The 57671-nt window shown below is 36.0% G+C and carries 43 protein-coding genes, 1 tRNA gene and 11 pseudogenes (1 of these 55 running past the window's edge); 15 read left to right on the plus strand and 40 right to left on the minus strand.

The genetic code is table 11. From position 1 onward, the window contains the following. Positions 1 to 570, minus strand: a pseudogene (locus tag CHV_RS05390) (IS6-like element ISCca2 family transposase); the annotation flags it as partial. Between the two features lie 62 nt (positions 571 to 632). Between CHV_RS05390 and CHV_RS03795 the strand changes: the two are divergent. After that, a pseudogene (locus CHV_RS03795) lies at positions 633 to 1367 on the plus strand (IS982 family transposase); the annotation flags it as partial. Between the two features lie 59 nt (positions 1368 to 1426). Here CHV_RS03795 and CHV_RS03800 read toward each other — a convergent pair. The 9 genes and pseudogenes from CHV_RS03800 to tmk all read right to left on the minus strand — a co-directional run bounded on the left by CHV_RS03800 (position 1427) and on the right by tmk (position 12023). Next, a complete protein-coding gene (locus CHV_RS03800) occupies positions 1427 to 4213 on the minus strand; it encodes a PD-(D/E)XK nuclease family protein (RefSeq protein ID WP_034577479.1) in 2787 nt (928 codons plus the stop codon). Positions 4214 to 4380: 167 nt separating this feature from the next. Then, a pseudogene (locus tag CHV_RS03805) lies at positions 4381 to 4776 on the minus strand (IS6-like element ISCca2 family transposase); the annotation flags it as partial. Between the two features lie 190 nt (positions 4777 to 4966). Continuing rightward, positions 4967 to 5559 (minus strand): annotated as a pseudogene (locus tag CHV_RS05650) (IS5 family transposase); the annotation flags it as partial. 77 nt (positions 5560 to 5636) lie between these two features. Then, a pseudogene (locus CHV_RS05405) lies at positions 5637 to 6504 on the minus strand (IS982-like element ISCca4 family transposase); the annotation flags it as partial. 478 nt (positions 6505 to 6982) lie between these two features. After that, positions 6983 to 8833: a DNA topoisomerase IV subunit B gene (locus tag CHV_RS03820; RefSeq protein ID WP_034577482.1), complete on the minus strand. Its 1851-nt coding sequence runs from the start codon at positions 8831 to 8833 to the stop codon at positions 6983 to 6985. A 33-nt stretch (positions 8834 to 8866) separates the two neighbouring features. Then, a complete protein-coding gene (locus CHV_RS03825) occupies positions 8867 to 9661 on the minus strand; it encodes a M28 family peptidase (RefSeq protein ID WP_084303111.1) in 795 nt (264 codons plus the stop codon). A 108-nt stretch (positions 9662 to 9769) separates the two neighbouring features. Continuing rightward, positions 9770 to 10021, minus strand: coding sequence for a hypothetical protein (locus tag CHV_RS03830; RefSeq protein WP_034577484.1), 252 nt, complete (start codon positions 10019 to 10021; stop codon positions 9770 to 9772). 233 nt (positions 10022 to 10254) lie between these two features. Next, positions 10255 to 11163: a polyprenyl diphosphate synthase gene (gene uppS, locus CHV_RS03835; RefSeq protein WP_051602234.1), complete on the minus strand. Its 909-nt coding sequence runs from the start codon at positions 11161 to 11163 to the stop codon at positions 10255 to 10257. Positions 11164 to 11363: 200 nt separating this feature from the next. Next, positions 11364 to 12023, minus strand: a complete 660-nt coding sequence (tmk, locus tag CHV_RS03840) for a dTMP kinase (protein ID WP_034577485.1) — start codon at positions 12021 to 12023, stop codon at positions 11364 to 11366. 149 nt (positions 12024 to 12172) lie between these two features. On the opposite strand from tmk, the gene CHV_RS03845 reads away from it, so the two are divergent. Both CHV_RS03845 and CHV_RS03850 read left to right on the plus strand, forming a co-directional pair. Then, positions 12173 to 13042, plus strand: a complete 870-nt coding sequence (locus CHV_RS03845) for a metal ABC transporter permease (protein ID WP_051602235.1) — start codon at positions 12173 to 12175, stop codon at positions 13040 to 13042. 12 nt (positions 13043 to 13054) lie between these two features. Continuing rightward, a complete protein-coding gene (locus tag CHV_RS03850; RefSeq protein ID WP_034577486.1) occupies positions 13055 to 13516 on the plus strand; it encodes a type I restriction enzyme HsdR N-terminal domain-containing protein in 462 nt (153 codons plus the stop codon). A gap of 45 nt (positions 13517 to 13561) precedes the next feature. Here the strand turns inward: CHV_RS03850 and CHV_RS03855 are convergent, their stop codons facing one another. The 5 genes from CHV_RS03855 to lptB form a co-directional block, all read right to left on the minus strand. Continuing rightward, positions 13562 to 14230 carry a DapH/DapD/GlmU-related protein gene (locus CHV_RS03855; protein ID WP_051602236.1) on the minus strand — a complete coding sequence of 223 codons (669 nt, stop codon included), beginning with the start codon at positions 14228 to 14230 and terminating at the stop codon, positions 13562 to 13564. A gap of 111 nt (positions 14231 to 14341) precedes the next feature. Continuing rightward, positions 14342 to 16135, minus strand: coding sequence for an arginine--tRNA ligase (argS, locus tag CHV_RS03860; protein WP_051602237.1), 1794 nt, complete (start codon positions 16133 to 16135; stop codon positions 14342 to 14344). A gap of 436 nt (positions 16136 to 16571) precedes the next feature. Next, complete coding sequence (locus CHV_RS03865) at positions 16572 to 17027, minus strand: ankyrin repeat domain-containing protein (RefSeq protein ID WP_165393843.1); 456 nt, start codon at positions 17025 to 17027, stop codon at positions 16572 to 16574. 275 nt (positions 17028 to 17302) lie between these two features. After that, a complete protein-coding gene (gene gatB, locus CHV_RS03870) occupies positions 17303 to 18766 on the minus strand; it encodes an Asp-tRNA(Asn)/Glu-tRNA(Gln) amidotransferase subunit GatB (RefSeq protein WP_034577489.1) in 1464 nt (487 codons plus the stop codon). A gap of 424 nt (positions 18767 to 19190) precedes the next feature. Next, on the minus strand, positions 19191 to 19922 hold the full coding sequence (gene lptB / locus CHV_RS03875; protein WP_034577491.1) for an LPS export ABC transporter ATP-binding protein: 732 nt from the start codon (positions 19920 to 19922) through the stop codon (positions 19191 to 19193). Between the two features lie 358 nt (positions 19923 to 20280). Here lptB and tgt point away from each other — a divergent pair, with 358 nt between their 5' ends. After that, positions 20281 to 21405: a tRNA guanosine(34) transglycosylase Tgt gene (gene tgt, locus CHV_RS03880; RefSeq protein ID WP_034577493.1), complete on the plus strand. Its 1125-nt coding sequence runs from the start codon at positions 20281 to 20283 to the stop codon at positions 21403 to 21405. 5 nt (positions 21406 to 21410) lie between these two features. After that, complete coding sequence (locus CHV_RS03885; protein WP_034577495.1) at positions 21411 to 22490, plus strand: LptF/LptG family permease; 1080 nt, start codon at positions 21411 to 21413, stop codon at positions 22488 to 22490. Between the two features lie 23 nt (positions 22491 to 22513). Here CHV_RS03885 and CHV_RS03890 read toward each other — a convergent pair whose 3' ends face one another. The 7 genes from CHV_RS03890 to rpsU all read right to left on the minus strand — a co-directional run bounded on the left by CHV_RS03890 (position 22514) and on the right by rpsU (position 29332). Further along, positions 22514 to 23809, minus strand: coding sequence for a TolC family protein (locus CHV_RS03890; protein WP_034577496.1), 1296 nt, complete (start codon positions 23807 to 23809; stop codon positions 22514 to 22516). Positions 23810 to 23832: 23 nt separating this feature from the next. Continuing rightward, positions 23833 to 24492 carry an ABC transporter ATP-binding protein gene (locus tag CHV_RS03895; protein ID WP_034577497.1) on the minus strand — a complete coding sequence of 220 codons (660 nt, stop codon included), beginning with the start codon at positions 24490 to 24492 and terminating at the stop codon, positions 23833 to 23835. Between the two features lies 1 nt (position 24493). After that, the gene (locus tag CHV_RS03900) at positions 24494 to 25588 is read right to left on the minus strand and encodes an efflux RND transporter periplasmic adaptor subunit (RefSeq protein ID WP_034577498.1); all 1095 of its coding nucleotides are present in this window, start codon (positions 25586 to 25588) and stop codon (positions 24494 to 24496) included. Between the two features lie 2 nt (positions 25589 to 25590). Further along, on the minus strand, positions 25591 to 26796 hold the full coding sequence (locus CHV_RS03905) for an ABC transporter permease (protein ID WP_034577499.1): 1206 nt from the start codon (positions 26794 to 26796) through the stop codon (positions 25591 to 25593). Between the two features lie 69 nt (positions 26797 to 26865). Then, entirely contained in the window at positions 26866 to 28074 is a 1209-nt protein-coding gene (locus tag CHV_RS03910) for an ABC transporter permease (RefSeq protein WP_034577500.1), read from the minus strand. Positions 28075 to 28207: 133 nt separating this feature from the next. Then, positions 28208 to 29110: a tyrosine-type recombinase/integrase gene (locus CHV_RS03915; RefSeq protein WP_034577505.1), complete on the minus strand. Its 903-nt coding sequence runs from the start codon at positions 29108 to 29110 to the stop codon at positions 28208 to 28210. A 27-nt stretch (positions 29111 to 29137) separates the two neighbouring features. Continuing rightward, positions 29138 to 29332 carry a 30S ribosomal protein S21 gene (rpsU, locus tag CHV_RS03920; RefSeq protein ID WP_034577507.1) on the minus strand — a complete coding sequence of 65 codons (195 nt, stop codon included), beginning with the start codon at positions 29330 to 29332 and terminating at the stop codon, positions 29138 to 29140. 372 nt (positions 29333 to 29704) lie between these two features. On the opposite strand from rpsU, the gene CHV_RS03925 reads away from it, so the two are divergent. After that, positions 29705 to 32599, plus strand: coding sequence for a hypothetical protein (locus CHV_RS03925; RefSeq protein WP_034577509.1), 2895 nt, complete (start codon positions 29705 to 29707; stop codon positions 32597 to 32599). A 148-nt stretch (positions 32600 to 32747) separates the two neighbouring features. Here the strand turns inward: CHV_RS03925 and CHV_RS03930 are convergent, their stop codons facing one another. Then, positions 32748 to 33623 (minus strand): IS982-like element ISCca1 family transposase, encoded by an 876-nt coding sequence (locus CHV_RS03930; protein ID WP_034577510.1) that lies wholly within the window; start codon positions 33621 to 33623, stop codon positions 32748 to 32750. Positions 33624 to 34077: 454 nt separating this feature from the next. Between CHV_RS03930 and CHV_RS03935 the strand changes: the two genes are divergently transcribed. Next, positions 34078 to 34839 (plus strand): RNA methyltransferase, encoded by a 762-nt coding sequence (locus CHV_RS03935; RefSeq protein ID WP_034577511.1) that lies wholly within the window; start codon positions 34078 to 34080, stop codon positions 34837 to 34839. 30 nt (positions 34840 to 34869) lie between these two features. On the opposite strand, the gene CHV_RS03940 is transcribed toward CHV_RS03935, so the two are convergent. The 7 genes and pseudogenes from CHV_RS03940 to CHV_RS05410 form a co-directional block, all read right to left on the minus strand. Further along, the gene (locus CHV_RS03940) at positions 34870 to 36105 is read right to left on the minus strand and encodes a ubiquitin carboxyl-terminal hydrolase family protein (RefSeq protein ID WP_130721370.1); all 1236 of its coding nucleotides are present in this window, start codon (positions 36103 to 36105) and stop codon (positions 34870 to 34872) included. Between the two features lie 223 nt (positions 36106 to 36328). Continuing rightward, positions 36329 to 36401: transfer RNA gene (locus tag CHV_RS03945), tRNA-Lys, on the minus strand. 87 nt (positions 36402 to 36488) lie between these two features. Then, positions 36489 to 37748, minus strand: coding sequence for an adenosylmethionine--8-amino-7-oxononanoate transaminase (bioA, locus tag CHV_RS03950; protein WP_034577513.1), 1260 nt, complete (start codon positions 37746 to 37748; stop codon positions 36489 to 36491). Then, on the minus strand, positions 37739 to 38356 hold the full coding sequence (gene bioD, locus CHV_RS03955; RefSeq protein ID WP_034577514.1) for a dethiobiotin synthase: 618 nt from the start codon (positions 38354 to 38356) through the stop codon (positions 37739 to 37741). The genes bioA and bioD overlap by 10 nt, the downstream gene beginning before the upstream one ends. Next, on the minus strand, positions 38353 to 39096 hold the full coding sequence (locus CHV_RS03960; protein ID WP_051602238.1) for a methyltransferase domain-containing protein: 744 nt from the start codon (positions 39094 to 39096) through the stop codon (positions 38353 to 38355). The genes bioD and CHV_RS03960 overlap by 4 nt, the downstream gene beginning before the upstream one ends. Further along, entirely contained in the window at positions 39065 to 39721 is a 657-nt protein-coding gene (locus CHV_RS03965; protein ID WP_034577515.1) for a hypothetical protein, read from the minus strand. The genes CHV_RS03960 and CHV_RS03965 overlap by 32 nt, the downstream gene beginning before the upstream one ends. Beyond that, positions 39718 to 39999, minus strand: a pseudogene (locus CHV_RS05410) (aminotransferase class I/II-fold pyridoxal phosphate-dependent enzyme); the annotation flags it as partial. The gene CHV_RS03965 and the pseudogene CHV_RS05410, both read right to left, overlap by 4 nt. Positions 40000 to 40076: 77 nt before the next feature. Here CHV_RS05410 and CHV_RS05415 point away from each other — a divergent pair. Next, a pseudogene (locus CHV_RS05415) lies at positions 40077 to 40783 on the plus strand (IS6-like element ISCca2 family transposase). Between the two features lie 60 nt (positions 40784 to 40843). Here the strand turns inward: CHV_RS05415 and CHV_RS05655 are convergent. From CHV_RS05655 to CHV_RS03985, 4 genes and pseudogenes are all read right to left on the minus strand, one after another. Then, positions 40844 to 40999 (minus strand): annotated as a pseudogene (locus tag CHV_RS05655) (IS982 family transposase); the annotation flags it as partial. Between the two features lie 131 nt (positions 41000 to 41130). Further along, the gene (locus CHV_RS03975) at positions 41131 to 42807 is read right to left on the minus strand and encodes an ABC transporter ATP-binding protein (protein ID WP_191321627.1); all 1677 of its coding nucleotides are present in this window, start codon (positions 42805 to 42807) and stop codon (positions 41131 to 41133) included. A gap of 506 nt (positions 42808 to 43313) precedes the next feature. After that, the gene (gene murD / locus CHV_RS03980; protein ID WP_034577518.1) at positions 43314 to 44657 is read right to left on the minus strand and encodes a UDP-N-acetylmuramoyl-L-alanine--D-glutamate ligase; all 1344 of its coding nucleotides are present in this window, start codon (positions 44655 to 44657) and stop codon (positions 43314 to 43316) included. Positions 44658 to 44668: 11 nt separating this feature from the next. Further along, on the minus strand, positions 44669 to 45460 hold the full coding sequence (locus CHV_RS03985) for a CPBP family intramembrane glutamic endopeptidase (RefSeq protein ID WP_034577519.1): 792 nt from the start codon (positions 45458 to 45460) through the stop codon (positions 44669 to 44671). 46 nt (positions 45461 to 45506) lie between these two features. Between CHV_RS03985 and ruvB the strand changes: the two genes are divergently transcribed. Then, the gene (ruvB, locus tag CHV_RS03990; protein ID WP_034577520.1) at positions 45507 to 46529 is read left to right on the plus strand and encodes a Holliday junction branch migration DNA helicase RuvB; all 1023 of its coding nucleotides are present in this window, start codon (positions 45507 to 45509) and stop codon (positions 46527 to 46529) included. Between the two features lie 137 nt (positions 46530 to 46666). Continuing rightward, complete coding sequence (locus tag CHV_RS03995; protein ID WP_034576929.1) at positions 46667 to 47374, plus strand: IS6-like element ISCca2 family transposase; 708 nt, start codon at positions 46667 to 46669, stop codon at positions 47372 to 47374. Positions 47375 to 47402: 28 nt separating this feature from the next. On the opposite strand, the gene CHV_RS04000 is transcribed toward CHV_RS03995, so the two are convergent. Further along, positions 47403 to 47822, minus strand: a complete 420-nt coding sequence (locus CHV_RS04000; protein ID WP_034577521.1) for a gluzincin family metallopeptidase — start codon at positions 47820 to 47822, stop codon at positions 47403 to 47405. A gap of 71 nt (positions 47823 to 47893) precedes the next feature. After that, positions 47894 to 48574 carry a helicase-related protein gene (locus CHV_RS04005; protein WP_084303114.1) on the minus strand — a complete coding sequence of 227 codons (681 nt, stop codon included), beginning with the start codon at positions 48572 to 48574 and terminating at the stop codon, positions 47894 to 47896. A 139-nt stretch (positions 48575 to 48713) separates the two neighbouring features. Here CHV_RS04005 and CHV_RS04010 point away from each other — a divergent pair. Further along, positions 48714 to 49511, plus strand: a pseudogene (locus tag CHV_RS04010) (IS982-like element ISCca4 family transposase); the annotation flags it as partial. 11 nt (positions 49512 to 49522) lie between these two features. Here the strand turns inward: CHV_RS04010 and CHV_RS04015 are convergent. Beyond that, complete coding sequence (locus CHV_RS04015; RefSeq protein ID WP_034577525.1) at positions 49523 to 50398, minus strand: IS982-like element ISCca4 family transposase; 876 nt, start codon at positions 50396 to 50398, stop codon at positions 49523 to 49525. A gap of 102 nt (positions 50399 to 50500) precedes the next feature. Here CHV_RS04015 and CHV_RS05660 point away from each other — a divergent pair. After that, positions 50501 to 50593: pseudogene (locus CHV_RS05660) on the plus strand (IS982 family transposase); the annotation flags it as partial. Positions 50594 to 50612: 19 nt separating this feature from the next. Here the strand turns inward: CHV_RS05660 and CHV_RS04020 are convergent. The 3 genes and pseudogenes from CHV_RS04020 to CHV_RS04030 form a co-directional block, all read right to left on the minus strand. Continuing rightward, entirely contained in the window at positions 50613 to 51989 is a 1377-nt protein-coding gene (locus CHV_RS04020) for an ATP-dependent DNA helicase RecG (protein WP_034577547.1), read from the minus strand. Positions 51990 to 52771: 782 nt separating this feature from the next. Then, positions 52772 to 53479 carry an IS6-like element ISCca2 family transposase gene (locus CHV_RS04025; protein ID WP_034576929.1) on the minus strand — a complete coding sequence of 236 codons (708 nt, stop codon included), beginning with the start codon at positions 53477 to 53479 and terminating at the stop codon, positions 52772 to 52774. A gap of 65 nt (positions 53480 to 53544) precedes the next feature. After that, positions 53545 to 54537 (minus strand): annotated as a pseudogene (locus CHV_RS04030) (glycine--tRNA ligase); the annotation flags it as partial. A gap of 232 nt (positions 54538 to 54769) precedes the next feature. Between CHV_RS04030 and CHV_RS04035 the strand changes: the two are divergent. The 3 genes from CHV_RS04035 to CHV_RS04045 all read left to right on the plus strand — a co-directional run. Further along, positions 54770 to 55546 carry a UDP-2,3-diacylglucosamine diphosphatase gene (locus tag CHV_RS04035; protein ID WP_034577527.1) on the plus strand — a complete coding sequence of 259 codons (777 nt, stop codon included), beginning with the start codon at positions 54770 to 54772 and terminating at the stop codon, positions 55544 to 55546. An 89-nt stretch (positions 55547 to 55635) separates the two neighbouring features. Continuing rightward, positions 55636 to 56667 carry a rod shape-determining protein gene (gene mreB / locus CHV_RS04040; RefSeq protein ID WP_034577528.1) on the plus strand — a complete coding sequence of 344 codons (1032 nt, stop codon included), beginning with the start codon at positions 55636 to 55638 and terminating at the stop codon, positions 56665 to 56667. Positions 56668 to 56788: 121 nt separating this feature from the next. Further along, on the plus strand, positions 56789 to 57671 hold the 5' portion of the coding sequence (locus tag CHV_RS04045; RefSeq protein WP_191321628.1) for a TolC family protein. The gene runs 77 nt beyond the window's last position; only the first 883 of its 960 coding nucleotides appear in the window; the start codon lies at positions 56789 to 56791; its stop codon lies beyond the right edge, outside the window.

A 57671-nucleotide genomic window follows, 5' to 3' on the forward strand; every position in this document is an offset into this window, starting at 1 on the left:
AGCATAGTCTTTATCCGTTTTTTGATAAACCTGTGGTCTTGCTCGACTCTATTATTCAGGTATTTGTTTTGAAATATTGGAATTTTATGATCTTGATCTAGTTCTGTATTTAAAGCATCAAGCGCAGCCTTATTACTACCGCTTTTATCAACTACCACTTTAGAAGGAATATTATTACAGCTGATAGCCTTACGAAAAAAATAAAGAGCTGCAGACTTGTCTCTACTTTCACTTAGAAAAAAGTCAACTGTATCTCCATAACGATCTACTGATACTATATAAATAGATCCACTTACCATTCATCTTTACGTAAGTTTCATCCATTCTCCAACTACTACTAACTGGGCGTTTTCGTCTTCTTACTTCTTGATCTATGAGGGGAACAAACTTAATAACCCATCTTTGTAAAGTGGAATGATCAATCTTTGCGCCTCTGATATGCATCATCTCTTCCAGATCTCTATAGCTTAACGAAAAACGACATTTCATGTACACAAATAAAAGAATTAACTCCGGGGATGAACAAAATCCTTTAAAATATGGCAATAATCGAGGCGTAATACTAAACATCTAAACTAAAGTTTTAAACTAAAAATCTAAATTTAAGGCTTTCTTTACACACATGCGACAGAACCATATTAATTGCTTTTCATGTAATTGGCTTTAGAAATTTTAAGTTGTATTATATTCATTTACAACAATTTCATTCTAATGACTTTTGCAAGTTAGTAAGCTATAGTAGATTTATATCCCTAGTTCAAAGAACAGTAGTTCCATTTTACTTTTTTCTTCAAAGTACTTTCTTAAAACGAAGAACAGGCTGTTATTTTATGGATTCAACCGCTATAAAGGTTTGTAATATAAAAAGAGCTTATGCTCATAAAGTATTTAAGACAATTGCTAGTAAAGGTAAAACTACTACTGGATGGTTTTACGGAATCAAATTAAACTTGATTGTCAATGATTTAGGAGAAATTATGAATTTTTCTCTTACTACAGGTAAGTCCAATGATAGATGGCCAGTAGAAAACTTATGTAAAAATTTGATCGGAAAAGTATTTGCTGATAAAGGCTACTTGAGTAAAGAATTATTTGAAAAACTTATGGGAAAAGGCATAGAACTGATTACTCAAATCAGAAAAAATATGAAAAATGCTTTCATGCCTATCTGGGATAGGCTAATGCTTCGAAAGAGATCTATCATTGAAACCATTATCGATCAGCTTAAAAATATTAGTCAGATAGAACACTCCAGGCATAGAAGTATACCTAATTTTATTGTCAATTTAATAGCTGGTATTACAGCTTATTCACTAAAAGAGAAAAAACCGGCTATAGATAATATATATACAACTGGTTTACAATAAGTCTAATCCGAAACTCACGTTATACGGAAATAAAATTCTTATTTTTCTGTCCTAATTTTTCAGGCCACTACATCCCTTTGACAAATGCGCACGTATGGGCAATAGCCACATATTTCAAGATCTTGTGTTTGTACAAAGGGTATAGCAGGATTAAAAATTTCTAACAGTAATGCCTTTAATGCCTCTTCAAATGGCTGTGCATATTCCATAATGTCTTTTATCTGTTGATACTTTTTACCATTATCCGATTGTTGAATGAATATGCCAGGTTTATAATCAGCTAAAAAAAGAGACCGAATATGAATCAAATAAGGCATAACCTGGTCCAGACCATGGGCTCCATATAGTGATTTAAAAAGCCAAGCATATAAAAAAGTTTGAAACATAGCTTTATTTTTTTTAACCTGAGTAGGATCAAATAAACTAGCTATACTGGATACTTTATAATTGGATAGACCTGTCTTATAGTCTATAATACGAATTAAGTGGTTTGAGCTATCTATACGATCTATCACACCGCTTAACCAAACTTCACGCACTATATCTAGGTTCAACAGGATGGGTTGCTTAATGGCTACCTCAACGCCCAAAATGGTGAATGGGGCATCAGAACCATCTAAGTCCACCATACGCGCTAATAGTTTTTCTAGTAGTGTATGGAGTAACATAGGCGCACTTAGTTCAGTCCGTTGCGCAGCTATAGCTTCTTTTAGCTTTACTTTTATATTTGACGCCAGTTGCATGACCATTTCTTTATCCATCTCTACACCTATAAAAGGTTGGTAGAACTGTGCCATAACACGATGAAACAATGTACCCAACTGTACCGCCTCTGCGCCATGTTTGGGCCATACCTGTTGCTTTAATTGCAGCAAATAGATAAAATAAAATTGAAGTGGACAAGATAAATAAGCAATTAGTGCAGAAGGTGTTAAACTAGAGGCAGCAGCTGATGATTCTTTGACCAAAAATCTATTTAATAACTGCATTACTCCATCATCTTTTTGAATAGATATAACAGGAATTGATTTAGTAGGTGAATAGATGCAATGATCAGACTGTATAATTTTTAACTTACTATCAAAGGTCAATTGCATTAACAGTCGATTCATTTCACTAGAAGTATCTAAACTATTTTTTTGGACATAGTTACAATAGATATTCTGGGCACGTTGCAATAATCTATAAAATCCATAAGCTGTGCTGTTTTCTGCTACTTTATCTAAAAATGGCAGTCCAAGGGTATAACGCAAGTCATACGGTATAAAAGAATCATGATGCATCGGTTTAGGAAATGCTCCTTCGTTCATATTCAGAAAAAAAATATGTTCAAAATCTAGGTTATAGGATGCAGAAACTTCTACAATATAGAGTCCTGTTATAGGATGATTTTGATGAAAGCACATTTTATTTTCTTTTACACGATTTAATAAAAAAGCAACAGAACAGCTATCCATTTCTGCTGCTAGGCCATCAATATATTTCAGTAGATGACGTAGTGCCATTTTATTCAGGGCTAAGAAAAGCCCATCTGGCTCTACAAAATAGTGATCTATATAAGCTAACCCTTCTTTAAGGTAGGATAAAAGGTCTTTATGGGTTTTGTTCAACCATATATCAGAGGCTTCCGATTGATAAGATCGATCATTTGAAAGGGCATGGCCTATAGCCCGCCCCGATTGCGTCATGTCTTTCACAAATGGATCACATAACGCCAAAAGGTTAGCTATATAGATTTCCAGCTGATTCCCTTCCATAGTAGCTTCCCAAAGCTTTACCAATTGCACTAATAAAGTATATATAACCGTAGCGCTAAATGGGTACTCCAATTTGCAATGTAAGGGAATAGATAACTTAGAGAGCTGGTCTAACAAAGGTATAAGTAAATCGCTACCACTTACTACTATGGCAGTTTGGGTGGCTGGAAATTTGGGTAGCCCCTTATTCGTTTTTTCTTGTAAAGCTGCCACTACTGCTTGTACCTGTGCGACCATACTAGAAGCTTCTATAAGCCAAACTTTTTTACCAGGATCATTCAAATAAGTAGGAGTTGGAAAACTTTTCTGAAACCATTTTTTTGCTCTATGCTGGCGCAGATAATGGCCCGCTATATTATTTGGATGGTCTAAATAATGGGCGTCAACATCCCAGAAAAAAGTGGTAGAAGCGATTGCCTTACATTGCTGAATAAAGTGCTCTTCAACAGCTGTTAAGAGATTAAAGCCAATAAAGATGAGCTCCTGATAAGTAGCGATTAGCTTCGGTAATGGTTGTGCCATTCTATAACATAAACCTTCATAGCCTTCTTGCTTTTCTATTAAACTTTCCCTAAAGGATTCATACAATAAGGGAAATTGCTGGCCAACAAGCAGTTCCTCTTTTTCTTGCAATTGTGATAAAGTCCTAGCCTTTTGAAGAGATCCCAATAGATTCTGGTCTACAAAAGTATCAACGGTCTTTTTTTTTTGCTGGATAAAGGATGCACACAAGCCACTATCATTTAAAAAGTGGGTATCTATACCATTAAAATCTTGTAAAAGGGTAAGCCCCCAACCATAAAATTGCTCAAAAGATTCTTTCCTATCTAAAACCTGTTCGGCTAATCTATATAACCTACTGAGCAAGGTTAAAGTAGGTAATGGCTTGATGCTACTATGCATCATTATGAACTGATGCAAGGTTAAACAAGTAACACTTTTTTGTTCCTCTTTTTTATTGAGTAGAGATTGAAAATAATCAATAGATAATTGCGTAGGAAATATCAAAAGTGATTGCTGATTTCTATTGGACCGATCCAAATGGTCGATGATTTGTGCTAAAAAAGGTTGATGGGTTAGGGTCTTCATAGATTTTGTCTGGTCTACAATTGATTTTTATTAGTTCTTCCTCTTACCTAAAGTTTTAGATAGTATACTGGGTTAAAAGTTTATTAGCATTTGTATGGTTCCATTTGGATCTGTCGCATCTACATTGAATTTTTCCTAGTTCTCCGGTTTGTCTTAAAAATTGGATATTATGCGGCCATAATCTTGGCAAAGTTTTCAAAAGTAGAATTCTGTTTTTTAGTTCCGATTAATTGTCCTTTTTGAATGATTCTAATATTTTCTATCCCTTTTATAGTAATGGCAGCAGCATGGAAATTCTTAAACCCTAGCATAGTCTTTATCCGTTTTTTGATAAACCTGTGGTCTTGCTCGACTCTATTATTCAGGTATTTGTTTTGAAATATTGGAATTTTATGATCTTGATCTAGTTCTGTATTTAAAGCATCAAGCGCAGCCTTATTACTACCGCTTTTATCAACTACCACTTTAGAAGGAATATTATTACAGCTGATAGCCTTACGAAAAAAATAAAGAGCTGCAGACTTGTCTCTACTTTCACTTAGAAAAAAGTCAACTGTATCTCCAGGTTCTGTCGCATTTGTCGCATCTGTTAAGATTTAGGTTAAAAACTTTATTTTTCACCCTAAATTATTTTCTGAAAAATATTACTTTTTATACTGAAAATCAATTATATAGATTTCCATTAAAAATTAATATAAAAAATATATTTTGAAAATCTTTTGACATATTTTACAAACGCGACAGAACCTTTATTTTTCTGTTTTTTTTGGGAGGGATAACAGGAACAATACCTTTTTCTCTAGCATATTTAATGATTTTATCGGTATCATAGGCGCGGTCTGCTAACAAATGCTTTGGAGTTATCCCTTCAATAAGATATGTAGATTGGCTACAATCAGCTCTGGTACCTTCTGTGATAATAGCTCTGACCGGCATACCAGACGCATCCACGGCCAAATGTAGCTTCGTATTAAGCCCCCTTTTGTTCGACTCATAAATTGGTTTCCTCCTTTCGCACCCGTTCCATGCATATGTACTTTTATATAAGTAGAATCAATCATAAGCCATTTAAAATCAGGATTATTAATTAGTCTCTCTAAGATCCTTTCCCATATACCATTATCTCTCCAGCGAGAAAATCTACGATGGGTGTTTTTCCAATCCCCATAGCTAGATGGAAGATCACGCCAAGGAGATCCTGTACGTAAAATCCAAAATACTGCATTAATAAACAGCCTATTATCTTTGGCAACAGCTCCCCAACCTCCTTGTTGACCTGGAAGTAGAGGTGATAAAATAGACCATACTTTGTCTGAAATATCATGACGGTGAATCCATTTAGACATCTTAGGAATATAATTGATCTTATTAATCTAAAAAATATAATAAACGTGAGTTTCGGTATTAGACTTATTGTAAACCAAGTTGTATATATATTATCTATAGCCGGTTTTTTCTCTTTTAGTTGAATAAGCTGTAATACCAGCTATTAAATTGACAATAAAATTAGGTATACTTCTATGCCTGGAGTGTTCTATCTGACTAATATTTTTAAGCTGATCGATAATGGTTTCAATGATAGATCTCTTTCGAAGCATTAGCCTATCCCAGATAGGCATGAAAGCATTTTTCATATTTTTTCTGATTTGAGTAATCAGTTCTATGCCTTTTCCCATAAGTTTTTCAAATAATTCTTTACTCAAGTAGCCTTTATCAGCAAATACTTTTCCGATCAAATTTTTACATAAGTTTTCTACTGGCCATCTATCATTGGACTTACCTGTAGTAAGAGAAAAATTCATAATTTCTCCTAAATCATTGACAATTTAAGTTTAATTTGATTCCGTAAAACCATCCAGTAGTAGTTTTACCTTTACTAGCAATTGTCTTAAATACTTTATGAGCATAAGCTCTTTTTATATTACAAACCTTTATAGCGGTTGAATCCATAAAATAACAGCCTGTTCTCGTTTTAAGAAAGACTTTGAAGAAAAAAAGTAAAATGGAACTACTGTTCTTTGAACTAGGGATATAAATCTACTATAGCTTACTAACTTGCAAAAGTCATTAGAATGAAATTGTTGTAAATGAATATAATACAACTTAAAATTTCTAAAGCCAATTACATGAAAAGCAATTAATATTGTCATTATTTCGCTCAAAGTCAGTGAACATGTTCTAGTAGGTTTTCTATCTGAAGTAGGTAACAAATGTGATTCCATATAAGGCATAAATTTTATAAGAAATTCATCAACAGCGTAATATATTTCAACTAATTTTGATACATTCATATCCGGCTCCTTTGGTTTTTATGATTATTTTTCAATCCCACAAATTTAAAACACAAAGGAGCTTTTTATACTCTTTTCTTAATTTCTAATCCAAAACTGACGTTAATAGCCCAATATATAGGCCTATTTTACTGTTTATCTTTTTCATAAAAATGATATTAAAATATTAAAAACTTATCACGAGTAATCGTATAGCCCAAGCAGGATTATAATAATAGCACAAAGGCTTATTTAGCCCTATTGTCTCTTCTGCTTCAAGCAACTGTAATGATCAAAGGCAATTAAATGATACTGCAGTATCTCCTTTTTTCCTTTGATTTATAACAATAATAAAAAATACATACTATTGCAAACAAATTGTACTAAAAAATACAATAACGGTTAAATATATAGTGGCTGTAAAATCAAATCTTGATTTATACGAATAAAGCATCGCCTACTTGTTCCTTGTTTACGACTCATCTGAATAGATGTTTCGTTACGTTTCAGGTAAACTTTCTTCTATTCTAAGGTTATTAATAATAAAATCCCGCCGCTCTGGCGTATTTTTGCCCATATAAAAAGCCAATATATTTTTTAAGGCACTATGGGGCGCCAACGTAACAGGAATCAGTCGAATGGCTGCACCTATAAAATGGGCAAATTCATCAGGAGATATTTCGCCTAGTCCTTTAAAACGGGTAATTTCAGGTTGTGCACCTAGTGACTGTATGGCTACCTCTTTTTCTTGTTCATTGTAACAATAATGGGTGTTTTTTTTATTGCGTACTCTAAAAAGAGGTGTTTCTAATATATAGAGATGTCCACTATATACAAGTTCTGGAAAAAACTGTAAAAAATAGGTTAATATCAGCAAACGAATATGCATGCCATCTACATCTGCATCTGTAGCAACAATAATTCTATTATAACGCAATCCATCGGGTCCATTGGCAATATTTAAAGCATGTTGCAATAGATTGAATTCTTCATTTTCATAAACTAATTTTTTAGATTGCCCAAAGCAGTTTAAGGGCTTACCCCGCAATGAAAATACAGCTTGTGTGGCAACGTTACGAGATTTAGTAATAGAACCACTTGCAGAATTGCCTTCTGTAATGAAAATGGTACTATCGAGGCGATTGGGATGGCTAGAGTTAAAATGGATATGACAATCTCTTAATTTTTTATTATGTAAGTTGGCTTTTTTCGTTTTTTCATGGACTAGTTTTTTAATACCAGCTATTGCTTTACGTTCACGTTCAGATTGCAGAATACGTTTTTGGAGTATTTCGGCTATCGGTGGATTTTTGTGCAAAAAGTCATCTAATGCATTTTTGATAAAAGCAATTATAAAACTACGAATCGTTGGTCCTTCAGGACCCATCTGTTGTGAACCAAGTTTTGTTTTGGTTTGGGATTCAAAAATAGGCTCTTGGACTTTAATGGCAAGTGCAGCTATTAATCCTCCACGGATGTCTGCTCCTTCAAATTCTTTTTTGTAAAAGGTTCGTACGGTTTGTACAATTGCTTCTTTTAAAGCATTCAAATGGGCACCTCCTTGAGCAGTAAATTGCCCATTAACAAAAGTATAGTAGACCTCGTTGGCAACAGTATGGTGATGTGTGAATGCTAGTTCAATATCTTGTTTTTTTAAATGGATAATCGGGTAAAGATAGTTTTCTGCAGCTGTTTTGGCTTGTAATAAATCCAAAAGTCCATTTCGAGCTTGGTATTTTTTACCATTCAGGTAAAGGATAAGCCCAGTATTTAAAAAACTGTAATGGGCTATTTGTTCTTCTATAAATTGGGGTACAAAAGAAAATTGTTTAAAAATGGCATTATCTGGCTGGAATACCACATGGGTACCATTTGGCTCCTGAGTGGAGCGGATTTCTGATTCTTCTAAGAGCAAGCCAGCAGAAAAAGTGGCTGATTTGGTTAATCCATCTCGAAAAGATTGTACTTTGCAATAGGCAGAAAGCGCATTCACTGCTTTTATACCCACACCATTTAAACCTACAGCTTTTTGAAAAGCTTGGGTGTCATATTTACCGCCTGTATTGATTTTAAAAATGCAATCTACTAATTTCCCCAATGGAATGCCTCTTCCAAAGTCTCGAATAGAAACATGTTGACTGTCAGATATTTTTATTTCAATTTTTTTCCCATAGCCCATTACGAATTCATCTACGCTGTTATCTATTACTTCTTTGAGTAGTAGGTAGATACCATCATCTGGTAGACTACCGTCTCCCAATTTACCAATATACATACCAGGGCGTAACCGAAGGTGTTCTTGCCAAGATAGGGAGCGGATATTGGCTTCTGTATAATTAAGCGTCGACATAGGTAACAAGTAGATAGAAAAATTGAACTATATCTATGTTTTCAATGGACCATCTAGCGCAAGATACTGTATCGTTGCGATTAAGTCTTTGGTTGTTTTAGTGAAAAGGGTAAAGTTTATGGTTGCGATGTTGTCTGTTGCTTGATGATAATGGGGATTTCTAAAATCCGCTGTATCTGTAATCATAAAAGCAGGAAAGCCTTCTAAGGAAAATGAGCCATGGTCTGATCGGTAAACATTTGGTATCCATCCAGGTAAAGCAATAGCATGCATAGCACCTGCATCTATTTGGTTATAACAGGAAAGCCACTTCTTTTGAAATGGCTGAGACGATAGGTCTCCCAGCATCATTAGAAAATTACCCCGATCTCCGTAAAGATATTTTAACCAGCTCAAATACCAAGGATACCTTTGGCTGTTGGGTTCGCTAGAAAAATACCCTATACTTTCAAGGGATATCATACCGGTAATCACTTCACTTTTTTCTTTCGCCTGTTTGGCATATTGGACACTCCCCATATTGTATCCAAAGTGTTTACCTGTTTGATCATCTGCACTATAAGGCCATTCTTCATTTGGGAATGCGACTAATTTTATGGTACGCTTAATCGTTGTTTTATCCTCTAGTTGCATACATAAATCATACAGGTGTCTTGCTATTTCTATTAAGGCAGCAATACCAGAGCCATTGTCATCTGCACCTGGACTGAAACAAACTGTATCGTAGTGCGCTCCAATTACAATAGATTCAGTATGGGTGCTATTTTTAATAGCCATACCATTCGACATAGGTATACTACCTGGAATAACTACTTCTATATTTTGCACATCAAATTTTTGGCCCCTATAGGTGGCGCTATAGGTAATTATATTGGTTTGATAGCCAATCTCTTTAAAGGCATTATCAATGTATTGTGCTGATTGACAGAGCTTTTGTTAATATGCTGGGTCGGAAATGTTTCGGGGACCAATTGTTTGTGATAAATAGGTTACATGCTTTTTTAAGTTTTGTTTTAGAATTTCATCTGATTGTGTCGTTATATGCGTTGTTGTTGGACCTATATGTATAGGTATAGGGGCAGATGGTCTACCAGCAGTTTTTAGGATACCCAAGGTAGTGTCGCTACAGCCAATAAATAATGTGGCAATATAAAGTTGATGTATGCCATATATCTTAGAGATAGTCATAAAAATTTCTCGTGGATTCTATTGCGTAAATAAATAGGGGGCCTATTGAGTGGAAAATCGATAAATGGCTTTTTAGCAAAGGCCTGGAAAATTTTTTAATAAAAGTATTGACTCAAAAGAATAGATTCAATATAAAATAATATTATCTTTTTTACTAAAAATTGTCGCTTGCCATATGGCCCAATAAAAATAGAAAAACGACCAAGTGCAATTATCGAGCTGAAAGATAGTGGTTACACAACACCACCCATGGTCCGTTGTTGTTGCTGGAAAAAGGTTAAAGCTTCTAGCAAATCCTCTTTTTTGAAGTCTGGCCAATATAAATTGGTAAAATATATTTCTGAATAAGCGCATTGCCAAGGCAGAAAATTGCTTATCCGTTTTTTACCACCTGTACGTATCAGTAAGTCAATATCAGGCAAGTGGCCTGTATTCAAATATTGCTGATAGGTAGCTGGGGTAATTTTAGCGCGATGGTTCTTTGCAAATTTTATAAAATTCTCAAAACGAGAATTTTTATTAAACCCTTTATGTAAAAATTGGTCCACTATCTTAATCAAAAAATCATTTGCTATAGCTTCAGAAGCAGCTACCATTTCTGCTTTCCCTCCATAGTTAATGGCAACGGTCAAATGTAGCCTAGTATTATCTTTTGTAAGGTCTATTACCTCTTTTAATCTATTCCAGCAAAAACTAGGTATCCCTGCTGTATCCCCCACTACACGGAATTTAACATTATATTCCGTAAAAAGGTTGATGTGTTCAGCAATGCCTTCCGTAATCGTTCGAAAAATATTATCTACCTCTGGCGTAGGTCGGCTCCAATTTTCAGTAGAAAAAGCATAAAGGGTTAAATAGGTGATCCCGTGCTCTAAACATCCAGTTATTGCTTCAATGACCGCTTTTTTTGAATTTTTATGTCCATAAGATCTGTCGCCTATTGCTTTTATTCCCCACCTGCCATTACCATCCATGATAATGGCAATATGCTTTGGATTTTTGGCTAAGATAGGTATTAGATCATACTTATTGGAGGAAACAGTATATCCAGGTAGGAGTGTAAATAGCAATACCCAGTTTATAAAAAACTTTCTAAATAGAATTGCTACAGTAAGGGGGAATCTTTTTTTTTTGTCTGCCATAGCAGGAAACAGGCTATACATCTGATATAAGAATCTTTTTAGCTTAAATGAAGATCGTTCCACACCGTTCAGAACGAAGTATAGAAAAACTTACAAAAACTATAGGTGTAGAGAAGACTCAAGTTTAAGTAAAAATATCATACGATCAAAACGATATTGGGTTTGCGTTCCCTATATATATGAGCCATTGGTTAACAGCCCTATTTAGCTGGACCGTACCTAGATGGCTCCATTGAAATATGTTTGATAATATTTTGGATTAATGTAGAACGATCATTATTCTGTTGATTGACCTGAATATAGGGACATAGTTTCAGTTCGAGCGTTTGTTCATAAGCTTCTTTAATGGCTTCAAAGCGCTTTTGAGACATTTTGTCAAACACGTCTTGGTTGGTTCTGACCTGGTTGCGCAATTGGAAAGTATCAAAGTCAATATCACAGTATATACATAGATCTGGCATTAAACCAGAAAAAATACGATGTGTAGTTAAAAAGGGGGCCCAATAATCTGGTTGATGGGTTAATTGATAGGCTATAGTAGAAAAAATAAATCGATCAAAGATCAATACATCTACTTCCCCTACCAGTGCTTCTTTATAAATCAGTTCATGGCGTGCTGCCAAGAATAGAAAAAATTCTGTAATAGGATGGGCATCTTCATTTTTAATCGTTAAGATAGTCTCCCAAATCAATTGCGCATTTTTACTCCCTTTGGGATCATGCAGCAACTTTACATGATAAGATTGATTGATTAAACTAGCTTGTATTTGATGTGCCAAAGTCGTTTTTCCAGCAAAATCTACCCCTTCAATAACTAAGGTAAATATCCTACGTTGTCTACGGGTGATCGGATTTTTCATATACTTTATGATTAAGGGTAAAGAATGAATGGTATCTCGTAAAAATACAAATAAATCTACCCATTCATTATGAAGTTAAATTTCTTTAAAATTAAGTATATTGCAGCGCTACCATTCAGTTATACAGTAGTGCTGGAATAATTTTATACATGATGAGCACTATTCAAGATTTTCTTTCCTGCTCTGATCCAAATGTACGCAATGTATTATTGGGCACCATTTTGCTGAGTACCAGTAGCGCTATGATTGGCGTATTGGCACTTCTAAAAAGAAAGACATTGATCAGTGATGCCATTGCACATGCGGTACTCCCTGGTAGCTGTTTGGCTTTTTTGCTAACTGGAAACAAACACTCTATTTGGCTTATTATAAGTGCTTTTATCACAGGTTGGTTGGCCTCTATAGCCATCGACCAAATCACTAACCATTCAAAAATAAAGCTAGATGCGGCCATTGCTATTGTAGCTTCTATAGCTTTTGGATTGGGTAGTTTTTTGTTATCTATGCTTCAACATAGTGGTCAAGCTGGCCAAGGTGGGTTAAAGTCTTTTTTGTTAGGCAGTGCTGCTACGCTACTACAAGAAGATGTAGTTGCATTGCTCTGGTTGAGTTGTATCATTATTATAGTTTTAATTTTGTTCTTCAAAGAATTTATGCTTATTGCCTTCGACCGTCTTTTTGCACAGTCCATAGGTCTTCCTATTAAAAAAATAAATTTTTTGTTTACCAGTTTAATGGTACTGGCTATTGTAGTTGGCATCAGAGCAGTAGGGGTAGTATTAATGAGTGCGATGCTTATTACGCCAGCTACTACTGCACGGTTCTGGACAAGAAAGATTTCTTATATCATGCTGTTTGCTATGTTGATGGCGGTCTTTGCTTCCTTAGCAGGAACTTTTATTTCCTATACCATTCCTTTTATGCCTACTGGGCCTTGGATTGTACTCATTATGTCAGTTATAGCTTATTTTTCTTTTCTTATTGCTTGGTGTGGCCGTATTTTCAAAAAAAACAGATAAATATATCATAATATGATGCAGCTTACCCTGCCTTCATTTGATTATAAAACTAAGCAAGTTTTAAATAAAACCTATATTTTAGATCTGGTTCGTAAAAAGTATGTATTGCTGACCCCAGAAGAATGGGTCCGTCAGCATATGTTGCATTACTTGATTCACTACCGCTCCTATCCTAAAGGGTTGTGCTGCTTAGAAAAAAGAATATATAACGGTATGAGGTATTATAGGCCTGATATTATGCTATGTGATAAATCTGGTGTTACTAAAATGGTGGTAGAATGCAAAGCGCCCTATATCAAACTAACCCATAAAACTTTAGGCCAAATGATGCAATACAATCGACAGCTCATGGTAAATTATTTAGTAGTAACAAATGGAATTACCCATTTTTGTTGGCAGTGGGAACAAGATTTAGGCTGTTTTCAAGCAATAAACTATATTCCAATCTATCAAACATGCGCAATGGCTAGATGACCTGCTTATTAACAAAATCTATGACAACGGTCTTATACAACTGATTTACAATAATCCTAATCCAGAATTGACCCTTTTAGACTGCTGAATAGATTTTGCTGGATTGCCAAGTAAGACATCACCCTTTTTTACATTTCCTAATACAACTGATCCAGCACCAATACTGGCTCCCTTTTGAATGGTAACACCTGAAATAATCGTAACGCCCATGCCAATAAAAACTTCTTCTTCCAAAGTGACCTGGTTACCTATAATACTCCCAGCGCCTATCTCTACCCAATCATGAATATGGGTTTCTGATTCAATGATCACCCCATTGTGTAGTATACAGTGGTTGCCTATGGTTACCCCTGAAGCCAAACAAACTTGTGCACCTATGTAATTGCCCTGCCCTAGTTGAATGGCATCAGCCGTAATCACAGATGGATGAATAGCAGAGATTGGGATGGAGTCTTGTTGTGTGCTTAAAAAGTTTAAACACGCTTTTCTTTTTTTCATAGGGCGATAGGCGATAAAATAAGGACATGCCTCATTGAGTAACCCAAGAAAAGCTGGATCATTTGTACCACCTAACACAGGAATATTTTGTATCGTTCTATGATGCCATTTGGTTTCATCTTCTAGAATGCCATAGACCATTAAATTATTTTTTTGAAAAATATCTAAGGATCCTTTTGTAAGATCACATATGCCAAAAACAATGATTCCTTTCATGTATATACTTTAACATTAATGAGTACGTTTTAAACTATTCAGAAAAATAGCAATGACGCATTTATAAAACAAAAGTTTTAGGTTGTATAACTTTATTACTAACTTTTAGCATTACATTTTTTCTGGTAATTCAATGGTTAAAAGTGCCATGCTCTTTTTGAGCACCTTGCCTACACAAAAAGAAAGCAATAGTCGAATCGCTTTGGCATTAGCGTTAGATTCCCGCAATATTAGATGACTTGCATAAAATTTGTTGTACGTTTTTGCTAGCTCTAAGGCGTAATGGGCTATTATAGAAGGCATATAGGCTACTGCAGCTTCCTCTATCGTTTCTGGTAACCTATACAATTGGAAAATAAGAGTCTGTTCTAATGGGCTAAGCGAACCGCTTGTTGATTCATCCAGTGGAACCTTTGGAACAAATTGTGCTTTTCGGGTTAGTGAACAAATTCTAGCATAGGTATACTGAATAAATGTACCAGTATCACCTTGTAGATCAATAGATTCATTAGGGTTAAATAACATCTTTTTTTGAGGAGAAACCCGTAGTAAGAAGAATTTTAACGCACCTATTGCCAAAGTATGGTGCAATTTCTGTAGCCCTTCCTCGGAACATTTGGTAACTTTATCAGCAGTCTTCATATAGTCCCCAACTGTATCAATCATTTCTTGTATAAGGTTGTCCGCATCTACTACGTTTCCCTCTCTAGATTTCATTTTACCGTCTGGTAGATCGACCATCCCGTAGGGAAAATGGTGCATAGAAGATGCATAAGGCCTGCCCAATTCGGTCATAATGGCAAATAAGACTTTAAAATGATAAGCTTGCTCATTGCCGACCACATAAATCATTTGATCAAAATGATAATCTGCATAACGCAAATCAGCTATCCCTAGATCTTGCGTAATATAGACAGCTGTTCCATCCTTGCGCAACAAAACCTTTTCTCCTAGGCCTTGTTTGGATAGGTCAACTGCAATGGCTCCATCTTCTCTTTTGTAAAATATTTTTTGATCTAGACCCTCTTCTATAATGGTTTTACCTAGTAAATAAGCCTCAGATTCATAATAAATTTTATCAAACGTGATACCCAATTCAGCATAAGTTGCGTTGAATCCGTCGTAAACCCAGCCATTCATTTTTTTCCATAGCGCCACCACATCAGGATTGCCTTTTTCCCATTCCACCAACATATTTTGTGCCCGTTGCAAAATAGGGGGTACCGTTGCATCTTCCCCATTTTTTTCCATAAGGGCCCGTTCTGCTTTATATACTTGGTCAAATTTTACATAATACTTTCCTACCAAATGGTCTCCCTTTATGCCAGTATTTTCTGGTGTTTCATCTCCGCCAAATTGCTGGTAAGCCACCATAGATTTACAGATATGGATGCCACGGTCATTAATCAGGTTCACTTTATGGATGGTATATCCAGCCGCATCTAATATAGCGGCCAAAGAGCTGCCTAAAAAATTATTACGCAAATGACCCAGATGTTGCGGTTTATTGGTATTGGGAGATGAAAATTCTACCACTATATGGCGCATCCGTCTGGCCAAATGGCCATAAGTTGAATCTGCTGCAATAGCAGTTAAAATAGACAGCCAAATGGCATCATGCAGCACAAGGTTTAAAAACCCACTGATCACATTATAACTGGCTATTAGATTGGTATGGGTTTGTAGCCATTGGCCTATTTGAGTAGCCAATTCAACAGGTGGTACATTACATCTTTTAGCAAAAGAAAATACAGGCAATGAAAAAGTACCTTGAAATTCTTTTCTGGTAACCTGTAAGCTACACGCTTCTTCCGATAAGGGGAGATCATAAATGGCTAAAAATGCTTGCTGTATAGCTTGTCTAAGTTTAGGTACCAGCTTTATGGAATCTCCTTCAAAAGGCATAGGATAAAATTTATCTGATTTTGCGTAAAATTAAAAATTTATAACGTGGGTTCTGAATTTATCAGAATAATTTATATAAAATGTTCTTTATACTATAGTAGACTGATTTTTAAGACAAATTTTTAGGAATTTTATTTCCTTCTTTTCCCATTTGCTAATCATCTAAAGTAGTGATTTATTTGTATGATTTACACTAGCTTAGTATTATTTACATTTATTTAACAAGCATTTTGTCTTCCTTTATTAGAGTATTATAATTTTTGGTTTAAAAATTCAGTGCATATATTTTCTATTACCCCAAGATTATTGCCCTATTTTAAAAGATTAATACATGTGTCATGATTGTTTTTTTTAGCTAGATCAACAGGCGTTTGACCAAAAATATTTTTTATGTTGGCTGTAACTCTTTCATCTTGTATTAACGCTTTACAGACTTCTACATGACCATTTTGTGTGCAATATGTAGTGGAGCCCAACCATCTTCACATGGTAAATTCACCTGAATATTTTTAGTAGCTAGTAATTCCTTTACCACTTCTACATGACCTTCTTGTGCTGCCATATGTAGTGGAATCTTATCATCTTTATCTTTTAAATTCAGCTGAATATCCTTAGTGGCTAGTAATTCTTTTACCACTTCTACATGACCTTCACAGGCTGCCACATGTAGTGGAGTCAACCCATCTTTGTCTTTCGAATTTACATCAACCTCAGGATTATTGAGTAAAGCTTCTACTGCTTGTACATCACCATTTTTAACTACTACATGTAGCATAACATTCCTTTCTACTGGTGATAAATCTGAATCAGCATAACCATAGATCGGAAGTAAAAAAAATAAAAGAACGCTATATAGTAGTAAGGATATGTTATAAGCGTTAATATACGCCATATGTTTTTTATACATTTATACAAAAATATTTAATATAGTGGGACGATAGTTTACATAAACAATAAGTTATAGAAGTCAAGATTTAATCTTAGCGTCAGTACAAATTATAGTTTATAGTTGTTTAAGTTTAGTGTAATTTCAAATTTTTCCTTAGATATATGCAATATGGTTATGTTTTCAAAATACTAACTTTTTACTAGCTTGCCAAGTTTGTATAGGTGTTTTACTATAACAATTGCAATAGACTTTTAATTATGTGGCCCATGGGGCAAAACCTAAGAGGTACTATTTAAGGCAGATTCTAATAGCTTACTGGCCAGTGGTGCGTTGGCTTTTCCTTGACTATTTTTCATAATTTCCCCCATAAACATGGCCAGTAGCCCTGACTTTCCATTTTTGTAAGCTACTACTTTTTCTGGGTGAGCTGCCAATACTTCTGCAATAAGTGCTTTTAAGTTGGCCTCATCATTATCCTGTATCAGATCTAATTGCTCTGCAACAGCCATAGGGGTTATATCTGGCTGTTGCAATAATAAGGGAAAGATTTGATTGGCCGCAACCGAAAAATGGACCATGCCACTTTCTACCAATGTGATGAGTGCAACAAAACGGTCAACAGTAAGGGGCAATTCTTCCAATGGAAGAGACTGCTCATTAAGATAACCTTTTACAGGCCCCAGTAACCAATTGGCTGCAGCCGTATAGTAGGTAGTATGTTGACATAGTTCATCAAAGAATATGGCAAACGCTTTATGCTCCGTAAGTACGGAAGCAGCATACTCGGAAAGACCATATACCTCTATAAATTTTATAAAATAAGCTCTTGGCAACAAAGGCATCGTCTTGCGAATGCTTTCTATCCATTCTTTTGAAACCCATATAGGAGGTATGTCTGGTTCTGGAAAATAACGATACTCACTGGCTGTTTCTTTGGCACGCAAGCTAATCGTCTCACCTGAATCAACTTGAAAGTTTCGCGTCTCTGCTATCACGGGTTCACCCTTTTCCAACAGGGCTATTTGGCGTTCTATTTCATGGGCTATGGCAAGCTGAACATTACGCATAGAATTCATATTTTTAACCTCTACTCTAACGCCCAGTTGTTTAGATCCTTTGCGGGCTACTGAAATATTGGCATCACAACGCAAAGAAGCTTCTTCCATATTGCCATCACAGATATCTAAATAACGGACCAATTTTCGAATTTCATATAAAAAGTGATAGGCTTCTTCTCCTGTTGTAATGGCTGGAGCGGTTACCAATTCTAATAAAGGGGTCCCTGCTCGATTATAGTCCAATAAAGTAACCTCTTCCACTACACCATGTATAGATTTACCAGTGTCTTCTTCTAGGTGCATGCGTATAAGTGGAATGGCTTTCTCTACTCCTTCATTGGTATAAATGGTTACAAAGCCACCTTGGCAAATCGGCGTAGTATCTTGTGTAATTTGAAACCCCTTGGGTAAATCTGGATAGAAATAGCTTTTTCTAGCAAAGAAATTTAAATCTGTAATCGTTGAACCACAGGCCAACCCTAATTTTATCGCGTAGTCAAATGCTTTTTTATTTACTCTAGGCAACGTACCAGGACAGGCCAAAGTAACAGGGCTAAGGTTGGTATTAGGAAGCGCACCATATTCAGCTCTATCTGAGGAAAACATTTTGCTATGGGTGAGCAATTGAATATGGATTTCTAGTCCAATCACTACTTGATATGAATCTTTTATAGTTGCATGCATAAGTTTATTATATGGTTTGCTAGCTGTATGGCTACCTGGATCTATCAGTTATTTTGCTTATAAAACATAGGGAGCATTTATCCCTAACAACAGCATGATTTTTTACGAATGCTATTTTTTATTGTCTCACTTTGGGAGAAAAACCCCGCACTTGCAGTGCGTCGTTTCAACATATTTGGCAATTAAAGGTTCAATTTTATAAAAAAGTAATCTGTTTGTAAAAAATTCTAGTACTTTTACAGATCAACTGATCAAGGATTATGTTGATAGACATGGATAAATAGAAGATCAACTTGGAGACTTTCAAGTCGAAAACTAGCTGTGGCCAAGGCATTCATGCCGTAATCTTAAGCCCTGTATTTGCAATGCAGGGTGAGTTAACTGCTTAACATAAGGGGTATGATCGATCAGTAGATGGTATAAGTTATTCATAACGTTTTAATTCAAATTTTTCTCCAAGATAAAGCCTCCGAACTTGTTCATCTTCTGCCAATTCTTCTGCAGTGCCCGCTTTAAGCAATGCGCCAGCAAACATTAAGTAAGCTCTATTCGTAATGGAAAGCGTTTCATCTACGTTATGGTCTGTAATCAACACCCCAATATTATTATGCTTAAGCTGGGCGATAAGTAGCTGAATTTCTTCTACAGCAATAGGGTCTACACCTGCAAAAGGCTCATCCAGTAAGACAAATTTGGGGTCAGTGGCCAATGCTCTAGCTATTTCTGTACGGCGCCGTTCCCCTCCAGAGAGTACATTACCTTTACTTTTCCGTATATGCGTAATGCTAAACTCTTCCAATAAACCTTCTAATTTTTCTTTCCGTTCCTGTTTAGAAAGACTACGCATTTCCAATATAGCCATGATATTTTCCTCTACCGTTAATGCTCTAAAGACAGAGGCCTCCTGGGGTAAATAACTAATACCTTTTTGAGCACGTTTGTATAAGGGTAAGGGGGTAATACATGTTTCATCCAAATAAATATTACCACTGTTGGGTTTTATAAGACCAACCGTCATATAGAAAGTAGTGGTTTTCCCTGCTCCATTGGGCCCCAGTAAACCTACCACTTCACCAGACTCAACGGTCAGTGAGATTCCTTTTACTACTTTACGTCCTTTATATGCTTTAATCAGTGAATCTGCACGAAGTTGCATAAAATTTTTTGTATTAAATGAGGGTATACCCTTTGCGCTTAGGTTCCCCTATCGCACTACCCTTATAGAGATTAAAAATACGAGGGGCTTAAACGGAACCATAAAAAGTAAGGGCAAGATCGCATTATTTGCTACGATGATGGCGTAAAAACGGACCGACCTGCACATTTGCTCATCACGATAAATTTATAAGAAAATATTCATTTTATTACTATCTACCTGTTTCGACTGGAGTAGTTCATGGGGAATGAGGCTAAAAAAGCATATATTTGACCCAAAATCTAAAAGAAATTTTTTGTTCAGTAGGGTCTTCTCTACCTTTGTAGTTTAGTCCATACATATAACCATCCATACTGCATTGCAATTTTCGGTAACACATGAAGATCAGTATTCCAAAGCTAGAGCAGGGCTGATCACGACTAGTAAAGGCACCATTCGTACACCTATCTTTATGCCAGTAGGTACGATAGGATCGGTAAAATCCATTCCACAGGACGTACTACGTGACCAGATCAATGCGGATATCATCTTAGGCAATACCTATCACCTCTATCTACGTCCAGGTACTAAAGTATTGGATAAAGCAGGAGGACTCCATTCCTTTATGGGATGGCATCGACCAATATTAACCGATAGTGGAGGCTATCAAGTCTACTCTTTAGCAGACCGTCGTCAGCTGAGAGAAGCAGGGGTTACCTTTCGTTCCCATATAGATGGATCTAGCCATTTATTCACACCAGAACTTGTAGTAGATATTCAAAGAAGTATTGGTTCTGATATCATGATGGTACTGGATGAATGCACCCCTTATCCTTGTAGTTACCACTACGCAAAGGCTTCTATGGAACGTACCCATCGCTGGCTCAAAAGGGGTATAAACTATTTTGATGCTACCTTAACGGATCAGCATGCCCATCAAGCACTTTTTCCAATTGTGCAAGGTAGTATCTATAAGGACTTACGGATTCAATCGGCTGAAACCATAGCTGCAGCAGACAGGCCTGGTAATGCCATAGGAGGCGTATGCCATCCTGACGGTCAACTGTATGAAATTACAGAGCTAGTTTGTTCTATTTTACCTAGGTCCAAGCCGCGCTATTTAATGGGGGTTGGTACACCCTTGGATCTTTTAGAGTGTATTGCCCTAGGTGTAGATATGTTTGACTGTGTAATGCCCACGCGCAATGGACGGAATGGTATGCTATTTACCACACAGGGTATTGTAAACATTAAAAATAAAAAATGGGCATATGACTTTAGCCCTATAGATGGCGCATTAGGTGGGCCAGTTAGTGGCTATTATTCAAAAGCCTACCTACGCCACTTGATCACTTCTAAAGAATTATTGGGTGCGCAATTGGCCAGCGTCCATAATTTAAATTTTTATCTATGGCTGGTCCGTCAAGCTAGAGAGCAGATTCAGCAGGATAGCTTTGTTGCATGGAAAAACCATATGGTTAAAACCATTATGGAAAAAATCTAATCAAAATGAAGCTACTAGATCGGTACATTTTTAAAAAGTTTTTTTCTGCTTTTTGGGTGATTCTTACCATCTTTATTTTAGTTTTTATCGTTATCCATCTAGTGGATAATATAAGCAATTTTAAAAAGCATCACCTTACTTTTCAGCAGGTATTCAATTACTACTGTGTATTGGCGCTTTATTTAGTCAATCTTGTAGCCCCTCTGATTGTTTTTACTACTACTATATGGTGTACGACTAGGCTGGTAAAACGATCAGAAATTATTGCACTATTAAGTGGTGGGATTAGTTTGCATCGCATCATAAGACCTTATATAATCATTGCCTGTTTGCTTACTGGAGCCAATTTTTACCTCACAGGTTGGTTATTGGCCAATGTGAATAAAGCACGTGTTCGGTTTGAAACAGAATACCTCGACATGGGCATGGGTAGTTTGGCTGAGTCAGACTATATACAGCTTAAGGTAGGCCCTAATCAATACCTACACATCGGCAAGTACTATGGTTACAGTAATACCGGATATGATATTAGCTTAGACACTTTTAAAAATAATATCCTGATAGAACGGCTATGTGCTGAAAAAATGGAATGGAATGGAAAAGATCAAACATGGATTGTACGATCTTGGCAAAAACGTATTTTTTTTCCAAGACATGAAGAGGTTATAACAGGAGACAACCTAACCATTTCTTTAGCAGTAGATCCAGAAGATTTTTCCATTAACCCCAACTTAAAAGACGGCTTAACCCTTCCTGAATTGGCAAAACACATTCAAAAATTGATCTACAAGGGCCATGCAAGTGTACGTTTTTTCATAGCCGAGCAACATATTCGCTGTATGACACCCTTTGCTATTCTTATTCTTATTGTGTTGGGTTTTTTAGTAGCATTACATAAGCCCAGAGGGGGGGTAGGAAGGCGTATTACATTGGGCGTCATACTGGGTTGTTTTTATATAGTCCTGTTTTTATCTGCTAAAATTGTAGCCGAGACACAAAGTCAACACCCACTGTTGGACATATGGTTGCCCAATATTGTTTTTTCTGTTTTATGTATCATTTTTTACCGACTGGTATCCAAGTAAATACGTAACTACTCTTGTTCAGTCTATCCCTGGTGCAACATACCCACCATGCGATATAGATCAAATTCTGTTTGTTTTACCTTAAAAGCCTGTTCTATTAAATCAATTTCTATTTTTTGCGTATCTTCTTCTGCTTCATGAAGTTCAAGTAGTTTTGACCGATTCAAACGATATTTTTCTCTTACAAAAGTCAATTTTTGTTTACTTATTTTCAGTTGTGCTTCTACTACTTTGTATGCACCTAAAGCATGGTGGTACTGCCACTTTTTATCTTCTAGACCACCTTCTATAGCTAATTTTTTTTGTGTTAAGGCAAATTTTGCATTATGCAATGCAATCTTTGCTTTTTTAACGGTTGCAGGCAGTAATAATAAGGTAGCTATATCAATACTAATGCCAATACCCACAGTGCATTGGCTAGGCTTACCCTCTTCAGACCTTTTATCTTTTAAATCATATGAGTAGCCAGTTGAGCGAAAATTATTGAACAGATTGAAACAAGCAAGTGGATAGGCTTTGGCCCTACTTAAATTGGTAGCGGCTATGGCTACTTTTTTTGCTTGTATGGCAGTGTCTAAATCAACGGCTTTTTCTTTCCCAACAGCCTTTATATCCCATATAGGTTGAATGGGAATATTGGATTGCACGCATGTTGCTTCATTAAGCGGCTTACCAACCATTATGTTGAAGCTTCTGCGCTTTTCTTTCAACACTTCTTGCCGCTCTAATAAGGTTAATTTTACCTTTTTAAGCGCTAGTTGCGCATCCAAACAATCTATTTGGGAAATAAGTCCCACCCGCAACTTTTCTTGCTCTGTTTTCAATCTAGTTGTTGCTAGCTTCATCAGATTATTCGATAATGCCCACTTTTTTTGTGCCAAGGCCAATGCATAATAGCGACAAACGACTTCCTGTAATTCGTTTTCCACTGCTTTTTTTGCCACTAGTTTGCAAACAGCATTATTTTGACCAGCTATTCTAGCTTGAAAAATTTTATCAAACAGTGATGTAAGTCGCCATTCTAAGGTAAAAACAGGTATAGATTGAATTTGATATATGGAAGCTTTCGATTTCCAGGTGTTTACTTGGTCAATCTTTACAGTTACCTGAGGTGCCCATAAACGAAAATGGTCTATCTTAGTGGAAAGGATGGCTTGCTTTTTTGTATTTTCAGCTATCTGAATGTTCAAATTATTTTTTAAGGCCATATCTATGGCTGCTTCTAAACTTATTGGCTGGTCTTTTGCTTGTGCAACATCATAGATCAAAAGTGGAATGGTGCACATCATACTAAATCGTATAATCAATTTTTGAATCATCGACATGTTTAGTGAATTTTTTATTAAATAATCTTTCCGTCTATAATTTCTTGAATACCATTACACTGTCGTGCTACTTGTAGAGAATGTGTAACGATAAGAATCGTATTCCCTTCTCTATTCATTTCCTTTAGCAAGGCCATGATTTCATGGGCTGTACTGCTATCTAAGGCGCCGGTTGGTTCATCTGCTAAGATTAAAGGAGGATCGGTTACCAGTGCACGTGCAATGGCCACCCTTTGTTGTTGACCACCTGACAATGCATTTGGCTTATTATGGGCATGCGCAGACAAGCCAACTCGATCTAGCATAGCCCATGCACGTTTGTACCGTTCTTTTCTTTCTATACCCTGGTAATAAAGAGGTAGTGCTACATTTTCTAAAGCCGTTTTAAAAGGAATTAAATGAAACCGTTGAAAAATAAAACCAATTAATTCGCTTCTATATCTACTAGCCTGTTGGTTAGAAAGATTTTTTATATGGACCCCATTAAGATGGTAATTTCCATGGTCATAATGATCTAGTATGCCAATAATGTTCAACAAGGTAGACTTCCCTGCACCAGATTGCCCCATTAAAGCAACTAAGTCTCCTTTTTCAAGGTAAAAATTTATGCCATTTAGCACATTTCTAGTAACCGTACCATTTTGATAGCATTTATATAAATCTTGAATCTGAATCATGCTAGGTTTCTACAATTAAGTGGTCTGCTGCTGTAAGGCCTTCTTTTACTTCAACATAAAGCCCATCTGATAGTCCTAATACTACATTTTTGGGAACTATTTTACCTTCATGCAAACACTTTACAAAACAATGCTTCCCTTCCATTTGAATCATGCTTTCTGGAACAGTCAGGACATTTTTTACTTGTCCAACTACTACCTCTGCAAGTGCTAAATAACCTGCACGTAAGGTAACTTTTGACTTTTTAGGCTGCTGCACCAGCCCTTCTATTTCAAATTTAATTTCTCCATTTTTTAATCCTTTTTGACTTGCTTTTGGTGCAATTTTAGTTAACGTAACTTGTAATTTTACTTCATTAAAGGCATTTAATGAAGCGATAAAGGTCATCCCTTTGGTTAAATCAGCCACATCTAATTCACTTACTTGAGCTGAAAACAAAAAACGATCCATATCACCAATAATAGCCACTGTAGTACCACGGGCATTGCTACCGGTGGCCTGTACCATACTACCTTCCTTAGCGGGTAAGGCTAAAATGGTTCCTTTTGTAGTAGCCTTAATGAGGTTGGCATTTGCTCCTTTTGCATGGGTATAGCCTTGTTGGCATATTTGTAATGCTTTCTGGGCTGAAGCAAATGCTTCTTTGGTTTGTTCCCAAGATGCCAAAGCTGCTTCATACGTTTCTTTGGCTAGCATCTTTTTGGTGAAAAGGTGTTTACTTCTTAAGTATTTTGCTCTGGCTTGATTTAGATTAATAGAGGCCAAACGCAACTTGCTGGTTGCTTCCTCAACCTCTTTTGGGTTGGGCTGTATTTTAATACGAGCAATCTTGGTACCTTGTTGCACATGATCCCCCACCTCTACCCATAATTTATCTACGACACCTGTAAGATGCGTTTCTAAATTAATTTCTTTATGAGGTATAAGGGTACCGGAAAAAACTTTTTTTCGAATAATCGTTCTGCGCGTAGGCTGGGTGGTTTTAAAAGTTACTTGATGGAACTTGCTCCATTTGACTTTATAGACCCTAGAATAAGCAAAAACGCCCCCAGCTATAAGACCAGTGGTTAAAATAAATTTACTGATTGTACGCATTTTTATTCATTGTTTAAAGCATCTATTGGCTTAATGTATAATGCTCTTTTTGCAGGGATAATGCCGGCTAGACAACCAGACAATATCAGAACAATTAAGGCAGATACAGCCATAGAAGAGTGAAATTCAAAATGAGCGATGCCATATTTTTCGATGATAGGCAATAGATAGGTATTCATCCACTGGAGCATGGTTATACCGATCCCTAGTCCTAAGACACCAGAAATGCAATTAATGATGATCGATTCTAGTAAAATTAAGCCCATAATATCACTTGATTGCGCACCCATCACTTTACGAATGGCCAATTCTTGTGTACGCTCTTTTACGACCACACGCATCATATTACCTATACCTACCACTCCACTGACTAAAAAACAGAGGCCAAGGAACCAAATAAATCCTTGCATTACTACAAAGAGTATTTGGAAAGGTCTGGCTTCTTTAGATAGATGTCTTATATACAGTGCTTGTTTATCTTGCGCTTCAAAATTGAGCCGTCTAGCCAAATAAGCCCGAATTTTTTTTTCTACCCTTATAGGATTTTGTTTGGGCGCTAAAGTTGAGATCATGCAATCAATACTTTCTGCATTACGCGGAAACAATGCTTTAAATAAACTGCTTGGGATAATTACCTGATGGTCATCCTGACCAGCGGTTGCTTCTAATACGCCAATTACAGAGAAGGTGGTACCATCTATTGTGATAAAGGTTCCAACTGCTGATTGGTTGCCAAATATTTTCGTTTTCATTTTAAAACCTAGTAGGCAGACTGGAAGTTTTTGTATTGCATCACGTTCACTAAAAAAGCGCCCTTCTACCAGTTCCAAATGTTTCATTTTTTCATAGCCCACACGCACCCCTAATACATTACTTTTATGTGCAGCTTGTCCATATATAACCGAACAATGGGCTGCAAATAGAGGCATAATCTCTTCAAAAACATTCAAATGAACGGCTAGCTCCTCGGTTAGTGCTTCGGTTAAGTGGATTGCACCAGTTGATCCGTGGCCTGCATAAATGGACATCACTTGGCTGCTATAGCTTTGAAACTTTTTCACCATACCATTGTAAAATCCAGTACCTGCTCCTTGCAAAAGCACCAAAATAAACATGGCCCACATTACACCAAATCCGGTAAAAGCGGTTCTTGTTTTATGTGCTTTTAAGCTATGAAAAACCTCTAAAAAACTTTGATAACCAAACATATATAAATATACAATCCCTTTATCGGAAAAGGAAATTTTAGTATTAAAAGCAAACCCCTGCGATCTGAATCATTTGCGATTCAATGCCTCTATAGGCTTTATCTTTACCGCTCTGATGGCGGGCACAATGGCAGCTAATGAGCTGCTTAAGGTAATGAATCCCAATCCGACAAAGATCGACTCAGGCGAACAGGTCAAAGTAGATAGGTAATAGGTTTGACATAATGGAACGACCCATTGATTGAGCAACTGCATAAGCGAAAAACTTGCTGTAAAGCCAATCATACCCGCTACAAAGGTTACCATAACAGTTTCCCATAAAATCATCAAGACAATTTCTGTAGAGCGACTACCCAATACCCTTCGAATAGCCAGCTCTTGTGTTCTTTCTTGAACAGTCACAAGCATCATATTGCTAATGCCTACCATACCGGTTAGGAGGAGACATATGCCTATAATGGCATTAAAAATAGCTAGGTTGTTAAAAAATCTATGAAATTTATTGGCATGTTTGGTAAGACTAAATAGACCAAGTCCTTTTGTATTTTGCACATCAAAATGTAAGTGGCGGCCAAAATAAGAACGAAACTGTGATGCTACGACCTCTTCACGAGCAGTTGGTACCAACGTAAGGCGAATAGAATTTACATGATCACTATACTTGGGAAATACTTGTTTAAACAAACTATTGGTCAGCAATAATGCATTAGATTCATTATACATTCCATTAAATGCATCTAGTACACCCACTACTTGTAGGCCCATATCTCCCAAAAAAATATATTTCCCAATAGCAGAGGCTGCACCAAATAATTTTTCTTTAATGTTTATGCCGATGACGCAAATATTATGTACAGCTACTGCATCACGTAGGGTGAAAAAACGTCCCTCCTGGATCGGCAGATGGGTTAATAAGGCATAGGAAGGATCACATCCCCAAATCTGTGTATCAACCTTTTGGAAGGCATACTTTACAGGACTATTGCATCCTAACATAGGACTAAGATGCTGAATGGAAGGAAAAGCTTTGGCCAAGTTTCCAACCATTGTAGTCGGAATAGGGTGATGATTACCAGCGGTGCTACCGCCCCAAATAACCATCGTTTTCGTGCCATACTTTGCAAATGCATTGGAAACACCATGGTGAAATCCATTGCCCACACCCAATATCAATACCAGTATAAAAATAGCCCACCATATGCCAAAGCCCATAGAGAAGGTGCGGGATCTATGGGTGTTGAGGCTCTGTGCGGCCTCTCTTAAAGCATATAAAAGCATAAGATTGTACAGTAGAGTAACCAAAACAAGCGATCAAATCTAATACAAAATATATAAAAAACATAATTTATATAGGTAGCTATAATCTATGGAATTTTAGGTTATTTTCATGGCTAAAAACCATATCATGGCATCAACTTTCCTCTGCTCTAGGATGGGCTTTTTTAAAAATTTCTTTTAATCTCGTCAGAGAATTGTGGGTATAGATTTGGGTAGCCGCCAAACTGGAATGGCCCAATAATTCTTTAATAGACTGTAAATCAGCTCCTTTATCCAACAAGTGCGTAGCAAAAGTATGGCGCAATATATGGGGGCTGTGTTGACTAGCGCGTGTAGTAGGGGCCAAATATTTCTTTACTACTCGGTAAATAAACATAGGATAACAGGGATTTCCTCGGTCGGTTACGATGAGTTGGGGGGTAGAATGGTAACCTACTCGCTCTTTTTCCAATATATAATCAGTGATCAATGGCATAAGTGGCCGTGGGAAAGGAATGATCCGTTCTTTATCGCGCTTTCCTATTACCTTAACCGTTGCATCTGTAAGGTTGATAGCCTTTTGGCAAAGGGCGATTAGTTCAGACAACCGCATACCTGTTCCATATAGCAGCTCTAAAATCAACCGATCGCGCAAACCAGCAAAATGAATGGGAAACGGTTGTTTGTCTAAGAAAGAGATCAGCTCCTTTTCTTGAAAAAAGATCGGCAACCTTTGTTTCCCTTTTAAACTTTTAAGTGAGGCTGTAGGACAACCTGTTGCCAGCGATCTTTTTTGCAAAAAAGTATAAAAACTACGTATCGCTGCCATTTTTCTATTAATAGAACAATGGATAAGTCCCTCCTTAGCCAAAGACATAATCCAGCTACGCAGATCCTGTCCTGTTACTTCCGTAACTATTTTTTTAGGAATATATTCAGAAAGGTAACCTATAAATTGAATTAAGTCTGTTTGATAGGCCGTAACGGTATGTGGACTTGCTCTTTTTTCTACTGTTAAATAGGTTACAAAAAGGGTAAGCAATGATTGATTATCCATTACTGCAAATTAAACTAGATACCAGACTTATCCATTGTGGCCATATAACATGCGGTACTTATAGATGGACTTTAATTTTCTCGCTTTTCTCTTTACAGTGGGTTTTGTATAGGCCATACGTTTCCTGGCCTCTTTGAGCACGCCTACGCGTTCTACTTTTTTCTTAAATCTTTTAAGCGCTCTATCTATTGCTTCGTTTTCTTTTACTTCTACAACAATCATATTTTATTTAGTTTGTTATTAAAATGGGTACACCATGCAAATCTAACTATAAATCTACTCTAAAAATAGAGCAAGCACAAGGTTCCTTTAATAAAAATAGGCTATTTTTAAAGCTTACTCGCTATTTTCATAAATTGTATGGGCTGATATATGAAGAAGCATATCCATTCTGGAGTTTTAGTGCACTGTCATATGTTTTGGTCATATCGCATCTTTAAAACACTATGTCTACCAATTTTTCTTAATTTATGGGAAAACGGTTGGTTAATCCGTTGGAGTTAACCTTTAGGTATAATGACATCAAACTAATTTTTTCTGTTTTTATCCTATCTCATCTCCAATAAAAGGCTATTATCACTTAACTACTTGTTTATGTTTCTGTATTATTTTTTGTGGATCGCTTTCAAAGAAAAAAAACAAAAATATTTGATTACAATTATCCATTGTATATGCTTTACATTGCTTGGCTTAAAAAGCCAAGCTAAGGAAGTTCAAAAAATAACAACACCCCATTTTAATATAGGATTTTATAAAAATCTAACCAACTCGGCCGAGCGTATAGCGAACACATTAGAAACCATATACAAACCTGTATGTAAAACATTGGAGGTATATCCTAGTCCTATTCGTTTGTGGATCGATAATCGATCTACAGAGTGTAACGCATTCTTTACCAATATGCCACGTCATATAAAGATGTATACTTTCTATGCCCATGATCCTTATTTTATTGGAAATGAGGATTGGTTAAATATGTTGTGTATACATGAGTTTAGACATGCGGTACAACATAGTATTGAATACCATAGTACACCTTTTTGGCTCAAGCCTTTCTATTTTTTTGGCAACTTGGTTAATTACTCTAGTGTGCCCCATTTTTTCAAAGAAGGTGATGCAGTTGGTATAGAAACCGCACTTACAAAAAGTGGTCGAGGGCGCTTACCTGGCTGGGAAAAGTTATACAAAGTTAACCTGCTAGAACGGGGCGCAGCTAGTTTTGAAAGACAAATATTTGGCTCATTGAAACATGAGATAACATCTGAATATCACATAGGTTATTACTTTACTACACATATCCGAAGAAATTATGGTCCAAATGCCATCAAATCTATTTTTGAAAAAACCATTCAAGGGGTGCCCTTTTTTGGATTTTACCATGCCATAAAAAAGGTTACTAAAAAGTCAATACTGGAAGTGTACCATGATATGAATCAAGAATTATTAGTTGGTTGGCAAAAACAGTTAGAAGGGCTAAAAATTACGCCTGCTAACCAACTTACCTTTAAAAAAGCAGGGGATAGCTTCGATTATATGCAGCCATTTATTGACGCATCAGGCAACTTGATGGCCTGTAAAAGAGGTATAGGGTTGCGTGATCAATTGGTACAGGTTACGATTGCTCCCTTTGAGCCGACCCTACCAAAAAATATAGTTTCACCTTTTCGAAAGGATAAAACGATCTTTTACTTTATAAATAGGAGTGATACGTTTGTGCCATCTACTTTTGCGATCGGCCAAGGGTGCGCAGTTTGGCTAGAAACCTGTCCCCATCCTTGGAAAAGAAAACAGCAAACCATTCGGTTACAACATTATGATTTTAAACAAAGAAAAAGGCGAACCCTTGTGGCGAGCAGTAGGTATAATGCACTAGCTATGCGTCCTGATACCCGCCAACTGGTTGCGGTAGCATCTGATGAAGCCAATAACCATTTTTTAGTGGTTTTAGAAAAAAAGTCTGGTAAAGTGGTTAAAAAAATAGATAATCCGGATAATGGTTATTATTTAACCCCCAGTTGGTCTAGTGCTTCAGACATAGTAGTGGTAAAAACCAAAGATCAAAAAAATAGTATTGTACGCATCAATACCGATACAGGTAAAACAGAAATACTCTTGCCTTACACCTACGAGCATAGAAGTTATCCTAAACTATATAAAGACTACTTACTCTATAACAGCTCCTACAATGGCATTGATAATATTTATGCCATCCATTTACCTACTCAAGCTTGCTTTCAAGTTACTTCAAGAAAATATGGAGCCTATTTGGGAATGGTAGACCCTATAACCAATCAACTTATTTTCAGTGATTATACTAAAAATGGTATGGAAATAGCCGCCATGCCTTTTGATCCTCTTTTGTGGAGACCGCTAACAGAGGTAGAGGATAGGTCTGTAGCTTACTACGAACCATTAGTTGTACAAGAAGAGAATGGTGATATTCTGGAAAAAGTTCCCAACCATCAATATCCTGTTTCTAAATACCGTTTTGGAATAGATAATATAGCTTATAAGGGCATAGAGTTAGCACCCAACTGGCAGGATAAGTCGCTAGGCATGGTGCCTTTTACATTAGTAAACTTACAGGATAATCTAAAAGTTACCCCTTATTTTAGCCTATTTATTAAACCTAGTAATCAATATATTATTTTTTCAACGACTGAAATAAGGTTACAAGTAAAGTATAGAAGCTTTTATCCAATCTTTAATGTAAACCTTACAGGTACGCGGTATAATATCGAAGAAAAATCACTTTATGTACTTTATGATTATGACCTAAAGCGAAAAGCAAAGCCATATTGGGAAAGAACATTAGGGTTAGGTATAAAACTTCCTTATTACTTTACTTTAGGAAACTGCTTAGGCAAAGCATCTTTAGGCGTTGTATTTAATTTAAAGGAGCCTTTTGATAAAAAAGGCTTGTTTAACACAGATTGCTTTTTAAAAATAAAAAACTACTCCATGCAAAGTAAAAAAGATAGATATCCACCCTGGATGCAAGTACTTAATGTACACTTTTCTAGACATAGAGCACTTTATGAAAATAATGTTTACGATAGAGATAAATGTTATTTTAATCTTGTATGCTATTTTCCAGGAATTCAGCACCACCACTATTTTATTTTTATGCTAAATCCAATTATTGAACTTGAAAGATTAAAAAATCCAAACAATAAGTGGAATCAGGTGATTAAAAACGTTAAATTTAAATATGGTTTGCCTCTAGCCTATCCAGAGTGTGGCATACCACTGATTTGGTTTTTAAACGATATATGGATAAATGGTTATTATGCAACGCTAGCTACCAACCAAAATCCCGATACCTTTGGCCTAGAATTGAATTTTTTAAGTAGATTACTATCTAATAAAAATATTTATCCTCTTAACATTTCTATGGATTTTCCTTGTGCTAAAAAGAAAAATGGTCAGTGGATTTTCAAGCTTGAAATCCCTCATTTGAGTATAAAGTTCAATCCTAAAAGCTGTTGATGGCTGCATCTATACAGTTAATTTTTTAGTAGCATGGTATAGTGGACCGAAAAAATCGGACAACGGACAAAAAAATAATCAAAAGATAAAATACAAACCTTAAACGATACATACAAGTTAAACTTTTAACCTGAACTCTGGATTAGAATTATTGTAAACCAGTTGTATATATATTATCTATAGCCGGTTTTTTCTCTTTTAGCCCATAAGCAGTAATACCAGCTATTAAATTGACAATAAAATTAGGTATGCTTCTGTGTCTAGAGTGTTCTATTTGGCTAATATTTTTAAGCTGATCGATGATGGTTTCAATGATGGATCTCTTTCGAAGCATTAATTTATCCCATAATGGCATAAAAGCATTTTTCATATTTTTCTTGATATGGGTAATGAGCTCTATTCCTTTTTCCATAAGTTTTTCAAATAATTCTTTGCTGATATAGCCTTTATCCGAGAATACTTTACCGATTAAATTTTTGCATAAACTTTTTGCAGGGAATCTATCCTTGACCCTACCTGGGGTAAGTGTAAAATTCATAATTTCACCTAAATCATTTACAATCAAATGTAACTTGAACCCAAAAAACCAGCCAGTTGTTGTTTTACCTTTAGTAGCTATTGATTTAAATACTTTGTTAGAACAAGCCCTTTGTACCTTACAAACTTTAATGGCTGTTGAATCTATAAAATAACAACCTGTTCTTGTCTTAGAAAGACTATGCGTAAAGAAATACATAGGAACTAACGTTCTTTTTACTAGTGATATGAATCTATTATAGCTCACTAATGTTCTAAACTCACTTGAGTGAAATTGCTCTAAATGAATATAATACATCTTAAAATTTCTAAAACCTATTAGATGAAAAGCAATTAGTATAGTCATTATTTCGCTTAAGTTAAGAGAACAAGTTCTAGTGGGTTTTCTTGTGGGCTCTGTTAACAGCTTTTTCTCCATATAAGGCATAAATTTTATTAAAAACTCATCTACCATATAATATATTTCTACTAATTTGTCTACATTCATAAGCGGCTCCTTTAGTTTTTAGAGGTAATTTTCAATCACCTAAATTTAAAACTCAAAGAAGCTTCTTTATACGCAAATATGAAAATCTAATCCAGAGTTCAGGTTATTAATGAAATGTAATCTGACTTTTTTATCCTAAAATTTAAAAATCTATTGCAATGGTATCAACCTTTACCCCCTATAGAGACAAGAGAACTTTTTTTGGATGGTTTCGAAAATAGTTGTAATATTTATATTATTCGTTATTGTCGTTTATATACGTTTTTTCAATTTTTGGTCTATGGTTTCATTTAAAACTGGCTTCCTAATTGCGATACTATTATTCTTTTTATCTTGCTTGTCATTGGTTTTTATATTAAAAATTGCTATAGTGCCATGCATCGTTGCAATCCATTATTTGTTGTTTCGTTATGTAAAAAGCAAGTACGCTCGTAAGTAAGGTGGTAAGCGATATATGTACCCTACCTTGAGTAAAAATAAAGCTAGATTTATTCGTCAGTTGGCCCTTAAAAAGCATCGCCTGGCGGAAGCTTCTTTTGTCTTAGAAGGCAAAAAGGGTATGGAGGCGTTGCTTGCTTCGGATTATGCCATAAAATGTGTCGTGGGTACCCCTTCTTTTTTTCTAAAAAATCAAAATATTGTTGCAACTTTTCCCAACACGATTGAAGTATTTGAGGCGTCGAAGGAGCTCCTTTCTGGGTTAGGGGCTTTGGTCCATAACCATGAAGTACTGGCCGTTGCGGCCCTACCGAAGCCTACTGCGCCCCATTTACCATTAATGGGTATAACCCTTGCATTGGATGGTATACAAGATCCTGGAAATTTAGGGACGATTATCCGTATAGCAGATTGGTATGGCATACGCACCATACTTTGTGCACAAACAACTGTGGATCTATATAACCCAAAGGTACTCCAGGCCAGCATGGGCTCTTTTCTAAAGGTGAACCTACATTACCTAGATCTGCCAAGCTATTTTCAAAATGCAAAGCTACCTATTGTAGGGGCTATGGTAGAGGGCAAACCGGTACACGATTTTGTCTTCCCAGACCATGGCATATTGGTCATTGGGAACGAGTCCCATGGGATTCAGCCTGCCATACAAGCGGTGGTTACAGATACGGTTTCTATACCTAGGTATGGCACCGCCAATTCTTTGAATGCAGCTATCGCTACAGCTGTTTTATGCGACCACTGGAAGATGGCTTTGCGCTAAACCATCTAACCAAAAAGTCCATCTGTCTATTTATTTCTTTTTGTAAAACAATAGATAGGCTTGTTTAGATTGGTCTATAGCTTTTGACTTATCAACTGGAGTGACCGATGAATCATCTGCTTTGTACCATTGTCCATTACGTTTTACGTAGGCCACGTAGTGGCCAGAAGAAGCACTAGGCCCATTGTGCACAATAAATCCATGTAAATCAAATGAAGTAATATCCTCATGGCTAGGATCTGGTTGAATAACGATGTTTAATGCACGAGAAACACTATCATTTATTTTACTGCCATCCGAAGCAAATCTATTTAAACGTATACAAATTTTGTCAGGAAGTTTATGGAATACTTTGCATGTGATATAGCTATTACCATCAGGGTTGTTTTTAGGATCTTTTAGATTATCTGTATATGGTTGTACATAAGTAGGCAATTTATCGTTCAATAAAGTACATTTATGTAATATGATATTATCGAGAGCAGTACCTTGCTCCACAAATTTGTATTGATAATCTTGAACCAAGTTAGTCAGTTCAGACCCTTTTTTTGTATCTATAGTTAATATGCTGCCATTAGCTTCGCAGTGGAATGCTGGTGAAGCATCGTATTTATAAAACTGTTTCTGTTTTCCGAATGAAAAAGACCTTGTAAAGACAAAAGACTCAGTGCACTGAATAGGGTCTAAAAATTGAATTTCTTCCATAAGACGGCTGATAAATTCATATGGATCTTCCTGGTTTCCTAATGTTGCCATCTTTTGCGCATTTTCTGGTAAAGAGTTCACACAGTCCTCTATTTCTTTACGCTCTAACGGCTTATGCTTTTTATCTACTTCTTTTCCCTTTTTATTTATTCTATCGACCAGCTTTTTTAACCCATCATGGTTCTGTATCTTGTCTTCATACAATGCTGCAATAATCTGCAGAACTGCATTCATATAGCAAGTATTACCAATATTAGTAATACCGACAAAAGGAGCCTCAGGATCAGGAGAACTGGACCGACTGGAGGAAGCGCTACCACTAGAAAAATTTGAGTAAGAACTGCTGCCAGAAGAGGTTGAACCATTGCTGTCACTGGCATAACCTGAAGAGGCGCTAGATGTTGCATCAGACTTATCTATCGGCTTAGGCGTAGACTTAGGCGTAGGAGTAGTGGTACGATTACGCTTACGGTTACAACTATCGCAGCTGCCTCCTGTTAGATAGGTGGCCATGATGATAACCAACCATATGGATTGATGGGCTATATATTTTTTAGCCATATTACAAGTAGATTTATATAATAAAATTATTTTGACTAGGCTAAGATAGCCATATTGAGGATCTGTACCAACCAAAGCTATGGTCGTACAGCATATATTCTGAATGGAGCTTTAAAAAATTTATGCTTTTTAAATAGCTTAAAGTTTAAATGGCGGAAATTTATAATAAAAGGGATTAGCATTGCATGTATGCTTTAATTCTACTTAATTGACTTAATAAATGTGATTCCGCTGGGACTCGAACCCAGGACCCTCTCCTTAAAAGGGAGATGCTCTACCAGCTGAGCTACGAAATCCTTATTTATACCGACAATTGTAAATTTATCTATTTTTTAGCGAAAATAAAAATTATGCCAATGATCTGTTGAACGCATCTTAATCAACTAAATTATTTTAAGGATATTGTTAATTTTTTCATAAGCTTTTTCTAGTTCAGATACGGTTGTGGAATAGGGAGGTAGTAGGTAAACAGCATTGCCAAGCGGCCGGATTAAAAGTCCTTGTTCCAAACATTTTCTTTTGAAGGTTTGTGGGTTCTCTAGATCAAATGCGGCTATTGTACCGGTGACACGTCTATGTTTTACTGGTAAGTTGACTATCGCTTTTGTATGTGCATCATGAATCGCTTGAATCGATTGCATGGTACTTGGTTCCATTAATAAGTCCAAAGAAGCAATGGCCGCTGCACAACCTAAAGGATTCGCTGTATAAGAATGGCCATGGGCAAAAGATTTGTTAAGTGCATCATCCCAAAATACTTTATAAACTTTTTCTGTTGTAACGGTTAAAGCAAGGGGTAGAAAACCGCCTGTTAACCCTTTAGCAAGACATATAAAATCTGGTATAATGTTAATCTGTTCGAAACAAAAATAGGTACCGGTACGGCCAAAACCGGTCATTACCTCATCAAAAATTACCAAAATTCCATAGTTGCGTACCAGGTGAACGACCTGCTCAACAAAGGCTGGACGACACATCTGCATCCCGTTTGCCCCCTGTATTAAAGGCTCTAAGACCAATGCAACAATTGCATCACAACTGGTACTTAAATGGGAGGCCAACACTTCAAGTGCATAGGCTTCTTTATTTTGTATGGCTTCATCTCCATCCCAAGTTGCAGGAAAAGGAATGGTTAAAACGGAGAAAAATAGATCTGAAAATAGCGTATGAAAACCAGATTTTACCCCTATACTCATTGCGCCAAATGTATCGCCATGATACCCACCATCAAAACTTAAAAAAATGGTTCTTTTACGTACACCTTGATTGTGCCAATATTGATAAGCCATCTTTAGGGCTACTTCAACAGCCGTAGAACCATTATCTGAAAAAAAGAATTTAGAAAATCCTGGTAGCAAAGGCTGGAGTTTTTCACAAAGCTGTACCGCAGGTTCATGGGTAAATCCAGCAAAAATCACATGTTCTAAAGTTAGACTTTGCGCATATATAGCTTTGGCTATACCGGGATGTGCATGACCATGTAAGTTTACCCACCAACTAGAGATAAGATCTAAGTATGGTTTATCATCTGTATCATACAGATAAGATCCATAGCCCCTTTTAATCGCAATAAGCGGTTCTGCTGTTTTTGCTTGTGTAAATGGATGCCATAGAACTTTGCAATCTCTTTCCTTTAGAGGCATGGCTTAAAAATAGTTTGTAATGAATCAGAAAAGGGTATTTCTATTAAGTACTTTTGGGTTATATGGGCTAGTCTAGGTATAGATGCCAACACTTGCGTTTTACCATAGGATTCTATTGTTTGAAGATTATCTTTATGATATGGGCCATTTAAAATTATTCCTAGTACATCTATATTTCTTGCACGCAATGCTTCTAAACTGAGTAATGTATGGTTAATCGTGCCAAGCGTAGACCGAGCTACTAAGATGACGGGTACGGCAAACTGCTTTATTAGATCAACCATAAGTATACTTTCATTAATTGGAACAAGAATGCCCCCAGCACCTTCTATAATTAAATTGTCTACTTTAGGTAGCTGTATCTTATTGATATCAATTTGCCTGCTTTCCATTGATGCTGCCAAATGGGGGGACAATGGCGCTTGGAAGAGGAATGGTTCTTTATAAATATGGGTGGGGGTTAATTGACCCACCGTACAACTATCTCTGCCTAAGATCGCTCCGGTTTGAATCGGTTTAAAATAAGGGTATCCAGTATGTAGACAAAGCCAACTACTTACAATGGTCTTACCAACGTTTGTATCTGTTCCGGTTATAAAGATTTTCATCTACTTAAAATGCAGAAAAATACTTGATACGTGAGCTTAATTTTATCTCTATAAATGTTAATGATCTTTTTTAAATCACTTATCGTAATATGCTGGTGGCTGTAATTTGCCCCTAGTGCCTTTAAGTACCTCATACAGTCGACTGCGCTTGAAAAAACCACATCAAAGGTAGATGCATCGCAAAAGTATTTACTTGGCTGTAACGAACCTATATAATCGGCTAACGCTCGTCTAGATGGATACCGATGGATGGGTGGAGGCAAGGAGGAGTCTGTAAAGATTTTAGACCATTCACTAAATGTGCCATCCAGTAAGGATGAAAAAGCAAAAAAACGCGATTTTTCATAAAACTTTCTTATTGTTTTATATAAATCGTCTACCCATTGTAGTGCTAAATTGGAGGTGATAAGATCATGAAAGTCGAAATCTTGTAGTTCCATATCACCTAAAATATAGGTGACTTTTTTACTGGGGAGTTTCTTTTTTACTGTATCAAGCATAGTAGATGATAGGTCATTTAAAGTAAACTTGGTTTCAGGAAAAGCATACAATAAGATTTCTGGAATATATCCAGTACCTGTACCCAAATCTAAAATAGTATCTGGATGGCATGTAGGAAAATGGTTTTTCAAGCAACCAACCAGGTGTGTAGCACATTTTTTTTGAATGGAAGCAACTGCATCATAAGATGGGCTTGCTCTGTTAAAGTTACGTTGTATGTATGCTTTGGCCAATTCCATATAAAAAATTTATAACTTGCTGATGTATAAAATGACCCTCATATAGGCCTAAGCAATGATGACCTTTGTGATGCACTATCACTTTAGCATATTTAGTAAAATTACTAAAATTATCATATATAAGGGCTGGAGGTACAATCGTATCATTTTTTGCACCTATTATCAATAGTGGTATAGGTGGCAATGGATGTGTGGTAGCGAGCAATGCTAAATCTTGCATTAACTTTGTTGTATTAAAACTTTTGGAAAGGGTATAATCTAGTCCACAACGTTTATGGAATGAGCTCAATGTATCTATCGGATTGCGCTGAAAACAGTTGAGCATGGTTTTAAGTGCTAACTTTCTTTTTTTTTGCAATTGTGGATCAAATCCTAAAAAGTTTATAAAAGCCTGTATCCCAATAAGTGCCGTAAATTTTACCTTTAGAGAAACCAATTTTATAAATCCAAGGGAATGGCCCACACCAATAAATGGCTGATCAGTAGGAAGGTCTATTTTTTCATTTCCAAAATAACCAAGGTCTAAGGAATAGCAACCAACGGTAGGAAAGTATTCTTTTATAAGTGGTTCAAAGAACTGCTGATCAAATCCCCAACCATGACAAAATATAAAAAGCGGTTTCATACTTGTTTAAGTATATCTACTAAATAGTTTAAATCCTGATCACTGTGACTTGTATTAAGTGCAAGGCGTAACCTTGAGGTACCAGGTGGAACAGTAGGTGGACGTACCATAGAAACAACCAATCGATGTTTTAAAAGCTCCTCTTTTACATAGATGGTATCGCGTTCACTACCTATAATGATTGGTATAATATGGGTTGTTGAATGACCTATGTTAAATCCAAGGTGCTGTAATTGTTTTCTCAGTTTTTCAGCTTTAAAATATAAATTTTGACGTTGGGTACTAAAATGGGTTCTGTCGCATGTGTGTAAAGAAAGCCTTAAATTTAGATTTTTAGTTTAAAACTTTAGTTTAGATGTTTAGTATTACGCCTCGATTATTGCCATATTTTAAAGGATTTTGTTCATCCCCGGAGTTAATTCTTTTATTTGTGTACATGAAATGTCGTTTTTCGTTAAGCTATAGAGATCTGGAAGAGATGATGCATATCAGAGGCGCAAAGATTGATCATTCCACTTTACAAAGATGGGTTATTAAGTTTGTTCCCCTCATAGATCAAGAAGTAAGAAGACGAAAACGCCCAGTTAGTAGTAGTTGGAGAATGGATGAAACTTACGTAAAGATGAATGGTAAGTGGATCTATTTATATAGAGCAGTAGATCGTTATGGAGATACAGTTGACTTTTTTCTAAGTGAAAGTAGAGACAAGTCTGCAGCTCTTTATTTTTTCCATAGGCTATCAGCTGTAATAATATTCCTTCTAAAGTGGTAGTTGATAAAAGCGGTAGTAATAAGGCTGCGCTTGATGCTTTAAATACAGAACTAGATCAAGATCATAAAATTCCAATATTTCAAAACAAATACCTGAATAATAGAGTCGAGCAAGACCACAGGTTTATCAAAAAACGGATAAAGACTATGCTAGGGTTTAAGAATTTCCATGCTGCTGCCATTACTATAAAAGGGATAGAAAATATTAGAATCATTCAAAAAGGACAATTAATCGGAACTAAAAAACAGAATTCTACTTTTGAAAACTTTTCCAAGATTATGGCCGCATAATATCCAATTTTTAAGACAAACCGGAGAACTAGGAAAAATTCAATGTAGATGCGACAGATCCATTAATATTGTCATTATTTCGCTCAAAGTCAGTGAACATGTTCTAGTAGGTTTTCTATCTGAAGTAGGTAACAAATGTGATTCCATATAAGGCATAAATTTTATAAGAAATTCATCAACAGCGTAATATATTTCAACTAATTTTGATACATTCATATCCGGCTCCTTTGGTTTTTATGATTATTTTTCAATCCCACAAATTTAAAACACAAAGGAGCTTTTTATACTCTTTTCTTAATTTCTAATCCAAAACTGACGTATCTAGCCTAAAAAGGTATAAAAAATACCTATTCTGATATAAATCCATTTGCTTGTCGGTCCCAAAGTTTTGCAAAATATCCATTTTTAGCTAATAATGCTGGTATAGTTCCGTCTTCAACAATAATGCCCTTATCAAAAACCAAAATTCGATCCATATCATTTATGGTAGACAAACGATGTGCAACAACCAAGGCAGTTGTACGCTGGATTACTTTTTTTAAATTTTCTTGGATCCACTTTTCCGTAATAGAATCTAGTGCAGAAGTAGCTTCATCCATAATAAGTATGGGTGCATTTTTTAAAATAGCACGTGCAATGGCAATACGTTGGCGCTGCCCTCCAGAGAGCTTTACACCACGTTCTCCAACCATCGTTTGAAATCCTTTTTTCATATTTTTGATAAAATCAATACAATGTGCCAATTTTGCTGCTTCCAATACCTCTGTTTCTGTGGCATCTAAACGACCATATTGGATATTTTCAAAAATCGTCCGGTGAAAAAGAATTGGATCTTGAGGAATCATGGCGATTTGTGCGTGTAGGGAATCTTGGGATACTTTTGAAGTATCCTGATTATCTATTAATATCTTCCCACTATTTAGGTTATACAAACGCAATATTAGATGAACGAAAGTAGTTTTTCCTGAGCCAGATAGGCCCACCAAACCGACCTTTTCTCCACCTTTAATCTGAACAGATATTTCGTTAAATATATTGGTCTTTTCTTTATAAGAAAAGGTAACCCTATCCAAATAAATAGCCCCTTGGTTAATAAGTAGGGGACGTGCATTGGGGTAATTTTTGATCTCGTGTGGCGCACTTAAAATAGAAAGTGCAGCATTAGAAATACCAATTTCTTTGGCAATTTGTGTGATATGAAAAGTACTATGCCAAATTAATCCCATTAGATTAAAGAAAGTCATTGTAACCAGTGAACAATCCCCTATGGTAATCCAGCGGTTGTTCCATGCACAAATCAATGTAGAAAATGTAATTACTACAAAAATAAAAGTAAGCCATCCTTTATAAAAATTAGCTTTTTCAATGGCCCAAGAGGCCTGCTCAGATTTTTTTATTTCATCTGTTTGATATTTATTCAGATACTTTAATTCGTAAGATGTACGTGAAAATAAACGTACAGCCAACATAGCACCCAAACTATCTACTATTTGGCCATCTAGTTCAGAGATAGCTTCTGCATGCGTTTTGGCTGTATGATTTATATCTTTCATGTTTAAAATGGTTAATGCAACAAAAATGGCTACAAAAACCAATAAAATGAGTCCAAAAAGAGGATTTATCTGCAGAACCAGTCCCAATGAAATACAAAAAGTAAGTATGGTAGAGAAAAAATTACATATGAAAATATCTAAAATGTGTGCACATGCACGAGGCAACTCTGCAATTTTATTGGCTAGTCCACCTGTAAAATGTTCAGAAAAATAGCCATGAGCGTGGCCTTGTGTATAGGTAAGGATGCTTTCTCGAATATCCTTTCGAAACCTCGGCCAAACATACATAGATACCATACCATAGAACCTGTTGGCAATTTCCATGAGCAACCAAGAGGTAAACAATCCCATTAGGGGAAAAGCTAGTAAGTTAAAGGGTGCATTTATACCTGGCTCAAGTGATAGAAGCTTATTAATCAATACTTTGACAAAGTAAGGGCACAATGATTCATTCAGTGGCCAAAATATCATGGTAAAGAACATAAAGCTGAAATGAACCGATTGCCGTTTTACAAAAAAAAGAATAAAAGAAAAGAGGTTTTTCGGTAAGGCATTCATTTCTTTAGGCATTGTAGTTATCTAGTTAATGGGTAATCAAAATGTTTTAGCATAGGAACGTTGTGTATAAAGATATAGGACCTAGTGTTTCTGTATCAGTTGGCCCATAGCATCAGTTCAACCCATTATTTTAGAATAATATTTGTAAGAATAGCATTTGGTATAGACTTTGTATAAGTTATGCATTACAACGGCGGCTAACATTTTTATTGATCTGAATAGACCAAATAAATATCGCTAAAAAGAATTATGTAAACAATATAGATGATTGGGGCAGTTCTGCTGATTCTGTCGCCTTTATTTTAAATAAATGTTATGCTGTTATTTGAATTTAAAAATTAGTGACCATGTTTGCTATTACCTCAATATTATGGTTTTATCTTATCTGTAGCTAATTTTGTATAGTGCTCTTTCTTTTGTTAAATTTTGGGTAGTGGATACTTTTGAATTAATTTGTTTATTTTTTTCTTAAACTGGTTGCCTCTATCTTCAAAGTTTTTAAATAAGTCAAAGCTGGCACATGCTGGCGATAAAAGGATTACTTCTCCAGGCGATGCAATAGATAGTGCCATATGTATGGCGTTATCTAGGTTATCAGTTTCTTGTATGGGCAATCCCAGCGGAGCAAAATCTTTTATAATAGCATGGTTGTCTTTTCCCAAACAAATGATTGCTTTTACCCGCTCTTGTAGGATGGGCAATAGTAGGCTATAGTCGTTTCCTTTATCTACTCCTCCTGCCATCCAGATAATAGGTTGGTTAAAACTAAGCAATGCCGCCCTTGTAGAGGCTATATTAGTGGATTTTGAATCGTTATAACAGTCTATGCCTTTTGGGGCACCACACCATTCTAATCGATGGGATAGCCCATGAAACTTAGGTAAAGCACCATAAATGGTTGTAGGTGCTACCCCTGATAATGCCGCTGCTGTAATGGCAACGATAGCATTGTATTGATTGTGTCTACCTGGTAAAGCGATTTGTTCCCTGCTAATAGAAAAAGAGGTGCCATCCACATTACAATAGCATAGCCCATCGCTATTCCAAATAGATAATGGATCAATAGGGTGCAGTTCGGGTAAAATATTTTGTGCTTGAAGATATGCAGCAGTGATTGGATCCGATTTATTGTAAATAAAGTGGTCTAATGGAGTCATATTGCGCAATATATTCAATTTAGCTTTTGCATAGGCTTCTACAGAATAATTGTATCTATTCAAGTGGTCAGGTGTAATATTTAATAGGCAGGCAATATTTGGTTTAAAATTTTTAAGGCTTTCCAGTTGAAAGCTAGAAAGCTCTAATACATAGTAGTCATAACTACCTTTTGCAAGACACCTTGCAAAACTATACCCCATATTCCCAGCCAAAGCTACATGGTATCCTGCTGCATCCAGCAAATGGTAAATCAGGTGTGCTGTAGTACTTTTCCCATTTGAACCCGTTATAGCTATTATCTTACCTTTTGCGTAGGGTGCTGCAAAGGTTATTTCATCTATAACCGGTATACGGCATACATGGAGCTGCTGAATGACTGCAGTTTCATGGGGTATACCAGGGCTTTTGATAACCTGATCAGCCTCTTTTATTTTTTCTATCGTATGGTGACCTTCTTCAAATGGAATGGCATAAGCTTTCAGTAAATGTTTATAATCATCCTTAATTGTACCTATATCCGAAATGAATACCTCTATGCCTTTTTGTTTGGCTAATAGTGCTGCACCTGTACCACTTTCTCCTCCACCTAGTATAACCAATCGCATGCTTGTATGGTTTAAATAGTATTTTTTGTTTCTGGGTGACTCAGTCTATAAGTCATATATTGATACACTGATAAGAGAGCGCCAACCGCTAGTATAATACGTGTTATAATTGTTAGACTATTTATGGCTAAATCTAATGACTCATCTAATTTGAGATAGATGATAGATGTTGCGCATAAATTGTGTAGCCCATGGGCCATAATAGGATAAATAATGTGTTTGGTTTGGTAGTATAGGTGGCTAAGAAAGCATCCCATCACAAAATACAATAGGTTATTGCGCATATTACCGTGCATCAGACTAAAGGCTAACGCACTAACTAGCGTGATCCACAATCTGGAAGAAATGATTTTGTAGAATAGTTTTTCTAAAATACCCCGAAAGAACAGTTCTTCTAAAATAGCAGCCAGGCAGCTTATTTCTATAATCCCACGGTATAAAAAATCGATGCTACTACTAAAATTTCGTATAGGCTGTACATTAGGCTGCCATAATGTTGCTTGAATACTGCTTAGCAACAGTAATCCAAATGTCATGGTGAATTGCAATAATACCGTACCAATCATTAATTTGTAGCGAGAGGGTACTATACCATCTTTTACGCCCTTGTTTGGTTGTAGATATAAATAATAGATAAAAACAATGCAACAAATGATGATGCGCAATATAAAGTGCTCAAGTGTGTAATGGTGGCATAAAGGTTTATGCGTTGACTCGATCCATAGGATAAAAAACTTAATAGGCAGATAAAGTCCTATACAAAATAGGGTCAATCGTTTGAGTAATCTAATTTTTAACCACATGGTTGATATTTTTTACGTATATTTTCATTGATTTAAAGTTAAAAAAATGGAACATGATCTTATCAATGGTCCCTGTAGTGTACTCAAAAAACCAGAAGACCAGCTTGATAAAGCCTTACGGCCCCTTCAATTTAATGATTTTTTGGGGCAAGAAAAATTAGTCGAAAATCTACAAATATTTGTAGCAGCTGCTAAGCAGAGAAAAGAAGCTTTAGACCATGTGTTATTACATGGTCCTCCTGGTTTAGGTAAGACAACACTGGCCTATATTATTGCATATGATCTGAATACCAATATAAAAGTTACTTCTGGACCGGTATTAGATAAACCAGGTGATTTAGCTGGCATTTTGACCAGTTTAGAGCCTTTTAATGTACTTTTTATAGATGAGATTCATCGTCTTAATCCCATAGTAGAAGAGTACTTATACACTGCCATGGAGGATTTTAAAATAGATATTATGCTGGATGCAGGTCCTAATGCACGTAGTGTACAATTGGCACTTAATCCTTTTACATTAATTGGGGCGACGACCCGCTCAGGTTTGCTAACTGCACCGCTACGGGCCCGTTTTGGTATTAATGCACGATTGGATTACTACCATACCACATTGCTGACTAAAATTGTTCAGCGGGCCAGTAGTATATGGGGTAGCCCTATTGATCAAGAAGCTGCTTATGAAATTGCCAGGCGCAGTAGAGGCACCCCACGTATAGCGAATAATCTCCTAAAACGTACCAGAGATTTTGCGCAGATTAAGGGGGATGGACACATTACCAAAGATATTGTTGGATTAAGTTTAACTGCTTTGAATGTAGATGAGAATGGACTTGATGAAATGGACAAACGGATTCTTACCAATATTATTCAAAAATTCAAAGGTGGTCCCGTAGGGCTTACCACTATTGCAACTGCTTGTCTAGAGGAAGCAGAAACCATAGAAGAAGTATATGAACCATTTCTTATTCAAGAAGGATATATCAAACGCACGCCACGTGGAAGAGTCGCAACAGAAGCCGCCTATAAACATTTGGGATTACCTTATACCGCTGATCTTTTCGACAAATAGCGCCCGTTTTGTCTTTGTTTAGCACATTATTTTGTAGCAAGATCTAAGCCTATTTGTATAGGCTCTGTCGGGGGTTCTGTCGCATGTGTGTAAAGAAAGCCTTAAATTTAGATTTTTAGTTTAAAACTTTAGTTTAGATGTTTAGTATTACGCCTCGATTATTGCCATATTTTAAAGGATTTTGTTCATCCCCGGAGTTAATTCTTTTATTTGTGTACATGAAATGTCGTTTTTCGTTAAGCTATAGAGATCTGGAAGAGATGATGCATATCAGAGGCGCAAAGATTGATCATTCCACTTTACAAAGATGGGTTATTAAGTTTGTTCCCCTCATAGATCAAGAAGTAAGAAGACGAAAACGCCCAGTTAGTAGTAGTTGGAGAATGGATGAAACTTACGTAAAGATGAATGGTAAGTGGATCTATTTATATAGAGCAGTAGATCGTTATGGAGATACAGTTGACTTTTTTCTAAGTGAAAGTAGAGACAAGTCTGCAGCTCTTTATTTTTTTCGTAAGGCTATCAGCTGTAATAATATTCCTTCTAAAGTGGTAGTTGATAAAAGCGGTAGTAATAAGGCTGCGCTTGATGCTTTAAATACAGAACTAGATCAAGATCATAAAATTCCAATATTTCAAAACAAATACCTGAATAATAGAGTCGAGCAAGACCACAGGTTTATCAAAAAACGGATAAAGACTATGCTAGGGTTTAAGAATTTCCATGCTGCTGCCATTACTATAAAAGGGATAGAAAATATTAGAATCATTCAAAAAGGACAATTAATCGGAACTAAAAAACAGAATTCTACTTTTGAAAACTTTTCCAAGATTATGGCCGCATAATATCCAATTTTTAAGACAAACCGGAGAACTAGGAAAAATTCAATGTAGATGCGACAGATCCAAAATCAGAAGTTGCCCTAGCCTTTTTCCATACTTCTGTTGCGGTAGCAGTTGTAGTATAGTATGCCTGAACAAAAGATTGTGGCAGCTTAGTGGTCCGCTTAAAATCCTTACACCACTGCTTGAGATTGGATACTGCTATTTTAGATAAGCCTTCTAACTTAATTTCTTCTGTTTCTATATCAATCATTTCTGCCAAGGCATCTCGGTATTTACTACTGGTTGCCTCCCCATGCGCTAAGCTGGCAACATAAGCAAGTTGCTTGGCACGTATATCAACCGAACCAGCGGGCATATAGGTTTGCTGATCCCATGATAAAAGTCCTTTTATCTGACGAAGCAACTGAATATGGCTAAACCTTTCTACAAAGCTTTTGTATAGTAACATGATCTTTTCATTAAAAATTAAGCTAGAACGAATGGTATTTGCTCAATCCTTTATTATTTACAAAAGCACTTTTATCCTACTCTATTCCAATCTCCACCTGAGGCCAGTAATCTAGTATATTCCTTATGAATTACCAAATGATCAGGCTGCTGAAAATTTGGGTCTTGTTGAATAATATCTTTAGCAATCCCACGTGCTACTTCTAAAATACCAGCGTCCTTAGACAAATCGGCTATTTTTAAATTTAGTAGGCCACTTTGTTGCACCCCCATTAGATCTCCTGGGCCACGGAGTTTGAGGTCCAACTCAGCTATTTCAAATCCATTATTGGTTTTAACCATTACTTCCATTCGTTTTTTTCCTATTTTATTTAAACGATAATCGGTCATCAATATACAATAAGATTGCCCACTACCACGCCCTACTCTGCCACGTAGCTGATGCAATTGGGACAATCCAAATCGCTCTGCGCTTTCAATAAGGATTACTGTAGCATTGGGTACATTAATGCCGACCTCTATAACCGTTGTCGCTACTAGAATACGTGTTTCATTCTTTTCAAAACGCTTCATTTCTATTTCTTTGGCAGAACCGTCCATCTTTCCATGTATTATGCCAATAGGCGTACCTGGAAAAGCCTTAGAAACAGAAGTATAACCATCCATCAGGTTGTGGTAATCCAATACAGCAGAAGCTTCTACAAGAGGGTAAACAATATATACCTGTCTACCTAATAGAAGTTGCTCTTTTATAAGTTGAAAAACTTTTAACCGAAAGTTTTCATAGTAACGTCAGTTTTGGATTAGAAATTAAGAAAAGAGTATAAAAAGCTCCTTTGTGTTTTAAATTTGTGGGATTGAAAAATAATCATAAAAACCAAAGGAGCCGGATATGAATGTATCAAAATTAGTTGAAATATATTACGCTGTTGATGAATTTCTTATAAAATTTATGCCTTATATGGAATCACATTTGTTACCTACTTCAGATAGAAAACCTACTAGAACATGTTCACTGACTTTGAGCGAAATAATGACAATATTAATTGCTTTTCATGTAATTGGCTTTAGAAATTTTAAGTTGTATTATATTCATTTACAACAATTTCATTCTAATGACTTTTGCAAGTTAGTAAGCTATAGTAGATTTATATCCCTAGTTCAAAGAACAGTAGTTCCATTTTACTTTTTTTCTCAAAGTCTTTCTAAAACGAGAACAGGCTGTTATTTTATGGATTCAACCGCTATAAAGGTTTGTAATATAAAAAGAGCTTATGCTCATAAAGTATTTAAGACAATTGCTAGTAAAGGTAAAACTACTACTGGATGGTTTTACGGAATCAAATTAAACTTGATTGTCAATGATTTAGGAGAAATTATGAATTTTTCTCTTACTACAGGTAAGTCCAATGATAGATGGCCAGTAGAAAACTTATGTAAAAATTTGATCGGAAAAGTATTTGCTGATAAAGGCTACTTGAGTAAAGAATTATTTGAAAAACTTATGGGAAAAGGCATAGAACTGATTACTCAAATCAGAAAAAATATGAAAAATGCTTTCATGCCTATCTGGGATAAGCTAATGCTTCGAAAGAGATCTATCATTGAAACCATTATCGATCAGCTTAAAAATATTAGTCAGATAGAACACTCCAGGCATAGAAGTATACCTAATTTTATTACGTCAGTTTCGGATTAGACTTATTGTAAACCAGTTGTATATATATTAGCTATAGCCGGTTTTTTCTCTTTTAGTGAATAAGCTGTAATACCAGCTATTAAATTGACAATAAAATTAGGTATACTTCTATGCCTGGAGTGTTCTATCTGACTAATATTTTTAAGCTGATCGATAATGGTTTCAATGATAGATCTCTTTCGAAGCATTAGCTTATCCCAGATAGGCATGAAAGCATTTTTCATATTTTTTCTGATTTGAGTAATCAGTTCTATGCCTTTTCCCATAAGTTTTTCAAATAATTCTTTACTCAAGTAGCCTTTATCAGCAAATACTTTTCCGATCAAATTTTTACATAAGTTTTCTACTGGCCATCTATCATTGGACTTACCTGTAGTAAGAGAAAAATTCATAATTTCTCCTAAATCATTGACAATCAAGTTTAATTTGATTCCGTAAAACCATCCAGTAGTAGTTTTACCTTTACTAGCAATTGTCTTAAATACTTTATGAGCATAAGCTCTTTTTATATTACAAACCTTTATAGCGGTTGAATCCATAAAATAACAGCCTGTTCTCGTTTTAGAAAGACTTTGAGAAAAAAAGTAAAATGGAACTACTGTTCTTTGAACTAGGGATATAAATCTACTATAGCTTACTAACTTGCAAAAGTCATTAGAATGAAATTGTTGTAAATGAATATAATACAACTTAAAATTTCTAAAGCCAATTACATGAAAAGCAATTAATATTGTCATTATTTCGCTCAAAGTCAGTGAACATGTTCTAGTAGGTTTTCTATCTGAAGTAGGTAACAAATGTGATTCCATATAAGGCATAAATTTTATAAGAAATTCATCAACAGCGTAATATATTTCAACTAATTTTGATACATTCATATCCGGCTCCTTTGGTTTTTATGATTATTTTTCAATCCCACAAATTTAAAACACAAAGGAGCTTTTTATACTCTTTTCTTAATTTCTAATCCAAAACTGACGTTTATTGTCAATTTAATAGCTGGTATTACAGCTTATTCACTAAAAGAGAAAAAACCGGCTATAGCTAATATATATACAACTGGTTTACAATAAGTCTAATCCGAAACTGACGTTAGTAGTGTTGCGTCTTAATAGGTTTCCTCCCTGAAGGCAATTCATAAATAGTGGAAAGATCCAAATCACCATAAAAGGTCATGGCCAAAGTCCTTGGAATAGGCGTAGCTGTCATAATCAGTATATGCGGCGCATAAACTTGATTTTTAATTAAAAGGCCAGCACGTTGTGCGACACCAAAACGGTGTTGTTCATCTATTATAAAAAAGCCCAGTTCATTAAAAACAACTGCATCACTAAGTAACGCATGGGTACCTACCACAATAGGAAGTAAACCTACCTTCAGCCGGTATAAAGTATGTTCTCTTTCTTTTTTTTTGGTACTTCCTGTCAGTAAGGCAATATTCAAATTTAAATGTTGCGCAAAAACACGAAAACGTTCAAAATGCTGATGAGCTAAGATCTCAGTAGGCGCCATAACCGCCACCTGTACTTTGCTGCTCACCACCATTAACATGGCCAAAAAAGCAACTATCGTTTTGCCGCTTCCCACATCACCCTGTAAAAGTCTGTTCATCTGCTTTCCAGAACGTATGTCGCGATAAATCTCCTTAATGGCCTGCTTTTGGCCATCGGTCAAATGAAAGGGTAAATGGTGGTGGTAAAACGCGTTGAACAGTGACAAGTCATTAAAAACTTTACCATTTTGTTTGGTAGAATAAATCTGTTTTTGCTTGAGCAACTTTAATTGAATATAGAATAATTCCTCAAACTTAAGCCGCCTTCGCGCCTGTCTTAGCACCGATTCGTCATTAGGGAAATGAATATTTTGAAAGGCTTCTTTTAAAGAAAATAGTTGATAGCGTCTTAATAAATAGTTCGGTAAGGTTTCTTCTATCGTTGTACAGAGCTGGCCCAACAGCTTTTTTTGCAAACACGCAATTCCCTTTGTATCTAGCTGATGCCGCTTTAGTTTTTCTGTAGCATGATACAAAGGCAATAAGTTATCTTTTTTTTTTTGATAAGCCTCTATAAAACAAACTTCTGGATGCATTATTTGTATGGGACCTTGTGGTAGAAAAATAGGTTTACCCCAGATACGGTACAATACATTTGGTCTAATTTTTTTTATAATCCAAGAAAAGTTATGGAACCACACCAATTGTAGTTGTCCAGTTTGGTCTTTAAACTGTGCCACCAGTTTCTTTTTTCCTTTATCAATCTTTTCCAATTTGGTAACGTATCCCTGCAGTTGTACACTGGAAGTAGTAGGCGTTAAGGATATAATTGTAACAAGACGGCTTCTATCTTCGTATCGAAATGGATAGTGTTTTAAAAGATCTTCATAGGTATGTATATTCAGTTCATCTTTAAGGAGACGGGCTTTATCTAGTCCTGTAAGTAAAGTTATATCTCTTGAGAAAAAATTATCCATGGGTACCCCTATTTTCTAGATTGTCTTAATCGATTAAACCATTATACTGCTATTCAGCGCACAGTAGCACCTACCCCTTACACTTTCATATTTATCCCCATCCACCCCAGGAGCATTATAAATAATTTGATTTAAAAAAAGAATATAAGTCTTTACTATCTAGTGGATATGTGGAGAACATATCTTAAAAGGAAGATTGTGTATAATTTTTTATTAAAACGATCGACTTATCCACTTTCTATTTGGTCTTAAGACGGATCTGTGCGTTTACTCTAGGTGGTAACTTGAAAAGTTTTTAAAATCAATGTCAATAACTCAATTTTTATCAATTGGCATATGTTCCGTATTTAGTATATAATTAATTGGATACCAAGTAAATAGATCTATTTTAGACACTATATTAAAATATAAATCCATTATAAACAACTTTTTTATGTTTGTTTTACCTAAGCTTTGGCTTATATACTTTTGTATTGATAGCGTGATTCTCGAATTAAAAAGTATTTTTAAAATACTGATTATCAAACTTTTATTTCTTTAATCAATAAATAAGTATAAATGCATTTTACTATATTTTTTATAATAAAGTTATTAATACAAAAAGTTTAGCTAATTCATAATTAACGTTGATAATCAATTTATAAAGTTTAACATAGAAACTATTTTTTATGTATCTCTTGTGACTTTTGTGACTTAAAAAATAAATATATGATATGATTATGGATCTGTCGCATCTACATTGAATTTTTCCTAGTTCTCCGGTTTGTCTTAAAAATTGGATATTATGCGGCCATAATCTTGGAAAAGTTTTCAAAAGTAGAATTCTGTTTTTTAGTTCCGATTAATTGTCCTTTTTGAATGATTCTAATATTTTCTATCCCTTTTATAGTAATGGCAGCAGCATGGAAATTCTTAAACCCTAGCATAGTCTTTATCCGTTTTTTGATAAACCTGTGGTCTTGCTCGACTCTATTATTCAGGTATTTGTTTTGAAATATTGGAATTTTATGATCTTGATCTAGTTCTGTATTTAAAGCATCAAGCGCAGCCTTATTACTACCGCTTTTATCAACTACCACTTTAGAAGGAATATTATTACAGCTGATAGCCTTACGAAAAAAATAAAGAGCTGCAGACTTGTCTCTACTTTCACTTAGAAAAAAGTCAACTGTATCTCCATAACGATCTACTGCTCTATATAAATAGATCCACTTACCATTCATCTTTACGTAAGTTTCATCCATTCTCCAACTACTACTAACTGGGCGTTTTCGTCTTCTTACTTCTTGATCTATGAGGGGAACAAACTTAATAACCCATCTTTGTAAAGTGGAATGATCAATCTTTGCGCCTCTGATATGCATCATCTCTTCCAGATCTCTATAGCTTAACGAAAAACGACATTTCATGTACACAAATAAAAGAATTAACTCCGGGGATGAACAAAATCCTTTAAAATATGGCAATAATCGAGGCGTAATACTAAACATCTAAACTAAAGTTTTAAACTAAAAATCTAAATTTAAGGCTTTCTTTACACACATGCGACAGAACCTTTCTTTTTAGCATAGTATGCATGACTCTTTAGGTCAAAGTCTGTTCTAGAGTGAATGCCCTCTACCTCTTTAAAGCCAAATGGGAAGCCATATTCAATGTCCACTGCAGCGGCTGCATAATGGGCCAGTTGCTTATGGGGGTGTATATGGATCTTTTGCGGGTCAATACCCAGGCTGTCATACCAATGTTTACGGGCTTCTTGCCAATAGTCAAACCATTTTTTTTCTGTTCCAGGTTGGATAAAAAACTGCATTTCCATTTGCTCAAACTCACGCATACGGAAAGTAAATTGACGGGCTATAATTTCATTTCGAAAGGCTTTACCTATTTGGGCAATGCCGAACGGAATTTTCATCCGCGCTGTTTTTTGAACATTCAAAAAGTTTACAAAAATACCTTGCGCCGTTTCTGGCCGTAAATAGATGGTTGTACCGTCATTTTGTGCACCCATTTGCGTAGCAAACATAAGATTAAATTGACGTACAGGGGTCCAATGGGTGGTCTTAGATAGGGGGCATACAATGGTAAAGGCTTGCAGCAGTTGATCTAATCCAGATAGGTCACCAGTTTGTAAACAGCCTTCCATCTGCTCGATGAGGACTTTTGCTTGAGCTGACTTTCCTTGGGCGACCAATTGCGCAGCATGTTCCTCTATCAGTAGATCTACACGGTAACGCTTTTGCGAATCTTTATTGTCTACCATTGGATCTGTAAAACCATCTATATGACCAGAGGCTTTCCAAGTAGTAGGATGCATCATAATGGCTGCATCAATCCCTACAATATTTTGATGCCATTGGGTCATACTTTTCCACCAAAAGTTTTGTAGATTCCGTTTTAATGCCACGCCATAAGGACCGTAATCATAAATGGACTGTAAGCCCTCATAAATTTCACTAGACGGGTAAATAAATCCATAAGCTTGTGCATGCGCAATCAATTCTTTAAAGGTATGATTAGAATGGTTTAAAGCACTATCTATAGTAGACATCTATCTCTTTAGTTTAAGATGTAAAGTGGTATAAATTTTCTAAGCTTATACAACGAAAATCGGGATGGGTTGGGTAATTGCAAAGCTAATGATTTTTTTATTAAATTAAAGAGCTGCCTTATATTGCTACCTAAAAACATAACATTTATTTGGGTGGCTATACCACCATTTCATCTAAAGTAACATTTGGACATTTCTGCTCTTAAGGATACGATTTTATTAACTTATCGCTTTGATACAAATACCCAAAATAAAGAAAAAAATTTTTTTTATATCCGATGTACATTTACCACTTCGGCCCAGTGGTACAAATCGTCCTGCTACATTAGAGGATAAAATAATAGATTGGCTACACCATATTAAGCCACAAACACAAGCATTATTTTTACTAGGGGATATCTTTGATTTTTGGTTTGAATATAAATATCTTGTGCCCAAAGGGGCCATTCGATTTCAAGCAACACTTTACGCATTTTATAGCGCAGGCATACCTGTCTATTTTTTTTTAGGGAATCATGATGGTTGGTCTATAGATTACCTCACACAAGAATGTGGGGTACAATTGTTTAGGAAACCAGCATCCATTACGCTCGCTAATAAGCGATTTTTAGTTGGCCATGGTGATACGATTAACCCTACTACACGTTATAAGCTATTTCACAAATTATATCACAGTGGCTGGCTGCAATTTTTTATGCGGATGCTACCAGCTGATTGGCTATACGGCACCATAGATTGGTATTTTACAAAAAAAAAAGGTAGATTGCCCTATTGCAAAGATAAGTATGATCCGCCTTCTGCTTTCGCAGAAAAGGACCCTATATTTCAGTATTGTAAGGATCAGATAGAACCTTTTGATCACCACGAATTTTATATATTTGGCCATACACATTGTCCATACATAAAGGCGTTAAACGATTCAAGCAGCTATTGTAATTTGGGAGATTGGGTTTCGCATGATACCTATGCTTGTTTTGATGGCGTAGCGCTTTCATTGCATAAATTTTAACCCTATAACCCTTAGGCTATAAGCGTTGAATAGATGCTTCTAAAAATTTTTAATGGATACAAACGCATTAACCTGTTGGGTATAAGTATATGGGAATTTTGAAATATTTTTACATAGATATCGCTGTCGATCTAGGAACAGCTAATACTTTAATTATACACAACGATAAAATCGTTGTAGATGAACCCTCTATTATAGCAATAGATAGGAATACCAATAAGATGATCGCAGTGGGGAAGGCGGCTATGCAAATGCATGAAAAGACACATGATACGATAAAGACTATTAAACCCCTTAGAGATGGCGTAATTGCAGATTACCATGCAGCAGAGCTTATGATTCAAGGTATGATCAAAATGTTGTCTAAAAGAAAATTAGCTTTTTTTACCCCATTCTTTAATAGAATCATCATTTGTATTCCATCTGGTACCACTGATGTGGAAAAACGGGCGGTTCGAGACTCTGCTGCTCATACAGGTGCCAAAGAGGTATATATGGTTTATGAGCCTATTGCAGCAGCGATAGGCATAGGCGTAAACATTGGAGAGCCTGTTGGCTGTATGATTGTGGACATTGGTGGTGGCACAACAGAAATAGCTGTTATATCTTTATCTGGAATTGCCTGTGATCAATCTATTAAAGTAGCAGGTAATGCTTTTAATAAGGATATACTGGACTACATGCGCAAGCAGCATAATCTAGTGATTGGGGAGCGTACAGCAGAACAAATTAAAATAGCTGTTGGAGCAGTGTGGACGGATTTATTAGAACCACCAGCTGATTACCCAGTACATGGCAAAGACCTTATGACCGGTATTCCCAAGATTATATCGGTAAGCTACAGAGAAATAGCGGTTGCCTTAGAAGAGTCGGCTGTAAAAATTGACGATGCGGTCCTAAAGGCATTGGAAATGGCGCCACCTGAATTGGCTTCTGATATATACAAGAATGGTATCCACTTAACAGGGGGTGGCGCCTTATTACGCGGTTTAGATAAACGATTGCATAATATAACGAAACTGCCTGTCCATGTTGCAGAGGAGCCTTTACAAGCCGTAGTGCGTGGTACTGGCATTGCTTTAAAAAATATAGAAACCTATCGCAGTATACTGATGAATTAGTGGCCCGTGGGATCCCTCGCTCTAAATGGCCTCATATACCTTTTACTAAAGAATGTGGTTTGTCAAAAAAATATTTGCATGTTTTTGGATAATATGTAGTATAACATTTTTACCCCATGGCATGGCCGATGCTACGGTTCAACCTATGACATTCGAGGAAGTACTATCAGCTGCTTCAAAAGAGAATTTTGATATTCTGATTGCTCAAACCACTAAAAAAGGATCTTTGTTGTCGAATAAGATTTCGAATCTACACATATGGCTTCCTAAAGCGACCTTTATGGTTGCGCAACATAATGAATGGGGAAAAGGCGCTAAAGCACTTGATTTTCGATCAGATCCATTTTTTAGATTGACATGGGAATCCAGATCAGTCTTTGATAAAATATTCGAAACCAAAATAAACAACCAACATAATCTGGTCAACCATTTAATGGCGACAAAAACCATATCCGACACGCTACAAAAAGTGGTTGCCTCTTATTATGAACTTGCATTGGCCCAAAAGAAATGCGAGCTATCTAATACCTTTACTAAAGTTGCTGCCTCTCGGTTAAAAATAGAAGAAAAAAAACTTAGATTGGGTTTGGTCTCTAAAATAAATTATTTAAATGCTGACTTGGCACTAAAAGAGGCAAATTTAGCCCTATTAGAGGAGCAAGAAGTCCTTAAAGAAAAGCGCCGGAACCTAAATTTAACACTGGGTAGGCCATTAAATGAAGCAATACTAGTACAATCTACGATTCCTGTTGAACCCATGTGGGATATGGATGGGGTTACGCCGGAAAAAGTAGTGGACCTAGAAGCGGCTATACAAGCGAAAAAAGTAGCCATAGCTGCTACTGAGCTTACTAGAGCCAAGTCTTATCTCCTTTCTTGTTTGAGCCTATCAAGTGATTTCTCAGCTAATCGTTACATATATAATTTACAAGATAAGAAGTGGCTCATTCATCCCTCTAAGGGGTTAGTGAATATTGGGGTTAGTATTGACTTAGGTGGTTTGC

The sequence above is a fragment of the Cardinium endosymbiont cBtQ1 of Bemisia tabaci genome, from assembly GCF_000689375.1.
In the GTDB taxonomy this organism is placed as follows: domain Bacteria; phylum Bacteroidota; class Bacteroidia; order Cytophagales; family Amoebophilaceae; genus Cardinium.

Excerpts from the sequence above, each read along its gene's own strand:
- CHV_RS03800 (WP_034577479.1), bottom strand. The coding sequence starts at position 4,213 with ATGAAGACCCTAACCCATCAACCTTTTTTAGCACAAATCATCGACCAT.
- CHV_RS03820 (WP_034577482.1), bottom strand. The coding sequence starts at position 8,833 with ATGTCGACGCTTAATTATACAGAAGCCAATATCCGCTCCCTATCTTGG.
- CHV_RS03830 (WP_034577484.1), bottom strand. The coding sequence starts at position 10,021 with ATGACTATCTCTAAGATATATGGCATACATCAACTTTATATTGCCACA.
- uppS (WP_051602234.1), bottom strand. The coding sequence starts at position 11,163 with ATGGCAGACAAAAAAAAAAGATTCCCCCTTACTGTAGCAATTCTATTT.
- tmk (WP_034577485.1), bottom strand. The coding sequence starts at position 12,023 with ATGAAAAATCCGATCACCCGTAGACAACGTAGGATATTTACCTTAGTT.
- CHV_RS03845 (WP_051602235.1), top strand. The coding sequence starts at position 12,173 with ATGATGAGCACTATTCAAGATTTTCTTTCCTGCTCTGATCCAAATGTA.
- CHV_RS03850 (WP_034577486.1), top strand. The coding sequence starts at position 13,055 with ATGATGCAGCTTACCCTGCCTTCATTTGATTATAAAACTAAGCAAGTT.
- CHV_RS03855 (WP_051602236.1), bottom strand. The coding sequence starts at position 14,230 with ATGAAAGGAATCATTGTTTTTGGCATATGTGATCTTACAAAAGGATCC.
- argS (WP_051602237.1), bottom strand. The coding sequence starts at position 16,135 with ATGCCTTTTGAAGGAGATTCCATAAAGCTGGTACCTAAACTTAGACAA.
- CHV_RS03865 (WP_165393843.1), bottom strand. The coding sequence starts at position 17,027 with ATGGCGTATATTAACGCTTATAACATATCCTTACTACTATATAGCGTT.
- gatB (WP_034577489.1), bottom strand. The coding sequence starts at position 18,766 with ATGCATGCAACTATAAAAGATTCATATCAAGTAGTGATTGGACTAGAA.
- lptB (WP_034577491.1), bottom strand. The coding sequence starts at position 19,922 with ATGCAACTTCGTGCAGATTCACTGATTAAAGCATATAAAGGACGTAAA.
- CHV_RS03885 (WP_034577495.1), top strand. The coding sequence starts at position 21,411 with ATGAAGCTACTAGATCGGTACATTTTTAAAAAGTTTTTTTCTGCTTTT.
- CHV_RS03890 (WP_034577496.1), bottom strand. The coding sequence starts at position 23,809 with ATGATTCAAAAATTGATTATACGATTTAGTATGATGTGCACCATTCCA.
- CHV_RS03895 (WP_034577497.1), bottom strand. The coding sequence starts at position 24,492 with ATGATTCAGATTCAAGATTTATATAAATGCTATCAAAATGGTACGGTT.
- CHV_RS03900 (WP_034577498.1), bottom strand. The coding sequence starts at position 25,588 with ATGCGTACAATCAGTAAATTTATTTTAACCACTGGTCTTATAGCTGGG.
- CHV_RS03905 (WP_034577499.1), bottom strand. The coding sequence starts at position 26,796 with ATGTTTGGTTATCAAAGTTTTTTAGAGGTTTTTCATAGCTTAAAAGCA.
- CHV_RS03910 (WP_034577500.1), bottom strand. The coding sequence starts at position 28,074 with ATGCTTTTATATGCTTTAAGAGAGGCCGCACAGAGCCTCAACACCCAT.
- CHV_RS03915 (WP_034577505.1), bottom strand. The coding sequence starts at position 29,110 with ATGGATAATCAATCATTGCTTACCCTTTTTGTAACCTATTTAACAGTA.
- rpsU (WP_034577507.1), bottom strand. The coding sequence starts at position 29,332 with ATGATTGTTGTAGAAGTAAAAGAAAACGAAGCAATAGATAGAGCGCTT.
- CHV_RS03925 (WP_034577509.1), top strand. The coding sequence starts at position 29,705 with ATGTTTCTGTATTATTTTTTGTGGATCGCTTTCAAAGAAAAAAAACAA.
- CHV_RS03930 (WP_034577510.1), bottom strand. The coding sequence starts at position 33,623 with ATGAATGTAGACAAATTAGTAGAAATATATTATATGGTAGATGAGTTT.
- CHV_RS03935 (WP_034577511.1), top strand. The coding sequence starts at position 34,078 with ATGTACCCTACCTTGAGTAAAAATAAAGCTAGATTTATTCGTCAGTTG.
- CHV_RS03940 (WP_130721370.1), bottom strand. The coding sequence starts at position 36,105 with ATGGCTAAAAAATATATAGCCCATCAATCCATATGGTTGGTTATCATC.
- bioA (WP_034577513.1), bottom strand. The coding sequence starts at position 37,748 with ATGCCTCTAAAGGAAAGAGATTGCAAAGTTCTATGGCATCCATTTACA.
- bioD (WP_034577514.1), bottom strand. The coding sequence starts at position 38,356 with ATGAAAATCTTTATAACCGGAACAGATACAAACGTTGGTAAGACCATT.
- CHV_RS03960 (WP_051602238.1), bottom strand. The coding sequence starts at position 39,096 with ATGGAATTGGCCAAAGCATACATACAACGTAACTTTAACAGAGCAAGC.
- CHV_RS03965 (WP_034577515.1), bottom strand. The coding sequence starts at position 39,721 with ATGAAACCGCTTTTTATATTTTGTCATGGTTGGGGATTTGATCAGCAG.
- CHV_RS03975 (WP_191321627.1), bottom strand. The coding sequence starts at position 42,807 with ATGATATTTTGGCCACTGAATGAATCATTGTGCCCTTACTTTGTCAAA.
- murD (WP_034577518.1), bottom strand. The coding sequence starts at position 44,657 with ATGCGATTGGTTATACTAGGTGGAGGAGAAAGTGGTACAGGTGCAGCA.
- CHV_RS03985 (WP_034577519.1), bottom strand. The coding sequence starts at position 45,460 with ATGTGGTTAAAAATTAGATTACTCAAACGATTGACCCTATTTTGTATA.
- ruvB (WP_034577520.1), top strand. The coding sequence starts at position 45,507 with ATGGAACATGATCTTATCAATGGTCCCTGTAGTGTACTCAAAAAACCA.
- CHV_RS03995 (WP_034576929.1), top strand. The coding sequence starts at position 46,667 with ATGTTTAGTATTACGCCTCGATTATTGCCATATTTTAAAGGATTTTGT.
- CHV_RS04000 (WP_034577521.1), bottom strand. The coding sequence starts at position 47,822 with ATGTTACTATACAAAAGCTTTGTAGAAAGGTTTAGCCATATTCAGTTG.
- CHV_RS04015 (WP_034577525.1), bottom strand. The coding sequence starts at position 50,398 with ATGAATGTATCAAAATTAGTTGAAATATATTACGCTGTTGATGAATTT.
- CHV_RS04020 (WP_034577547.1), bottom strand. The coding sequence starts at position 51,989 with ATGGATAATTTTTTCTCAAGAGATATAACTTTACTTACAGGACTAGAT.
- CHV_RS04025 (WP_034576929.1), bottom strand. The coding sequence starts at position 53,479 with ATGTTTAGTATTACGCCTCGATTATTGCCATATTTTAAAGGATTTTGT.
- mreB (WP_034577528.1), top strand. The coding sequence starts at position 55,636 with ATGGGAATTTTGAAATATTTTTACATAGATATCGCTGTCGATCTAGGA.